We start from the raw sequence: 57,671 nt of genomic DNA on the forward strand, positions 1-57,671 counted from the left end.
GTCATCATCAGATAAACATCGGCCAGAATCTGGGCATCAAGCAATGCGCCGTGCAGCGTACGCTTGCTGTTGTCTATCTCATAACGCGAGCACAACGCATCCAGACTGTTACGCTTACCAGGAAACATCTTCCTCGCCAGCGCCAGACTATCCGTGACTTTACAGAAGGTGTTCGTTTTCGGGATATCGCGATTGAGCTTGCCGAACTCGTAGTCCATAAAGCCGATATCAAACGACGCGTTATGAATGACCAACTCCGCCCCGCGGATATAGTCGAGAAACTCATCCGCCACCTCGGCAAACGTCGGCTTATCCAGCAGAAACTCATCCGCAATCCCGTGTACGCCGAACGCTTCCGGATCCACCAGCCGGTCGGGCTTCAGATAGACATGGAAGTTATTTCCCGTCAGACGGCGGTTCACCACCTCGACAGCACCGATCTCAATGATCTTGTGCCCTTCGTAGTGCGCGCCAATCTGGTTCATACCGGTGGTTTCGGTATCGAGAACGATCTGTCGTGTAATTGCAGTGCTCATAGCGGTCATTTATGTCAGACTTGTCGTTTTACGGTTCGATTCAATTACAGGAAGTCTACCAGAGATGCTTAAACAGGTAGAAATTTTCACCGACGGTTCGTGCCTGGGCAATCCAGGTCCGGGCGGTTACGGTGCAATTTTACGCTATCGCGGACGCGAAAAAACCTTTAATGAGGGCTATACCCTCACGACCAATAATCGCATGGAACTAATGGCAGCGATAGTCGCCCTGGAAGCCCTGAAAGAACAGTGCGAAGTCATTTTGAGCACCGACAGCCAGTATGTGCGCCAGGGGATCACCCAATGGATCCACAACTGGAAAAAACGCGGCTGGAAAACCGCCGACAAAAAGCCGGTAAAAAACGTCGATCTCTGGAAACGTCTTGATGCCGCGCTCGGTCAGCATCAGATCAAATGGGAATGGGTAAAAGGCCATGCTGGTCATCCGGAAAACGAGCGTTGTGATGAACTTGCCCGTGCCGCCGCCATGAACCCAACTCAGGAAGATGTTGGCTATCAGCCCGAAGCCTAAACGTCCGGCTTGCGATACTGCCGGGTCGCGCCGACGGCCTGAGGTATACGCGCTTTCGCTTTGCTCTGTTTCATCGGATTAAGCGTAAGTGGAATCGTTCGCTTACGCGCGACAATCACCTGCATACAGCCCAGCGCGGGAAGGTGTGCGCTTAACATCTTTCCCCCCTGCTTTTTCCACGGCAATACGTGAAAACGGCTATAGTACAGCACCTCAAAATTCAGCAGCGACAGCCAGTCCAGTTGCCGCATCAGTGTAAACATACGACTATTATAAGGCGAAGATTTACGCAGTACCGGCACCAGTTTGCGCAGTCCCATCAGGCTGACCGGGTTGAATCCGCTCAGCACCAGCCAGCCATCATCAATGAGTACCCGATCGGCTTCACGCAACAGGCGATGGGGATCGGTGCACCAGGGCAGCGTGTGCGCCAGCAGACAGACATCGACAGATTTATCGGCAAAAGGTAGATGTAGCGGGTCGGCCTGAACCTGGACCGGCGAGCCTTTGGCAGAAACATTAACCTGATGTGAAACCGCACAGGCTTCTGAGTTGATTTCCGCACTCAAATTGCCCACCTTAAGCAGGTGAAAACCATACATTTTTGCAAACCACGGGTTAAGCTGTTTTTCCAGCGCCTCACGATAGTACTCTCCCCAGGGCAAATCGCTCCAGCGATCGGGTGCTACGACTGTTTGAGGGTTCCTTGCCGGTTTCATCACAACCATCCGTTATGCATAGATAGAGAGGTAATTTATGAATCTTAACAGTATTCCGGCGTTTCAGGACAATTACATCTGGGTTCTGAGTAATGATGAAGGACGTTGCCTGATCGTGGACCCGGGTGACGCCGCGCCGGTGTTAAAAGCCATTGCCGAAAACCAGTGGCAGCCAGAGGCCATTTTACTCACCCACCATCATCACGACCACGTCGGTGGCGTGAAAGAACTGGTACAGAACTTTCCTAAACTAGTGGTTTACGGACCGGCAGAGACACAAGATAAGGGGGTCACTCATATAGTCGAAGATGGCGATTCCGCCCTCATTTTGGGGCATGAATTTACTGTATTTGCTACACCCGGTCACACTTTAGGACATATCTGTTACTTCAGTCATCCTTATCTTTTCTGCGGTGATACGCTGTTCTCCGGCGGCTGTGGACGCTTGTTCGAAGGTACGGCTAGCCAGATGTATCAATCACTTAAAAAAATATCCGCACTTCCTGACGATACGCTTATTTGTTGCGCCCACGAGTATACTTTAGCAAATTTAACGTTTGCACTGAGCATACTACCGCACGATTCGTACATAAATGATTATTATCGTAAAGTTAATGAGTTACGGGTAAAAAAACAAATAACACTACCCGTTATTCTGAAAAATGAGCGGAAAAATAATATTTTTTTAAGAACTGAAGATATTGATTTAATTAACGAAATTAACAAAGAAACAATATTGCAACACCCTGAAGAGCGATTTGCCTGGTTACGGTCAAAGAAAGACAGCTTCTGATAATTCCGGGTTGCCTTTTCAAAACTTCGCCGTTATGATCGGTCGTCTTTTAAGCAACTATTGACACACACATGAAGGCAAAAGCGATCTTACTCGCCTCTGTCCTGCTCGTGGGTTGCCAGTCGTCACAAAACGCCGGCAATGTCCAACAGCACGCACAGAGCCTTTCTGCAGCTGGTCAAGGGGAAGCAGGAAAGTTTACGAGTCAGGCACGATGGATGGACGATGGGACGTCCCTCGCGCCGGATCAAGACCTGTGGGCTTTCATTGGCGACGAGCTAAAGATGGGAATTCCGGAAAATGACCGGATTCGCGAACAAAAACAGAAATATTTACGCAATAAGAGCTATCTCCACGATGTAACTTTACGGGCAGAGCCGTATATGTACTGGATAGCCGGGCAAGTTAAGAAACGTAACATGCCGATGGAACTGGTACTACTACCCATAGTGGAGAGCGCTTTTGATCCTCACGCGACGTCTGGCGCCAATGCCGCAGGCATCTGGCAGATCATTCCGAGCACGGGGCGCAATTATGGTTTAAAACAGACCCGCAGTTATGACGCGCGTCGCGATGTTGTGGCTTCCACAACCGCAGCGCTCGACATGATGCAGCGTCTGAACAAAATGTTTGACGGCGACTGGCTGCTGACCGTTGCGGCTTATAATAGCGGCGAAGGTCGGGTCATGAAGGCGATTAAAACGAACAAAGCGCGTGGGAAATCCACCGATTTCTGGTCGTTGCCATTGCCTCAGGAAACGAAGCTGTACGTGCCAAAAATGCTGGCTCTGAGTGATATTCTCAAGAACAGCAAACGTTATGGCGTACGTCTGCCAACCACAGACGAAAGCCGTGCGCTGGCGCGTGTTCGTTTAAGCAGTCCGGTTGAAATGGCGCAGGTTGCCGATATGGCGGGTATTCCCGTCAGCAAGCTGAAGACATTTAATGCTGGTGTAAAAGGCTCCACGTTGGGCGCAAGCGGCCCGCAATACGTGATGGTACCAAAGAAGCATGCAGAGAAATTGCGTGAATCTCTGGCAGCCGGCGAAATTGCAGCCGTACAGTCTACGTTGGTGGCAGATAACACTCCGCTGAACAGCCGTAGCTATACCGTTCGTTCTGGCGATACGCTTTCCGGCATTGCTTCACGTCTTGGCGTAAGCACGAAGGATCTGCAGCAGTGGAACAAACTGCGCGGTTCAACGCTGAAAGTGGGCCAAAGTCTGACGGTCGGTGCAGGTAACAGTGCACAACTGCTGGCTAAAAACAGCGACAGTATTACCTATCGTGTACGTAAGGGCGATTCGCTTTCGAGCATTGCCAAACGTCACGGCGTTAACATCAAAGATGTCATGCGCTGGAACAACGATACGGACAATCTGAAGCCCGGCGATCAACTGACGTTGTTTGTGAAAAACAACAACACGCCAGACTCCTGATAGCTCGCAATATTAAAAGGCACCGATTTCCCCCGGTGCCTTTTTTATTTATGCCGCTTTATGTGCTTCGGCCATGATTGTATCGCTGGTAAACGATCCCTCGTCCTGTAAGGCGAAGTAGGTTTTCACCTCTGCGGAGGCACTCATCTGATAGAGGCGAATGGCGTCCACCAGTTCAGCAGACGTACGCATTCTCGCCACCCATGAACTGAATTCCAGCGGCAAACGATCGGTTATCAACGAATCGACAATCAGGTTCGCGTCATTCATCAGTGCCAACCACTCACCGCTGGAATAGTTGCGAACGTGCGAGGTGTCGCGCAAGGCTTCAACCGTCTGTAACCAGACATCGCGGACCGGATGCCCTGGGGACATCACATCCATAACAATCAACACACCGCCCGGTTTTAATACCCGATTGACTTCACGCAGCGCTCTGCCGACATCATGCCAGTGATGCGCCGAGTAACGACTGATGACAACATCAAAGACGCCATCCTCAAAAGGCAGGCTTTCAGCATACCCCTGCCTGGTGGTGATGTTGGCTAATCCCTTCTCTTTTGCCGCCTGTGCAACGACCTCGAGCATCTGCGAAGATAAATCGTAAGCCACCACCTGTTTCACATTCTGAGCGGCGATAAAGCTGGCATGCCCGGCGCCACAGCCCATGTCCAGTACGCTGGCCTGTGGGAAGGCAGACAGACGCTCAGCCAGTCGCTGTAAGTCGCGACCAGACGCATGCACGGCACTGGTTAAATAGGCGTTAGCCTGGGAGCCAAACTGCTTTTCGACGTTGTCGTGGTGGGAGTGTGTTGTCATTATGCTGTCCTTGGTTGTTTGCAAGATAAAGGGCAGCACCACTACAGGTCTGCCCCAACGGCAGACCTGACACACCTTACTGCTCAGGTTTGCCGGGACTGAATTCAACGAGTAGCGGATTGTGATCGGATGCACGCGTGACCAGTACAGAAGCCTCGCTGACGTTCAGGCCACGATAAAAAACAAAATCCAGCGGGCGACCAAACGCGCGACGGCGCTGATCGTCAGTAAAACGTACCTGCCGCAGCGACATTTCACGCGCGAAGCGATACAGCGCATTCATGCGGCGTCGGCTCCAGGCATTGAAATCTCCGGCCATAATCACCGGCCCACTGTGATGCGCAATCTGGTCACCGATTGGAAGTAACTGCTTACTATACACATCGACCCCCAGACTAAAGTTAACCGCATGAATGTTAACGACCATCAACAGTCGCGTATCTGGTAACGGATAGACAGTAACCAGCGCCGACTTCGCCAGTCGCAGGATAGGTTCACGCTCGCGAAGCGGGCAACAGTACACGGGATGCGCAGATGAGAGCGTCATCACGCCTGACGGATGCTGCGGCAGAACAAATGCTGGAACCTGATCGGCTGCCAGATAATTCGCCGTCGCAAACCTCACCAGCTCCGGCGTCGTCTGTGCTTCCTGTAACAACACCAGGTGCGCATCTTTGCCAAAATTCTTCAGCACCGAAAGCCATTCCGCTCGCTGCTGCTTAAAAATATTCCACACCAGGATACGGATCCGATCTTCACTGCTTAACGGCGCCCCGGCGGGTAATGCCTGGCCGATGCTCGAAAATGACCCTGGCGGCAAAATCCGCTCAGCGGGTTGTCCGGCAACATAGCGCATGGCATAGGTGTTTTTTCGCACTTTTGACTTTCAAACCTCTGTAACGTCAACCAGTCCGGTGCCGGACTGGTTCTTCTGTTATAGGGATTTTAGCTCACACTTTCAACGACCAATTGCAGATTGTTTTGTAAGCATGCGCTTACATCAAGACCTTAGCCCAGCACGGCAACGCGAGCGGGTTTATCCAGTCGACCGCTAACGCCTGTCAACAGAAAGGCCCCCAACACAATCAACGCCCCAATCCACGGAGTCTGTGCCAAACCAAAGTGTTCCACCGTCTGTCCACCAACAACGGAACCAATCGCAATCCCGATGTTAAAGGCCGCGATGTTAAGTCCGGATGCCACATCTACCGCGTTCGGCGTAAATTGCTCGGCTTTTTGCACCACATAGACCTGCAGGCCCGGTACATTACCGAAGGCGAAGATCCCCATCACCAGTACTGTTGCCAGCGCGACATACTGCATAGAGGCAGTAAACTGAAAGACGATCAGCAGGACAAACAGTGCGGCGAAAATGAGTTTCAGTGCAGGCACCGCGCCATGTTTATCCGCCAGTTTTCCTCCCCAGATGTTGCCTACCGCCACCGATACGCCATAGCCTAATAAGATCCAGCTCACCGCGGCAGGTGAGAAACCGGCCAGATCCTGCATTATCGGTGCCAGAAAGGTAAACGCGGTAAAGACGCCGCCATAGCCCAACGCTGTGATCGTATAGATGATCAGCAAACGTGGGTGCGTTAATACGCTCATCTGGTCACGCAGTGTCGCCGCCGCGCGCCCTGGGATGTTCGCTGGAATAAGCCACTGGCTGCTGATCAATGCAATAACACCTAACACTGAAACCGCCAGGAACGTTTCGCGCCAGCCAAAATGCTGACCGATGAACGTCCCCAGAGGAACCCCGGTTACCAGAGCAACAGTCAGACCACCAAACATAATAGCGATGGCTGAAGCCGCTTTCTCTTTTGCCACCAGACTGGTGGCAATGGTGGAACCAATGGAGAAGAACACGCCATGAGCCAGACCGGTAAGCAAACGGGCCGCAATCAAGGTCATATAGCCAGGTGCCTGCCATGCCAGCAAATTCCCCGCCGTGAACAGCACCATCAGCGCAACCAGCAACTGCTTACGCGGCAGTCGACCGGTCAACGCCGTTAGTACCGGTGCACCAATCGCCACGCCCAGAGCGTAGATGGAAACCAGCATTCCTGCAGAAGGCAGGGAGATGGCCAATTGTTCGGCAATTGTCGGCACCAGACCCACAATCACAAATTCGGTTGTGCCAATAGCAAAGGCACTTATTGTTAGCGCAAATAACGCCAGAGGCATAAATCACTCCATATCATCAGTATTCGGATGACACGCAGTATGCCGGGATGTTTTAATAACAAAAATATCCAAAATATCAATATAATTTTGCTTCAGGTGCAAAAATGAAAGCAACCTCAGAAGAACTCGCCATTTTTGTTTCCGTGGTAGAAAGCGGAAGTTTCAGCCGGGCGGCGGAACAGTTAGGTCAGGCAAACTCTGCGGTAAGCCGGGCGGTCAAAAAGCTGGAAATGAAGCTCGGCGTGAGTTTACTCAACCGGACGACGCGGCAACTCAGTCTGACAGAAGAAGGCGAACGTTATTTTCGCCGCGTCCAGTCTTTGTTACAGGAGATGGCGGCAGCAGAGACGGAAATCATGGAGACACGCAATACTCCACGCGGTGTGCTGCGTATTGACGCCGCCACGCCGGTGATGCTGCACTTTCTGATGCCGTTAATAAAGCCTTTCCGCGAACGTTATCCGGAAATTACCCTTTCTCTTGTCTCCTCTGAAACCTTCATCAACCTGATCGAGAGGAAAGTCGATGTTGCAATCCGGGCGGGCACGCTGACGGATTCCAGTCTGCGCGCCCGACCGCTATTTACCAGCTATCGGAAGATTATCGCCTCGCCAGACTACCTTGATCGCTTTGGTAGGCCAGAAACGGTCGAAGAACTGAAGGAACACCTGTGTCTGGGCTTCACCGAACCCGTGTCGCTAAACACCTGGCCCATTGCCTGCAACGATGGCCAACTTCACGAGATTGCATGTGGAATTTCGTCAAACAGCGGCGAAACGCTTAAACAACTATGCCTCAGTGGAAACGGCATTGCCTGCCTGTCAGACTATATGATTGATCGGGAAATCGCACGGGGTGAACTGGTGGAACTGATGGCAAATAAACGCTTGCCTGTGGAGATGCCATTCAGCGCGGTCTATTACAGCGATCGTGCCGTGAGTACGCGTATTCGAGCCTTTATCGACTTTCTGAGTGAACATATAAAAACAGCTCCCGGAGGAGCTGTCAAAGAGGGTTAAAGGCACTCAGGGGTTACTCTATTAATCCCACTGTGGCGCCAGACCTTCCGGGCTTACCAGACGATCGTTGCAATCCAGAGCAGCGATCGCTTTTTTATCTTCGGCATCTAACGTCAGATCCAACGCCAGCAGGTTGCTCGCCAGGTTTTCACGCTTAGTCGATGACGGAATGACCGAATAACCTTCCCCCATTGCCCATGCCAGGATCACCTGGGCAGCGGTGGCATTGTGTTTCGTTGCGATACGGGCAATCACATCATCTTTCAGTGCTTTACCATACGCCAGCGTCATGTAAGAGGTGATGTGGATACCGTGCTCCTTCGCCCAGTTAACCACTTTACCATTTTGCAGGTATGGGGACAGTTCGATCTGGTTGGTCGCGATGTTTTCAGCGCCAACCGCAGCAATGGCTTTTTCCATCAGCGGAATGGTGAAGTTAGAGATACCGATTTCACGCGTCAGCCCCTGCTTTTTCGCTTCCAGCAGCGCCTGCATGAATTCTTCAACCGAAACGGCATCGTTCGGAGAAGGCCAGTGGATCAGCGTCAAATCAACATAATCAGTACGCAGTTTTTTCAGGCTCTCTTTCAGGCTGGGGATCAGCTTGTCTTTGCTCAGATTCTCAATCCAGATCTTGGTCGTGATGTACAGTTCATTGCGCGGAACACCGCTCTCAGCAATCGCCTGACCAACTGCAGCTTCATTATCATAGATTTGTGCAGTATCGACAGCGCGGTAACCGAGCTCCAGAGCCGTTTTTACAGATGCAATAACCACATCGTCCTTAAGACGGAAGGTACCTAAACCAAATGCAGGGATAGTCATAATAATTCCTCTTTAATTCATCGTGTTCGTTAACTGGGAGGATTATGACGTTTTACGTTGTGCGGAAAAAGAGCGGAAAAAGCAGAGGATTTTTGCGTTTTTAGCAATAATGGGATTTCAGACAAAGAAAAAGCCCTGAGCGTTAACTCAGGGCTCTTAATAAGTGGCGGAACGGACGGGACTCGAACCCGCGACCCCCTGCGTGACAGGCAGGTATTCTAACCAACTGAACTACCGCTCCACCGAATTTTTCTACAACCACTGATTTTTACACCAGTTTACTGCTTAATTTGATGCCTGGCAGTTCCCTACTCTCACATGGGGAGACCCCACACTACCATCGGCGCTACGGCGTTTCACTTCTGAGTTCGGCATGGGGTCAGGTGGGACCACCGCGCTACAGCCGCCAGGCAAATTCTGTTTTATCACCCCGCTTCCACGAAGTGACATAATCTGTTATCAAGCTGAACTGAAATTCTCTCAAATCCGCCAAAACATCTTCGGCGTTGTAAGGTTAAGCCTCACGGTTCATTAGTACCGGTTAGCTCAACGCATCGCTGCGCTTACACACCCGGCCTATCAACGTCGTCGTCTTCAACGTTCCTTCAGGACCCTTAAAGGGTCAGGGAGAACTCATCTCGGGGCAAGTTTCGTGCTTAGATGCTTTCAGCACTTATCTTTTCCGCATTTAGCTACCGGGCAGTGCCATTGGCATGACAACCCGAACACCAGTGATGCGTCCACTCCGGTCCTCTCGTACTAGGAGCAGCCCCCCTCAATTCTCCAGCGCCCACGGCAGATAGGGACCGAACTGTCTCACGACGTTCTAAACCCAGCTCGCGTACCACTTTAAATGGCGAACAGCCATACCCTTGGGACCTACTTCAGCCCCAGGATGTGATGAGCCGACATCGAGGTGCCAAACACCGCCGTCGATATGAACTCTTGGGCGGTATCAGCCTGTTATCCCCGGAGTACCTTTTATCCGTTGAGCGATGGCCCTTCCATTCAGAACCACCGGATCACTAAGACCTGCTTTCGCACCTGCTCGCGCCGTCACGCTCGCAGTCAAGCTAGCTTATGCCTTTGCACTAACCTCCTGATGTCCGACCAGGATTAGCTAACCTTCGTGCTCCTCCGTTACTCTTTAGGAGGAGACCGCCCCAGTCAAACTACCCACCAGACACTGTCCGCAACCCGGATTACGGGCCCACGTTAGAACACCAGCCATTAAAGGGTGGTATTTCAAGGTTGGCTCCATGCAGACTGGCGTCCACACTTCAAAGCCTCCCACCTATCCTACACATCAAGGACCAGTGTTCAGTGTCAAGCTATAGTAAAGGTTCACGGGGTCTTTCCGTCTTGCCGCGGGTACACTGCATCTTCACAGCGAGTTCAATTTCACTGAGTCTCGGGTGGAGACAGCCTGGCCATCATTACGCCATTCGTGCAGGTCGGAACTTACCCGACAAGGAATTTCGCTACCTTAGGACCGTTATAGTTACGGCCGCCGTTTACCGGGGCTTCGATCAAGAGCTTCTCCCTAAGGATAACCCCATCAATTAACCTTCCGGCACCGGGCAGGCGTCACACCGTATACGTCCACTTTCGTGTTTGCACAGTGCTGTGTTTTTAATAAACAGTTGCAGCCAGCTGGTATCTTCGACTGATTTCAGCTCCATGAGTAAATCACTTCACCTACATATCAGCGTGCCTTCTCCCGAAGTTACGGCACCATTTTGCCTAGTTCCTTCACCCGAGTTCTCTCAAGCGCCTTGGTATTCTCTACCTGACCACCTGTGTCGGTTTGGGGTACGATTTGATGTTACCTGATGCTTAGAGGCTTTTCCTGGAAGCAGGGCATTTGTTACTTCAGCACCGTAGTGCCTCGTCATCACGCCTCAGTGTTAGAGTGAACCGGATTTACCTGGAACACACACCTACACGCTTAAACCGGGACAACCGTCGCCCGGCCAACATAGCCTTCTCCGTCCCCCCTTCGCAGTAACACCAAGTACAGGAATATTAACCTGTTTCCCATCGACTACGCCTTTCGGCCTCGCCTTAGGGGTCGACTCACCCTGCCCCGATTAACGTTGGACAGGAACCCTTGGTCTTCCGGCGAGCGGGCTTTTCACCCGCTTTATCGTTACTTATGTCAGCATTCGCACTTCTGATACCTCCAGCATGCCTCACAGCACACCTTCGCAGGCTTACAGAACGCTCCCCTACCCAACAACACATAGTGTCGCTGCCGCAGCTTCGGTGCATGGTTTAGCCCCGTTACATCTTCCGCGCAGGCCGACTCGACCAGTGAGCTATTACGCTTTCTTTAAATGATGGCTGCTTCTAAGCCAACATCCTGGCTGTCTGAGCCTTCCCACATCGTTTCCCACTTAACCATGACTTTGGGACCTTAGCTGGCGGTCTGGGTTGTTTCCCTCTTCACGACGGACGTTAGCACCCGCCGTGTGTCTCCCGTGATAACATTCTTCGGTATTCGCAGTTTGCATCGGGTTGGTAAGTCGGGATGACCCCCTAGCCGAAACAGTGCTCTACCCCCGAAGATGAGTTCACGAGGCGCTACCTAAATAGCTTTCGGGGAGAACCAGCTATCTCCCGGTTTGATTGGCCTTTCACCCCCAGCCACAAGTCATCCGCTAATTTTTCAACATTAGTCGGTTCGGTCCTCCAGTTAGTGTTACCCAACCTTCAACCTGCCCATGGCTAGATCACCGGGTTTCGGGTCTATACCCTGCAACTTAACGCCCAGTTAAGACTCGGTTTCCCTTCGGCTCCCCTATTCGGTTAACCTTGCTACAGAATATAAGTCGCTGACCCATTATACAAAAGGTACGCAGTCACCCCATAAATGAGGCTCCCACTGCTTGTACGTACACGGTTTCAGGTTCTTTTTCACTCCCCTCGCCGGGGTTCTTTTCGCCTTTCCCTCACGGTACTGGTTCACTATCGGTCAGTCAGGAGTATTTAGCCTTGGAGGATGGTCCCCCCATATTCAGACAGGATACCACGTGTCCCGCCCTACTCATCGAGCTCACAACACATGCACTTTTGTGTACGGGGCTGTCACCCTGTATCGCCGGCCTTTCCAGACCGTTCCACTAACACACATGCTGATTCAGGCTCTGGGCTGCTCCCCGTTCGCTCGCCGCTACTGGGGGAATCTCGGTTGATTTCTTTTCCTCGGGGTACTTAGATGTTTCAGTTCCCCCGGTTCGCCTCGTTAAGCTATGTATTCACTTAACGATAGTGCAACGAATTGCACTGGGTTTCCCCATTCGGACATCGCCGGCTATAACGGTTCATATCACCTTACCGACGCTTTTCGCAGATTAGCACGTCCTTCATCGCCTCTGACTGCCAGGGCATCCACCGTGTACGCTTAGTCGCTTAACCTCACAACCCGAAGATGTTTCGTAAAACACCGTCAGTGTTGTGAAAATTTGAGAGACTCGAACACACATTAACTGTGTGTCGTTTCAATTTTCAGCTTGATCCAGATTTTTAAAGAGCAAATATCTCAAACATGACTCTGAAGTCAGTTTTGAGATATTAAGGCAGGTGACTTTCACTCACAAACCAGCAAGTGGCGTCCCCTGGGAGGTTTGCACCTCATCAGTTTGAACGCTGGCGTCCCCTAGGGGATTCGAACCCCTGTTACCGCCGTGAAAGGGCGGTGTCCTGGGCCTCTAGACGAAGGGGACACTGAAGTCTCAATCGCAAGACGCCTTGCTATTCACTTTTCATCAGACAATCTGTGTGGACACTACAAAGGCAGGTTCTTTAAGGTAAGGAGGTGATCCAACCGCAGGTTCCCCTACGGTTACCTTGTTACGACTTCACCCCAGTCATGAATCACAAAGTGGTAAGCGCCCTCCCGAAGGTTAAGCTACCTACTTCTTTTGCAACCCACTCCCATGGTGTGACGGGCGGTGTGTACAAGGCCCGGGAACGTATTCACCGTGGCATTCTGATCCACGATTACTAGCGATTCCGACTTCATGGAGTCGAGTTGCAGACTCCAATCCGGACTACGACATACTTTATGAGGTCCGCTTACTCTCGCGAGGTCGCTTCTCTTTGTATATGCCATTGTAGCACGTGTGTAGCCCTGGTCGTAAGGGCCATGATGACTTGACGTCATCCCCACCTTCCTCCAGTTTATCACTGGCAGTCTCCTTTGAGTTCCCGGCCGGACCGCTGGCAACAAAGGATAAGGGTTGCGCTCGTTGCGGGACTTAACCCAACATTTCACAACACGAGCTGACGACAGCCATGCAGCACCTGTCTCACAGTTCCCGAAGGCACCCTCGTATCTCTACAAGGTTCTGTGGATGTCAAGACCAGGTAAGGTTCTTCGCGTTGCATCGAATTAAACCACATGCTCCACCGCTTGTGCGGGCCCCCGTCAATTCATTTGAGTTTTAACCTTGCGGCCGTACTCCCCAGGCGGTCTATTTAACGCGTTAGCTCCGGAAGCCACTCCTCAAGGGAACAACCTCCAAATAGACATCGTTTACGGCGTGGACTACCAGGGTATCTAATCCTGTTTGCTCCCCACGCTTTCGCACCTGAGCGTCAGTCTTCGTCCAGGGGGCCGCCTTCGCCACCGGTATTCCTCCAGATCTCTACGCATTTCACCGCTACACCTGGAATTCTACCCCCCTCTACGAGACTCAAGCCTGCCAGTTTCGAATGCAGTTCCCAGGTTGAGCCCGGGGATTTCACATCCGACTTGACAGACCGCCTGCGTGCGCTTTACGCCCAGTAATTCCGATTAACGCTTGCACCCTCCGTATTACCGCGGCTGCTGGCACGGAGTTAGCCGGTGCTTCTTCTGCGGGTAACGTCAATTGCTGCGGTTATTAACCACAACACCTTCCTCCCCGCTGAAAGTACTTTACAACCCGAAGGCCTTCTTCATACACGCGGCATGGCTGCATCAGGCTTGCGCCCATTGTGCAATATTCCCCACTGCTGCCTCCCGTAGGAGTCTGGACCGTGTCTCAGTTCCAGTGTGGCTGGTCATCCTCTCAGACCAGCTAGGGATCGTCGCCTTGGTGAGCCGTTACCTCACCAACTAGCTAATCCCATCTGGGCACATCCGATGGCAAGAGGCCCGAAGGTCCCCCTCTTTGGTCTTGCGACGTTATGCGGTATTAGCTACCGTTTCCAGTAGTTATCCCCCTCCATCGGGCAGTTTCCCAGACATTACTCACCCGTCCGCCACTCGTCAGCAAAGCAGCAAGCTGCTTCCTGTTACCGTTCGACTTGCATGTGTTAGGCCTGCCGCCAGCGTTCAATCTGAGCCATGATCAAACTCTTCAATTTAAGTTTGATGCTCGTAGAATTAAACTTCGTAATGAATTACGTGTTCACTCTTTGAGACTTGGTATTCATTTATTGTCCGAAGACATTAAGAATCCATGTCACTTTGAGTGCCCACACAGATTGTCTGATAAATTGTTAAAGAGCAGTTGCGACGCGCTTTAGCGCTCTGTCGCGAGGTCCCGTATATTACGTTTTCCTCTTTCAGAGTCAATCTTTTTTCAGGATTTTTCTCTTCAATCTCACTGGCGTTTTTCTGTGAAGTGATTCACATCCGCCGTGTCGATGGAGGCGCATTATAGGGGGTCGACTCAGGAAGACAAGCGGAAAAATGCAGATTTATTTCAACCGCTCACCTTTTAACCACAATGCTTATTTTTGCTGCTTTTTGATCGCCGATGGCAGGTCAGCAAGGCTATTTAATACCCAATCGGCCGCATTTTCTGCTTCCGGGGTGATCGGCTTGCCGGTACGAACTAACACTTTTGTCCCGACTCCTGCCGCGGCAGCCGCCTGCATATCTTCTAATTTGTCGCCCACCATATAAGACGCTGCCATATCAATGTGCAGGAAATCGCGGGCCGAGATCAGCATCCCCGGATGCGGTTTACGGCAATCGCAGACCTGGCGGTACTCTTCCACGCTGCCCTGCGGATGGTGCGGACAGTAATAGATACCATCGAGGTCGACATCGCGATCGGCCAGCGACCAGTCCATCCACTCTGTTAATGTCTCAAACTGCGCTTCGGTAAATTTGCCGCGCGCAATCCCTGACTGGTTGGTGACAACCACCAGCGCATAGCCCAGGGTTTTAAGCTCGCGCATGGCATCAATAACACCTTCGATAAATTCGAACTCGTCGATTTCATGTACGTAGCCGTGATCGACATTAATTGTACCGTCACGGTCGAGAAAAATTGCGGGTACGGACTTTGCCACCTTTTATAGCTCCTGAATAAGGCATGTAGCGCTAGTATCGCATGTTTCGGCAGGCAAGAAAGTGCTCATCGTAGAAACCCTGATTGATTTAGACGTCTGGATGCCTTAACATCCATTTTGTTGACGGCTTTTGACCGCATCAGACAGACGAAAATGCCACGGTAACTTCATTACGATAATAAATAATCAATGATTAAACTTTCGAGTATCACCAAAGTGTTCCATCAGGGGACTCACACCATTCAGGCGTTGAACAACGTTAGCCTGCATGTCCCTGCCGGACAAATTTATGGCGTTATCGGTGCCTCAGGAGCCGGTAAAAGCACACTGATCCGCTGCGTAAACCTGCTGGAGCGCCCGACGGAAGGGAGCGTTCAGGTCGGTGGACAAGAGCTGACCACGCTATCTGAATCTGAGCTAACCAAAGCGCGTCGCCAGATTGGCATGATTTTCCAGCACTTTAACCTGCTGTCCTCCCGTACCGTTTTTGGTAACGTCGCTCTGCCACTGGAACTCGACAACACGCCGAAAGAAGAGGTTAAGCGTCGCGTGACAGAACTGCTCGATCTCGTGGGACTGGGTGATAAGCACGACAGCTACCCTGCAAACCTGTCCGGTGGTCAGAAGCAGCGTGTCGCCATCGCCCGTGCGCTGGCAAGCCAGCCCAAAGTACTGCTGTGCGACGAAGCCACCAGCGCGCTGGATCCTGCCACCACTCGCTCCATCCTCGAACTGCTGAAAGACATTAACCGTCGTCTTGGCCTGACCATTCTGCTGATTACGCACGAGATGGACGTGGTTAAGCGGATCTGCGACTGCGTGGCCGTTATCAGTAATGGTGAACTGATTGAGCAAGATACCGTCAGCGAAGTGTTTTCACACCCAAAAACGCCTCTGGCGCAAAAGTTTATTCAGTCAACGCTGCACCTGGATATTCCGGAAGATTATCTGGCGCGGCTCAAGGCGGAATCGACAGCCGACAGCGTCCCGATGCTACGCATGGAATTTACCGGTCAGTCGGTTGATGCTCCGCTGCTTTCCGAAACGGCGCGCCGCTTTAACGTGAATAACAACATTATCAGCGCGCAGATGGATTACGCTGGCGGCGTGAAGTTCGGCATCATGCTGACTGAAATGCACGGCACACAAGAAGAAACGCAGGCCGCAATTGCCTGGCTGCAAGAACACCATGTAAAAGTAGAGGTACTGGGTTATGTCTGAGCCGATGATGTGGCTGCTGGTTCGTGGCGTCTGGGAAACGCTGGCGATGACCTTCGTATCGGGTTTCTTTGGTTTTGTGATCGGTCTACCCGTTGGCGTACTGCTATACGTGACGCGCCCCGGACAAATCATTGAGAACGCGAAGCTCTACCGCACCCTGTCTGCGGTTGTGAACATCTTCCGTTCGATTCCGTTCATTATTCTGCTGGTATGGATGATTCCGTTCACTCGCGTAATTGTCGGGACGTCAATCGGTTTGCAGGCCGCGATTGTCCCACTCACCGTCGGTGCTGCGCCATTTATCGCGCGTATGGTGGAAAACGCCCTGCTCGAAATCCCGACGGGGCTGATTGAAGCCTCGCGCGCAATGGGCGCAACACCGCTGCAAATTGTACGCAAAGTGCTGCTGCCGGAAGCCCTACCAGGGCTGGTGAACGCGGCGACCATTACGCTGATTACACTGGTCGGCTATTCCGCTATGGGGGGTGCCGTGGGTGCCGGCGGTCTTGGACAGATAGGCTATCAGTACGGCTACATTGGATACAATGCTACTGTTATGAATACGGTACTGGTATTACTCGTTGTTCTGGTTTATTTAATTCAGTTCGCGGGCGATCGCATCGTCCGGACTGTGACGCACAAGTAACGTTCTACAAAACACAAATATCACATTAAGGAAATAAGCATGGCGTTCAAATTCAAAACCATTGCGGCAGTAGGCGCCCTGATTGGTTCACTGGCACTCGTGGGTTGCGGTCAGGATGAAAAAGATCCAAACCACATCAAAGTCGGCGTGATTGTCGGTGCGGAACAACAGGTTGCTGAAGTCGCACAAAAAGTCGCAAAAGAAAAATACGGTCTGGACGTTGAGCTGGTGACCTTCAATGACTACGTTCTGCCGAACGAAGCGCTGAGCAAAGGCGATATCGATGCCAACGCCTTCCAGCACAAACCGTATCTGGATCAGCAGATCAAAGATCGCGGGTACAAACTGGTTGCCGCAGGTAATACCTTCGTTTATCCGATTGCTGGCTACTCAAAAAAAATCAAATCTCTGGATGAACTTCAGGATGGCGCACAGGTAGCGGTTCCGAACGATCCGACCAACCTGGGCCGTTCCCTGCTGCTGCTACAGAAAGTGGGTTTGATCAAACTGAAAGATGGCGTAGGCCTGCTGCCGACTTCACTGGATATCGTCGGAAATCCGAAAAATCTGAAAATCGTCGAACTGGAAGCCCCGCAACTGCCGCGTTCTCTTGATGATGCGCAGATTGCCCTGGCGGTGATCAACACGACCTATGCCAGCCAGATCAACCTGACGCCGGCAAAAGACGGTATCTTTGTTGAAGATAAAGATTCCCCGTACGTTAACCTGATCGTGACCCGTGAAGATAACAAAGACGCGGAGAACGTGAAGAAATTCGTCCAGGCTTATCAGTCTGACGAAGTTTACGAAGCCGCAAACAAAGTCTTCAACGGTGGCGCTGTTAAGGGCTGGTAATTTTTAGGCGCTTTTCACAATCTGTAATATCATTCAGGACGGGCGTTTGCCCGTCTTGTCATTTATGCAAGCTCCTGATTCAATATGTGACAGTTAGATCATTCATTGAGGAAATATTATGCGTGCTTTACCGATCTGTTTATTGGCACTCATGCTGAGCGGCTGTTCTATGCTAAGCAGATCCCCTGTTGAACCCGTTCAAAGCACCGCAACCCCGCCTAAAGCGGAGCCGGAAAAACCGAAAGCGCCGCGCGCGGTCCCCGTCAGAATTTACACCAATGCTGAAGATCTGGTCGGCAAGCCGTTCCGCGATCTCGGCGAAGTAACCGGTGAATCCTGTCAGGCCTCTAATCAGGACTCTCCGCCGAACATCCCGACGGCACGTAAACGCATGCAGATTAATGCGTCGAAAATGAAAGCCAATGCCGTTTTACTGCATAGCTGTGAAGTCACCAGCGGGACACCAGGCTGCTATCGTCAGGCCGTCTGTATTGGTTCTGCGCTCAACATCTCGGCTAAATGAGTCATTTTCAGTTTGAGCAAATCGGTGTCATTCGCTCGCCCTACAAAGAGAAGTTCGCCGTTCCCCGCCAGCCAGGACTGGTAAAAAGCGTCAACGGCGAACTGCACCTGCTGTCGCCCTATAATCAGGCCGATGCGGTACGCGGTCTTGAAGCATTCAGCCACTTATGGGTGATCTTTGTTTTCCATCAGACGATGGAAGGGGGATGGCGCCCAACCGTGCGCCCGCCTCGTCTTGGCGGTAACGCGCGTATGGGCGTATTCGCCACGCGCTCAACGTTTCGCCCCAATCCCGTCGGTATGTCGCTGGTCGAACTGAAAGGCATTGTCTGTCAGAAAGATCAGGTTATTCTGCAACTGGGTAGTCTGGATCTGGTCGACGGTACGCCGGTCATCGACATCAAGCCCTATCTGCCGTTCGCGGAATCTTTGCCGGATGCAACCGCCAGCTACGCACAACAGGCACCTCAGGCCGAAATGGCGGTGAGTTTTACCGACGAGATTGAACAACAGTTTCCTGCGCTGGAAAAGCATTACCCCCTGCTGAAAACGTTTATTCGCGATGTGCTGGCGCAGGACCCGCGTCCAGCCTATCGGAAAGGGGAAGAGACAGGCAAAACCTACGCCGTCTGGCTGCACGATTTCAACGTGCGCTGGCGCGTAACCGAGACGGGTTTCGAAGTCTTTGCACTAGAACCCCGCTAATTTCACGCCCTTCTCTTTTGACATCCCTTTCTCGCTGGTAAACTGAGTTACTTTTTTTGTGTCAGGCTCGCATTGAGCCTGTTCGATCGTTCAACTGGAACCGTAACAACATGCGTACTAGCCAATACCTGCTCTCCACTCTGAAGGAGACACCTGCCGACGCCGAGGTTATCAGCCATCAGCTGATGCTGCGCGCCGGGATGATCCGCAAGCTGGCCTCCGGGTTATACACCTGGCTGCCGACCGGCGTGCGCGTCCTGAAAAAAGTCGAGAACATCGTGCGTGAAGAGATGAACAACGCCGGTGCCATCGAGGTGTCTATGCCAGTCGTTCAGCCTGCTGACCTGTGGCAAGAGAGTGGTCGTTGGGAACAGTACGGTCCGGAGCTGCTGCGTTTTGTTGACCGTGGCGAGCGTCCGTTCGTACTCGGCCCAACGCACGAAGAAGTGATCACCGACCTGATTCGTAATGAGCTCAGCTCTTACAAACAGTTGCCGCTGAACTTCTACCAGATTCAGACGAAATTCCGTGACGAAGTGCGTCCGCGTTTCGGCGTGATGCGCTCCCGTGAATTCCTGATGAAAGATGCCTACTCTTTCCATACTTCTCAGGAATCGCTGCAGGAAACCTACGACGCGATGTACGCGGCTTATAGCAAGATCTTCAGCCGTATGGGGCTGGATTTCCGCGCGGTGCAGGCTGACACCGGTTCTATCGGCGGCAGCGCCTCGCACGAATTCCAGGTACTGGCGCAGAGCGGTGAAGACGATGTGATCTTCTCTGACTCCTCTGATTATGCGGCCAACATTGAATTTGCTGAAGCTGTTGCGCCGAAAGAACCGCGTGCCGCGGCAACGCAGGAGATGACGCTGGTTGATACGCCGAATGCGAAAACCATCGCCGAGCTGGTTGAACAGTTTAATCTGCCTGTCGAAAAAACCGTTAAAACTCTGCTGGTAAAAGCAGTGGAAGACAGCAAGTCTCCGCTGGTCGCGCTGCTGGTTCGTGGCGATCATGAGCTGAACGAAGTCAAAGCGGAAAAACTGCCGCAGGTTGCCAGCCCGCTGACGTTCGCCACCGAAGAAGAGATCCGCGCGCTGGTGAAAGCCGGTCCGGGTTCCCTGGGTCCGGTGAACATGCCGGTGCCGGTGATTATCGACCGTACCGTGGCTGTAATGAGTGATTTCGCGGCGGGCGCTAACGTGGATGGTAAACACTACTTCGGTATCAACTGGGATCGCGATGTCGCAACCCCAGAAATTGCTGATATCCGTAATGTTGTCGCCGGCGATCCGAGCCCGGATGGTAAAGGCACGCTGCTTATCAAACGCGGTATCGAAGTCGGTCACATCTTCCAGTTGGGCACCAAATATTCGGAAGCAATGAAAGCCTCCGTTCAGGGTGAAGATGGCCGCAATCAGATCCTGACCATGGGCTGCTACGGTATCGGGGTTACACGTGTAGTGGCGGCTGCCATTGAACAGAACTACGACGATCGCGGCATCGTCTGGCCTGACGCCATCGCCCCATTCCAGGTCGCGATTCTGCCGATGAACATGCACAAGTCCTATCGCGTGCAGGAACTGGCTGAAAAACTGTATGCCGAGCTGCGTGCGCAAGGCATTGAAGTGCTAATGGATGACCGTAAAGAGCGTCCTGGCGTGATGTTCGCGGATATGGAACTGATCGGTATTCCGCACACTATCGTGCTGGGCGACCGTAACCTCGACAACGACGATATTGAATACAAATACCGTCGCAATGGCGAGAAACAGCTGATTAAAACCGGCGACATCGTCAACTATCTGGTTAAACAGATTAAAGGCTGATGTCATAAGAGGCTCTGATTTTCAGGGCCTCTTTTTTACATGGATTGTATAAAATGGCTAAACCAACGGCGTATTACCGCCTGTTCCTCCCTTGCCTTCTTTTGCTTTCGGCCTGCACCGTTGACGTCAGCCCACCGAATAAATCCGCCACCGCCATTGATGCGCAATCCAAAAAATGGGCGGTTAAATTCCAGCGCCAAAGCTCATTCACGAATAAAGCACTGGTCGAAATTACTGATACCGAACTTAAGCCAGGCGATCTCCTGTTCTCCTCCAGCCTTGGGGTCACCTCATTAGGCATCCGCGCGTTCAGTAACGCTTCCGTAAGCCACGTTGCCGTTTATCTGGGAAATAATGAAGTGGCAGAAGCCACCGGGGCTGGCGTGCAAATCGTTTCACTCGAACAGGCGATGAAGCATAGCGATAAGCTTTTTGCCCTGAGAGTTCCTGAACTGACCCCGCAACAGGCCGCGGAGATCAAAACCTTCGCCTATAAAATCAAAAACAGCGGCTACAACTATCGCGGTATCGTGGAATTCATTCCGTTTATGATGACCCGCCAGATGTGTTCGCTTAACCCCTTCTCCGAAGATTTCCGGCAGCAGTGTGTCAGCGGACTGGCGAAAGCGCAGCTGAGCGATCCCCGAGCGGGAGAGAAAACGGCGTGGTTTTGTTCCGAATTCGTAACCGATGCGTTTGCTAAAGCGGGACATCCGCTAACTCTGGCGCAGTCGGGCTGGATAAGCCCTGCCGACCTGATGCACATGCGGGAAGGCGACCTTGCCGCGTTTAAGCCAGAAACGCAGCTTCGCTATGTCGGTCATTTGAAGTTAGGGATTTATATCAAGACGGGACGTTTTGTAGGACTGACGCGCTAAGCAGCAGGCGCCATAGCATCACCGCAGGTAAGACGATAGCGGTCCGGAGACCGGACCGCTATCTTTCAGTCTGCCACTCAGTCGGTGCAGCTCTTACCCGGGATAAATTTAATCTCTTTATCGGCCATCAGCGTTTTCACAGGCTCATGAGTATCCGGATTCGCCTCCAGCGTGAAGTGCCCTTCGACAGACAACAGCACCGGTTTTTCACTGGCGCCACGCGCCGCAAGATAACCGCGTTCCAGCTCGGCGTTACTGGCAACGGATACCCGCTTTCCTGTCGCGCAGTCGGTGAAGGTTGCGGCATCCGCCATATAGAAATACATGCCACGCATCGCCATCGGCGTCACTGGCAAGCTCGATTTCACAGGCGCAAGCGTATAGTTAAACTGAGACTCGATAGGGTTACCTTCCCGATCCAGCATCTCCAGCGCTTCTCCTTTCGCACGATAGTAGGATTTCTCGCCCTGACTGTCGGTCAGCACCAGTTTATCGGCCGTACGCGCCCAGGTGCCGTAGGAGGCAAAAGAAGACGGCTCTTCACGTACGCCCTGATAGCGTTCGTTCATTACCCATGTGCCATCTTTCTCCAGAAACAGGGACGTCTCAATTCCCTCGCAGTCGGCACAAGGTAGAATGCCTCGCCAGCTTTGCTGCATCGGTTTTAATTCTGCAACCTGAGTCGGCTGGATAACGTCAACGTCTGAACGGTTATTACAACCAATCAATGCGAAGAGCGTAAACGCCGCCATCGCTGAAAGTAGTGTTTTTTTCACCCTGACTCCCTATCCATTTTTATTCCTGCCCGTCAGTCATCGCGACGGACTTTCCCGCGAAGGGCTTTTACTGAGGATTTCTGCGCCTTCGAATTTAATCTTCGTTCTTTCGATGCCCGCGTTGGTCGGGTTGCGCGTCGGCTTTTTTGTTCTGCGGTGAGTTCTTTTATGACCGCCACCAGCCTGGCAAGCGCCGCTTCCCGGTTGAGTTCCTGGTTGCGGTATTCCTGCGCCTTAATAATCATCACGCCATCGGCCGTAATCAGATGATGGCTGGCGGCCAGCAGACGTTCCTTATAATACTCTGGCAGGCTGGAGGCCCGAATGTCAAAACGCAAATGTATCGCCGTTGAGGTCTTATTGACGTGCTGTCCCCCTGCGCCCTGAGCTCGAATGGCGGTGATCTCCAGCTCATCGTCAGGGATTGAGACAGTTCGCGAAATGACGATCATGCCGGCTGATGCCACGACGTCAGATGAATTTCCAGATTATTCTGAGAATCAGACAGCCAGATAGCACCATCCTGAATCGTCGCCTGTAGTGTCATGGTACGGTTCGCAAAGGCGCTGAGCTGGGCCAGTTGTTCATCATCCAGATACCAGACCGTGAGATTCGAAAACTGCGCGCATTTACTCTGGTTTTGCTGCCACCAGATCTGCGCTGCCCGACTGTTATAGGCAAACAGCGCCACGTCGGCGGCCTGCGTGCACGCCTTCTTAATACGCCTTTCATCCGGCAATCCCAGCTCGACCCACAGGTCGATACCCAGATGATCGTTACGCAACCATGCTTCCGGCTCATCCTCCGCGCTTAAGCCACGCGTAAACTGGAGACGCTCATCCGCATACTTAATCCACGCCAGCAGACGCAGCATCATGCGCTCCTGGGTTTCAGAGGGGTGACGCGCCAGCGTCAACGCCGCATCAAGAAACTGGTTACGGTCAAGGTCCGCCACGTTAACAACGGCTTTATAAATTGTCGCTTTAAGCGCCATGGAAAAACTCCTTTCGAATCAGGCGATCATTGTAGCGAAAATGAAGCCAAAAGGCTGTCAGAGGATCATCTATCAAGGCGCTGATATTGCGCGAATGGCTGTGGTATAGTCACCTTGCTAAACAGAGTTTATCTTCGTAGGCTTAGACTTGCATCCACGGTTAAGTCAGAATGCTGACAGGAGGGCATGTGGAAAAATATTGTGAGTTAATACGCAAGCGGTATGCGGAAATCGCCAGCGGAGACTTAGGGTATATCCCGGATGCGCTGGGTTGCGTATTGAAGGTGCTTAATGAAATCGCGGCAGACAGTGCCCTTTCAGAGTCGGTCAGGGAAAAGGCGGCCTATGCTGCGGCGAACTTACTGGTGAGCGATTATGTCAATGAATGATACATACCAACCCATCAACTGTGATGACTACGACAACCTCGAGCTCGCCTGCCAGCATCATTTATTACTGACGCTGGAACTGAAAGATGGTGAAGTTTTGCAGGCGAAAGCCAACGATCTGGTTTCGCGGAAAAACGTGGAATATCTGATCACCGAGGTTGCGGGTGAAACGCGCGAGCTTCGTCTCGATAAAATTGTCAGCTTCAGCCATCCGGAAATCGGTACCGTGGTGGTTAGCGAATCCTGAATATGTGTTGCCGGATGGCGGTGCAAGCACCTTATCCGGCCTACGCGCCATGCGATACGTAGGCCTGATAAGCGCAGCGTCATCAGGCATTTCAGATGCTCTTATCCCACACCAATTTCACCCCTGATTCCCCCTCTGTAAGCCCCTCACGCGTGACAAATACCCCAGCGGCCGCAATCAGCGTTTCACCGTAAAACAGCAACGGCGTGGTATCTCGTCGCCAGGAAGGCACATTCAGCTCCTGCCAGATTTTCTTTAACTTACGCCCACCGTTGCGGCCAACAATATGCAGCATTCCGGATGCTTTAAAACGGATGCTGACGCATTCATCCTCGCGGGGCATGCGCAATTCGCCACCCGGTTGTAGCCGGAGATAGCCCAGACCGGCAGGCAGCGTGAGCGGCATCTGCCAGCAAGGCCAGGGCAGTATGGTCTCACTCTGCCCGACAGCAGATTTAATCCACCACAGTTGCCCCTGATAACGTCGCACTTCATAGTCGCCAAAGCGCAGACACGGTGAAGCATCTTCACGCGCCAGCGCCACCTCCTGCCAGAGACGGTCAAGTCCATCGCGTGAAGGCATTGGCGCATTTTGCGCAGCCAGCCAGCGGCGAAGCAGCGCTGCACGCCGGACACGGCTCATTGCCATGAGTGGCGTAAGCACCAGCGTTCCGTTTGCCGTGGTGCAACCAGACAGTTCATCGGCAAGCAGTTCATCCAGCAGACTCTCCTGCTCGGCGCACAGCGCGGCGCTGCGCGCTGTGGCATCAGCGAAATGCGGCCAGCGCTGTTGCAGAAGCGGCAGAACCTGCAAACGCAGGAAGTTGCGATCGTAGGCGTCATCCTGATTGCTTTCATCTTCAATCCAGCGAAGCTGATATTGCCTTGCCCATTGCTCCAACGCCGCACGGGTTTGCGTCAGCAGCGGACGGATGAGTTGCGTGCCGGCAAACGCAGAAATCTCCGCCATCGCAGACAGCCCCGCCGGGCCGCTGCCGCGTTTGAGCGCCAGTAAAAAAGTTTCACACTGATCGTCAAGATGCTGGGCGGTCGCCAGCACTTCACCGGGCAACAACGCGTCGGCAAACGCCTGATACCGCGCCTGTCGGGCATGAGCTTCAATCCCCAGTCCCGCGTCCGCCAGCGTTACCCGCTCCACCACCAGCGGTACCTGCCATTGCGCACAGACGGCTTCACAATGCGCCACCCACGCATCGGCGTGAACGTTTAACCCATGATGGATGTGAATTGCGCGAAGTGAGAGCGTCGGTTGCTGCGCCCGCCATTGCACCAGTTGGTGCAGGAGCACGGTAGAGTCCAGACCGCCGCTAAAAGCGACCAGTATCTGTCGGGAGGTGAAAAGCGAAGTGTTCAGCGTGAGTGTTGTCATAGCGGTTATTTACAGTGACGTTGCCCGGCACGTTACCGGGCAATCGCCGCAATAACAAGTCTTACTGCTCATACAGTTCGAGCGGCAGGCCATCCGGGTCTTTAAAAAAGGTGAAGCGCTTGTTGGTGAAGGGATCGATGCGGATGGCTTCGCAACTGACGTGATTTTCCTTCAGATGCGCAACCGCGTTATCCAGGTCATCCACGCTGAACGCCAGATGGCGCAATCCGCAGGCTTCCGGGCGACCTGGACGTGCTGGCGGGAAAGGAAATGAAAAAAGCTCAATCACATATTGTCCGTTTAGCGCCAGATCACCCTTCCACGAGTCTCGTTCTTCGCGATAGGCTTCGCTCATCAGCGTAAACCCCAGAATATCGCAATAGAAGGACTTACTCGCGGCATAGTCTGTCGCAATAATCGCAATATGGTGAACCTGTTTTAATCCCAGCATAGTGTCTTCATCTCCTTTATTTATCATCAGCACGTTACCCGCCAGAGGGCGCGGAAGGCAAGCTGTCATGCTGTTTTTAAGACTCGTACGTGGTATACGCCATCGTCATCCTGCTTCGCCCCGTGAATATCCGTTTCAAAGCCCGGATAGTGGTGGCCGACGGAACAGAGCATCAACAGGAAATCGAGCACTGCGCGACTCTGCTCGGTGATCATTTCTCCCGGCATCAGCAGCGGAACGCCAGGGGGATACGGCAGGATCATATTCGCTGACACACGTCCCACCAGCTGATCGAGAGTCACCGTTTCGACTTCGCCTTTGATCTGCCGTTGCCAGGCCTGATGCGGCGTCATGATCATTTCCGGCAGCGTATCAAACGCTCGCAACATCAGTCCGGAAAGATCGTGCTGGCGAATGAGCTTATGGATCCCTTGCGCCAGATCCTGGATACGCATGTGACGATAAAAATCAGGATCTTCCGCATACAGATCCGGCAGCATATTCTTCACACGCAAATTGAGATCGTAAGAGCGTTTAAATTCGGTCAGGCCACGCAACAACCCCATCGCCCGGGTTTTATCAATCCCGATGCTAAAGAGAAACAGCAGGTTGTACGGGCCGGTTTTCTCCACTACCACGCCGCGCTCATCGAGGAATTTTGCCACCAGCGCGGCGGGGATCCCTTCGTCACTCATCTTCCCCTGCTCATCCATACCGGGAGTCAGGATAGTCACTTTTACCGGGTCGAGGAACATATGGTCGTCGTCGGCATCGGTAAATCCGTGCCAGTCTTCACCTGGCGCAACCGGCCAGCACGCCGCTTCATCAACCTCTTCTGGCTGCCAGATATCAAAGAACCAACCATCAGACTCTTCACGCAACCGCTGTACCTCTTTGCGAAAATGCAGCGCACGCTCTACCGAGCGGTTGATTAACCGCCGACCCGAATTTCCACGCAACATCGCCGCCGCCGTTTCGATGGAGGCAACAATGGGATAGCTCGGTGAGGTAGAGGTGTGCATCATAAAGGCTTCGTTGAAGGTCTCTTCGTCATATTCCCCTTTAATATGGATAAGCGACGCCTGCGACAACGCCGCCAGCATTTTGTGAGTGGATTGCGTCTCAAAAATCACCTTGCCAGGCACTCGCTCACCGCTCATCCCGCTTTTCCCCTGATAAATGGGATGGAAGTGGGTATACGGCACCCAGGCAGAATCGAAGTGGATAGAGGGAACATCCAGCGTCTGTTTGATCCAGTTGGTGTTATACAGCAGTCCGTCATAGGTTGAGTTGGTTATCACGGCATGAACCGGCCACTGTGCCTGGGTCGTGGCGGCAACTTTGCTCGCAATACTCTCGTGCGTAAACTCGCGCTTAGGAATGCCGCCCAGAATGCCGAGCGCGTTACGCGTCGGTTTCAGCCAGATTGGGACCACGTCGCTCATCATCAACAAATGCGCCAGCGACTTATGGCAGTTGCGGTCAATCAGCAGCGTACTGCCGGTCGGCGCGGCGTACATCCCCACAATTTTGTTTGAGGTAGAGGTGCCGTTGGTCACCATGTAACTCTGCTCTGCACCGAAGGTTCTGGCAATGTACTCTTCGGCCTCCAGATGCGGTCCGGTGTGGTCGAGTAACGAACCCAGCTCAGTGACCGATATCGACACATCTGCTTTTAGGGTATTGCCGCCGAAAAAGTCATAGAACAAGCAGCCAACCGGGCTTTTTTGATAGGCCGTTCCAGCCATGTGCCCCGGCGTACAGAAGGTGTACTTCCCCTCTTTCACGTAAGTGAACAGCGCCCTGGTGAAGGGCGGCGTGATATTGTCGAGGTACTCGTTGGTGTACTGGCGAATGCGCGTCGCAATATCTTCCGCCTGCCCCAGCGCATACTCAAAAAACCATAACGCCATGCGCATATCGTGAACGCTGACGTCCATGGTTGAATGCGTGTTGATAAACGCATACAGCGGTAAATACTCATTAAGCTGGTTAATCTCGCTGCACAGATCGAGACTGTACTCATCCCAGTCAAAAATTACCCCGCAGATGCGCGGGTTGTGTTCGATAAATTTCAGCAGGTCGACGCTGTTCTGTGGCCAGATTATCTGAAATCCCTGTGATTGCAGCGCACGCTCAAGCTCCTTGATGGGCTCATCTTTATAAAAAACCCCGTGCGGCCCCATGATGGCGATGATGTTCATGCGTTCCTCCTGGAAAAACCTACGCTAATCATAGCGGGTTCAAACCACAGGTAAAAAAAAGGGCCACAATTTGTGGCCCTTTTCGGAATGGTCAACGTTTATGCGTAACCGTAGCTCATCAGACGCTGATAGCGACGGTTTTTCAAATCTTCGGTGCTCAGTACATCGAGATCGGCAAGATCGGCCAGCAGTTGCGCTTTCAGCGAAGCCGCCATCACTTCCGGGTTGCGGTGCGCACCGCCCAGTGGTTCAGGGATGATGGAATCAATCAGCTTCAGCTCTTTCAGACGCGGAGCGACGATACCCATTGCTTCAGCGGCCAACGGCGCTTTGTCCGCGCTTTTCCACAGAATGGACGCACAGCCTTCCGGGGAGATCACGGAATAGGTGCTGTATTGCAGCATATTCACTTTGTCACCCACGCCGATTGCCAGCGCGCCACCGGATCCCCCTTCACCGATCACGGTGCAGATAACCGGAACGCTCAGACGTGACATTTCACGCAGGTTTCGTGCGATAGCTTCAGACTGACCGCGCTCTTCCGCACCGACGCCTGGATAGGCACCCGGCGTGTCGATAAAGGTAATGATCGGCATGTGGAAACGCTCGGCCATTTCCATCAGACGCAGCGCTTTACGATAGCCTTCCGGCGCCGGCATACCAAAGTTACGACGGATTTTTTCTTTGGTCTCGCGGCCTTTCTGATGACCAATGATCATCACCGGACGACCGTCCAGACGCGCGATGCCGCCGACGATAGCTTTATCGTCGGCATAGGCGCGATCGCCCGCCAGTTCGTCAAATTCATCAAACGCCAGGCGAACATAATCCAGGGTGTAAGGACGCTGCGGATGGCGTGCCAGTTGGGCAACCTGCCATGCGCCAAGATCGGCGAAGATTTTGCGCGTCAGCTCTACGCTCTTTTCACGCAGGCGATGCACTTCTTCATCGATGTTAATATCCAGTTTCTCGTCCTGACGGCTCACCGCAGTCAGAGAATCGATTTTTGCTTCCAGCTCTGCAATCGGCTGTTCAAAATCAAGGAAATTCAGACTCATAGTATTCCTGTATTAGTCAAACTCCAGTTCCACCTGCTCCGAACCAATGAGGCCACGGAGATCGTTTAGCAAACGATCGCTCGGAGAGACACGCCACGTTGCGCCAAAACGCAACCGCGCACGTGCATCCGCCCTCTGATAGTAGAGATGTACTGGAATTGTCCCCGAGCGGTGGGGTTCCAGAGACTGACGGAGTCGGTTTAAAAGCTGGTCATCAATTTGCCTGTCCGTCAGCGAGATAGCAAGCCCGCGAGCATATTTTTCCCGGGCTTCGTCAATATCCATCACTTCGCGGGCGGTCATTTTAAGCCCCCCGCTGAAGTCATCAAAGCTGACCTGTCCGCTGACGATAAGTATGCGGTCTTTTTCCAGCAATTGCTGGTATTTATCCAGGGCGTCGGTAAATAACATCACCTCCAGACGTCCGGAACGGTCATCCAGCGTACAGATGCCGATACGATTGCCGCGCTTGGTGACCATAACCCTTGCGGCAATGACGAGCCCCGCAGCCGTGGTCACTTTACCACGTTCTGTCGGATGCATGTCTTTCAGCCGGTAGCCTCCGACATAGCGCTCAATTTCTTTCAAATACTGATTGATAGGGTGACCCGTCAGGTACAGCCCCAACGTTTCACGTTCCCCATCTAACACCACCTGTTCCGGCCACGGCTGGCAGCTGGCGTAGGACTGTTCAATTTGCTCCGGCTCTTCTGCCAGCACACCGAACATATCCGCCTGGCCAATCGCTTCCGCTTTCGCGTGCTGGTCGGCGGCTTTCAGCGCATCGCCCAGCGAGTTCATCAGTGCGGCGCGATGCGGCCCCAGCCTGTCAAACGCCCCGGACATGATCAGTTTTTCCAGCACCCGACGGTTGAGCTTTTTGGTATCGGTGCGCGCGCAAAGATCGAACAACTCGCGGAAGTAGCCGCCGTTGTTACGCGCCTCAATGATCGCCTCGATCGGACCTTCCCCCACGCCTTTGATCGCGCCGATACCGTAAACAATCTCGCCGTCGTCGTTGACGTGGAAGTGATACAGCCCGGAGTTGATATCGGGCGGCAGGATCTTCAGCCCCATGCGCCAGCATTCGTCCACCAGTCCAACCACCTTCTCGGTGTTGTCCATATCAGCGGTCATGACCGCCGCCATAAACTCGGCAGGATAGTGTGCTTTCAGCCACAGCGTCTGGTAAGAGACCAGCGCGTAGGCAGCAGAGTGCGATTTGTTAAATCCGTACCCGGCGAATTTCTCCACCAGGTCGAAGATTTTCATTGCCAGTTCGCCGTCAACGCCGTTCTTTATCGCCCCTTCTTCGAAGGTGCCGCGCTGCTTGGCCATCTCTTCCGGCTTTTTCTTACCCATCGCACGACGCAGCATGTCCGCGCCGCCAAGGGTATAGCCAGAGAGCACCTGAGCAATCTGCATGACCTGTTCCTGATACAGGATGATGCCGTAGGTCGGCTCCAGTACCGGTTTCAGGCTTTCGTGTTGCCACTGCACGTCAGGATAGGAAATCTCTTCACGCCCGTGCTTACGGTCGATGAAGTTATCCACCATCCCGGACTGCAACGGCCCCGGACGGAACAAGGCCACCAGGGCTATCATATCTTCGAAGCAGTCAGGCTGCAGACGCTTAATCAGGTCTTTCATGCCGCGGGATTCAAGCTGGAAGACCGCCGTAGTTTCCGAGCGTTGCAGCATATCGAAACTTTTCTTGTCGTCCAGCGGGATAGCGGCAATATCCAGCGGCGGCTCGCCGTGCTTCTCGCGGCGGGCGTTGATCATCTCCAGCGCCCAGTTGATGATGGTGAGCGTACGCAGGCCGAGGAAGTCGAACTTCACGAGGCCGGCATATTCCACATCGTTTTTATCAAACTGGGTAACCGGATGCAGCCCCTGTTCATCACAGTACAGCGGCGCAAAATCGGTGATTTTCGTCGGTGCGATAACCACCCCACCGGCATGTTTACCGGCGTTACGGGTCACGCCTTCCAGCTTACGCGCCATGTCGATCAGCGCTTTAACTTCTTCATCTGCCTCGTAAATTTCTGGCAGTTGCGGTTCAGCTTCGAAGGCTTTCGCCAGCGTCATCCCAGGATCAGGCGGTACCAGCTTCGAAATCCTGTCGACAAAACCATACGGATGGCCCAGTACACGGCCCACGTCGCGAATAACCGCTTTCGCCGCCATCGTACCGAAGGTAATTATCTGCGATACCGCATCACGACCGTACATGTCCGCAACGTGTTCAATCACCTGGTCGCGTTTCTCCATACAGAAGTCAACGTCGAAGTCAGGCATGGAGACACGTTCCGGGTTAAGGAAACGTTCGAACAGCAGGTCAAATTCCAGCGGATCGAGGTCGGTGATTTTCAGCGCATAGGCCACCAGCGATCCCGCACCGGAACCACGGCCAGGGCCTACCGGCACGCCGTTGTCTTTCGACCACTGGATAAACTCCATCACGATGAGGAAGTAGCCTGGGAACCCCATCTGGTTGATCACCTGTAGCTCAATGTCCAGGCGTTCATCGTACGGCGGACGTTTCTCTTTCCGCTCGGCTTCATCCGGGAACAAGAATTCCAGACGCTCTTCCAGACCCTCTTTCGATTTCTGTACCAGGAAATCTTCCGTGGTCATATCGCCGGTCGGGAACTGCGGCAGGAAGTATTCGCCCAGACGCACCGTTACGTTGCAGCGTTTGGCAATTTCGACGGTGTTTTCCAGCGCTTCCGGAATGTCGGAGAAGAGCTCGCACATCTCCTCTTCCGAGCGCATATACTGCTGCGCCGAATAGTTGCGCGGACGCTTGGGATCGTCGAGTGTAAAGCCATCGTGAATGGCGACGCGGATTTCATGCGCGTCAAAGTCTTCACTGTTGATAAAGCGCACGTCGTTGGTGGCCACCACCGGCAACCCCCGCGATTCCGCCAACTTAACGGCCGCATGCAGATAGGTCTCTTCATCCGGTCGACCGGTACGGATCAGCTCAAGGAAGTAACAGTCCGGGAAGTGCTCTTCGTAGAAAGCGACACACTCTTCCACCAGCGCGCTATTGCCGCGCAGCAGGCTACGCCCGACGTCACCCATTCGGCCGCCGGAGAGCAGGATCAACCCTTCTTTCAGCTCGATCAGCCAGTCGCGGTCGATGATCGGCCCCGCCGCACCATAACCGCGCTGATAGGCTTTGGAGATCAGCAGGGTGAGATTTTGATAACCGGTGTTATTCGCGGCGAGTACCGTCAGATGCGTGAGTTCATCGCCCATCTGCTCACTCTGAACATGGAAGTCAGCGCCAACAATGGGTTTAATCCCTGCGCCATGACCCGCTCCGTAGAACTTCACCAGACCACAGAGGTTCGTAAAATCGGTGATCGCCAGTGCAGGCATGCCTAACGCGGCCGCCTTTTTCACCAGCGGCCCGGTTTTCGCCAGCCCATCGATCATGGAATAGTCGCTGTGCACCCGCAGGTGGACGAAACGAGGTTCAGACATCTTCAGATTCCTTCAACACAAGAATCAGGACGCGAGTCCCAGTGCGCGTTTAACGGGAGCAAAACTACGTCGGTGATGCTCCGTTGCGCCATGTTCAGCCAGTTTTTCCAGATGGAAAGCGGTTGGATACCCTTTGTGTTGGGCAAAACCATATTGCGGGAAAACGATATCCAGCTCGGCCATTTCGGCGTCACGCGTGACTTTTGCAAGAATAGACGCGGCGCTGATTTCCGCCACCCGACTGTCGCCCTTCACCACCGCCAGGGATGGCACAGGCAATGCCGGACAGCGATTGCCATCGATCAGCACATATTCCGGCGCAATATGTAACCCCGCCACCGCTCGCTGCATAGCCAGCATGGTGGCGTGGAGAATATTCAGCTCATCGATTTCGTGTGGTTCTGCACGACCGAGGCTCCAGCTCAACGCTTTTTCTTTGATTTCGTCATACAGCGCCAGACGGCGCTTTTCAGATAATTTTTTGGAATCGTTAAGACCCACAATCGGGCGCGCCGGGTCGAGGATCACGGCAGCAGTGACGACCGCGCCGACCAATGGACCGCGTCCGACTTCATCCACACCCGCCACTAACTGCGTGTGCGGATAAACAAATTCGATCATTGTACTAACTCCAGGACCGCATCCGCCGCCTGCTCATCGGCGTTACAGCGGATCTGCTGATGCAGTTCGCGAAAAGTATCATGCATCGCATGGCTGGTTTTACCGTTGGCCAACAAGGGGAGGAGCGCCTCAGCCAGCTTTTGTGGCTCACACTCTTCCTGCAATAGCTCTTTCACCAGTTCCCTTCCCGCCAGCAGGTTTGGCAGCGAGACATAATCAGTCTTCACCAGTCGCTTCGCCAGCCAGAACGTAAAGGGCTTCATGCGATATCCCACTACCATCGGGCATTTCGCCAGCATGCACTCAAGCGCGGCGGTGCCCGATGCCAGCAATGCTGCATCACTGGCGACCATCGCTTCGCGTCCCATCCCATCCAGCAGGTGAACATGAAGATCGGGTGCAACCTCAGCCTTGATGCGTTCAAACTGTTCGCGGCGTTTGGCATTGACCAATGGCACCACGACTTCAAGGTCAGGGTATGTCTGTCGCAACAGTTGTGCTGTTTTTAAAAAATCGGCACTCAACATTTCGACTTCTGCACCACGGCTACCAGGCAATAACGCCAGGCAGTGGGCATCATGGGAAATACCCAGCACATCCCGCGCCGCGTTTTTATCCGGGTCCAGCGGCATGGCATCCGCCATCGTGTGACCGATAAAACGGCACGGTACATTAAACTTGTCGTAAAACGCTTTTTCGAAAGGCAGAAAAGCCAGAACCATGTTGGTGGATCTGCCTATTTTGAAAACGCGTTTCTGTCGCCACGCCCAGACGGACGGACTGACGTAATGAATCGTTTTGATGCCCTGTTTTTTCAAATTCCCTTCGAGAGTGATATTGAAATCGGGTGCATCGATACCGACGAAAACATCGGGCTGCAACTCGGTGAATCGACGGGTCAGATCGGCGCGGATATACAGCAGACGACGCAGGCGTCCAAGCACTTCCACAATGCCCATCACCGCCAGTTCTTCCATTTCATACCAGGCTTCACAGCCTTCAGCCTGCATGCGCGGGCCGGCGACGCCGACAAAACGCGCATCAGGTACGCGCGCTTTCAGCGCCCGGATTAAGCCAGCACCAAGAATATCGCCGGAGGTTTCTCCGGCGACCAGGGCAATCGTTAAGGGGCGCTGTTCAGCCATTAACGAATCAGTCCGCGCGTTGAGCGGGCAAAGAAATCGCTGAACGCCTGAACTTCCGGATACTGCTTCGCCAGTTCAGCGATTTCCGGTTTCACTTCTTCCAGGGTTTTGCCGCTACGGTACAACGCTTTGTAAGCATTGCGGATAGCGGTGATCGCTTCGCGGGTAAATCCGCGACGCTTCAACCCTTCGATGTTGACGCCAAACGGCGTCGCGTGGTTGCCCTGAGCAATAACGTACGGCGGAACGTCCTGAGCAACGCCAGAACAGCCACCGACCATCACGTGTGCACCAATAATGCAGAACTGATGCACTGCGGTCATGCCACCGATGATGACGTAATCATCCAGCGAAACGTGACCCGCAAGCGTGGCGTTATTTGCCAGAATACAGCGATCCCCTATTGTGCAATCGTGTGCCACGTGGGCATTAATCATCAGTAAGTTATCGCTGCCCACCTTCGTCAATCCACCGCCCTGTACTGTACCACGATGAATGGTAACGCTTTCACGAATGCGGTTACGATCGCCAATTTCCACACGGGTCGGTTCACCCGCATATTTCAGATCCTGGTTCACTTCACCGATGGAGGCGAACTGATATATCTCGTTATCGCGGCCAATTTTAGTATGACCATTCACGACAACGTGAGACTTCAGTACGGTACCTTCACCAATTTCAACATGGGGTCCAACGAGGCAAAAAGGACCAATGTGAACGTTAGCGCCGAGTGAGGCGCCTTCTTCCACAATGGCGGTTGGATGAATAAAGGCGGATTTATCAATCACGTATCAGGCCTCCCGACTACGAGCGCACATCATCGTTGCTTCGCAAACTACTTTACCGTCAACCAGCGCAACCCCTTTAAAGCGGGTCAGGCCACGGCGCGTTTTCTCGAAAGTGACTTCCATGATCATCTGATCGCCTGGCACTACGGGACGCTTAAAGCGTGCTTCATCGATACCCGCGAAATAGTAGAGTTCTCCTGGCTCCAGTTTCCCTACGCTTTTAAACGCAAGAATACCCGTAGCCTGTGCCATTGCTTCCAGAATCAGCACGCCTGGGAAAATAGGTTTACCCGGGAAATGGCCCTGGAAAAACGGCTCGTTAACGGAGACATTTTTCACTGCGCGCAGAAAACGACCTTCTTCAAAGTCCAGCACGCGGTCAACCAGTAAAAACGGAAAACGGTGCGGCAGAAGTTCTAAAATCTCTTCAATATGCAGAGTATGAGTGTTAGTAGTCAAAATACTCTTCCTGTCCAAATATACTAAAAGCCAATAATAACACGGCCTGCCGCAATCGTATGAATGCCGACAGGCCGTAAAGTATGTGTGACCGGGTGAGAGTTTAGTCTTGTTGATTAACCTTGCGCTCAATGGCTTTGAGGCGCTTGCTCATATCATCAATATTCATCACCAGTGCGGCTGTCTTACGCCATACTTTGTTAGGTTGCAGCGGAATGCCTGAGGAATAGACGCCAGGTTCAGTGATGGGACGCATCACCATCCCCATGCCCGTCACGGTAACCTTGTCGCATATTTCCATATGCCCGTTGATTACGCTGGCACCGCCGATCATGCAGTAACGGCCAATCTTCAGGCTGCCCGCCATGATGACGCCCCCGGCAACCGCCGTATTGTCGCCAATCACAACGTTATGTGCAATCTGACACTGGTTATCAATGATAACCCCATTGCCGATCACCGTATCATCCAGTGCACCGCGGTCGATGGTAGTACAAGCGCCGATCTCCACACGATCGCCAATAATGACGCGACCTAACTGCGGGATCTTCACCCAATTGCCACGATCGTTGGCATAGCCAAAACCGTCAGCACCAATGACCGTACTGGACTGGATCAGGCAATTCTCACCGATCTGAATGTCGTGGTAAACCGATACATTCGCCCACAGGCGCGAACCGGCCCCAATTTTCGTATTTTTTCCGACGAAGCAGCCCGCGCCGATAACCACGTTATCGCCAAGCTCCACGCCAGATTCAATCACCGCATTCGCGCCAATTGAAACATTGCTACCCAGCGTTGCCGTCGCATCAACCACTGCACTCGGTGCAATGTTCTGTGCCGGCTGCGGCGTGGTATCTAAAATTTGCGCCATTCGCGCGTACGTCAGGTAGGGATTCTTCACTACCAGCGCAGCACTCTTAGCAAAAGGAAGATCGTCCTGCGTCATGACAACGGCAGACGCCTGGCATAAGGCCAGGTGCTCACGGTATTTCGGATTCACCATGAACGTGATGTGACCCGTTTGCGCAGATTGCATGGACGCAACGCCGGTGATGACGAGATCGCCATCACCGTGTAATTCTGCATCCAACTGCTCTGCTAAATCAGCCAGTCGAATTGAAGGCATTACTTATTTAACCTGTTTCAGTACGTCAGCAGTGATGTCTTTTACGTCGCTGCTGTTGTAAGCAACGGTGTTCGCGTCAACGACCAGATCGATGCTCTGGCTGCTGGCAACAGATTTCACAGCAGTCTGGATACGGGTAACCAGTTTGCCACGTTCTTCGTTGGAACGACGTGCACGATCCTGCTCAAAAGCCTGCGCTTTCTGAGAGAAGGTCTGGCGCTGAGCCATCACGTCTTTTTCCAGCTTAGTACGATCGCTCCCCGCTTTCATGGACTGCAGACGCTGCATTTTAGATTGCAGATCGGATTCCATACGCTGCAGTTCGCTCGCGCGGCCTTTAAACTCATTTTCCAACGTGTTGGAAACACCGGTCTTCTGCGCAACCTGCTGGAACAGGCTACCCATGTTGACGATTGCAATTTTGTCAGCAGCCTGTGCAGACGTAACCATTGCTAAACCGAGACCTGCCGCTAATAACCACTTTTTCACAATAAACTCCTTACCATCCCATTTGCACCCGAAGGTACAGTTCTTTGCGTGGCCAGGCGATCCCATGCAAGATCGCCTAAAGTCATCGCTACACTACCATTACATTCCTTTGCGAAGAACAATTACCAGGTTTTACCAATGTTAAACTGGAACTGCTCTTTTTTGTCTCCATCGTAATCCTTAAACGGCTGGGCGTAGGAGAAGACCAACGGCCCCAATGGGGACATCCATTGTAATGCGATACCAGCAGACATACGGATATTGCTCGGATCACTGTAGTCTGGATAACCGGCATATGCACTTGAATCCCAGTTAGTATCCCAGACAGTACCCATATCCCAGAAGAACGAGGTACGCACCGAGTTCGCGTATTTATCGCTGATGAACGGTGTTGGGGTAATGAATTCCAGGCTGGCGACAGCCATGGCGTTACCGCCCACTGCATCATCCGATTTACACGGCGCTGACTGAGTGCTCTCACATTCGTTATTGTAGTCGCTATCGCCATCATGACGACTGCTGGATGGGAAATAGACCGCTTTCGGACCAATGGTGTTGGACTGGAAGCCACGCACGGTGCTGGAGCCACCGGCATAGAAGTTCTCATAGAACGGCATCTCTTTACCGCCGATTCCATCCCCGTAGCCCCAACGGGTACGACCGAGGACCACCCACTTGTGATCGTCGTCGATCGGTACGTAGGTCGCGGTATCCAGCGTCGCTTTGTAGAACTCGTTATCAGAGCCAGGAATGGTCACCTTACCGTTCAGGTTGACGCGGGTCCCTTCCGTCGGGAAGAAGCCACGGTCAAGCTTGTTATACGTCCAACCATAGTTGAAGGTGAAGTCGTTGGCACTGTAAGAGTTACGGTCATTCGAGTTATCCGGGTATTCACCCACGGAGTTCAAATAACGCCACATCGCGACCTGCGGCTGCATGTTAGACAGGGAGTTATGCACATACCCTAAGCCAGCACGCAACGTGTTGTATTCGTTGACCGGGAAGCCCAGCGTGACGTCTGTACCATAACTTTTGTTGGTATAGTCAGACAGATCCGCATCGTTCGCATCGAAGTCGTTATAGAAGATACGACCGCCCAGGCTCACACCATCAACGGTGAAGTACGGGTTGGTAACGGAGAGTTCACTGTAGGTCTGGTAATCGTTCTTGGTACCGTTAATCCCCACCGCGTAACCCGTACCCAGCCAGTTATCCTGCTGAACACCCGCCTGGAAGCTTACGCCGCTTTCCGTACCGTAACCGACACCGAAGTTGAAGCTACCGGTGTTACGCTCTTTCACCTTATAGACCACATCAACCTGGTCCGGGCTGCCCGGAACACGCTGCGTGTCGGTGTCGACCGTTTCAAAGTAACCCAGACGGTTCAGACGCTCTTTACCCTGATCAACCATATCGCTGCCCAGCCATGCCCCTTCCATCTGACGCATTTCGCGACGCAGGACGGCATCTTTGGACGTATCGTTACCTTCAAAACGGATCTTACGCACGTAGAAACGGTTACCCGCATCGACGTTTACGCGCAGTTTAACGGTTTTGTCAGCGTCGTTGATTTCAGGCTGTGACTGAACGCGCGGATAAGCATAGCCATAGCGACCCAGAAGCTTTTTAATATCATCTTCCATTTTGGTCACTTTGGTGCCGTTATAGAGTTCGCCCGGCTCAATTTTCGTCAGGCTTTCTATCTCCGCTGAGTGCCCCGCCAGGTTCCCCGTTACCTGAACGCCAGAAAGCTTATACTGCTCGCCTTCCGTGATGTTCACGGTAATGTAGATCCCTTTCTTATCCGGGGTCAGGCTGACCTGCGTTGAATCGATGTTGAAACGTGCGTAACCGCGATCCAGATAGTAGCTGCGCAGGGTTTCAAGGTCACCCGCCAGTTTCTGCTTCTGGTATTTGCGATCGCCAACGACGTTCCACCACGGGACTTCATCACGCAACTGGAAGTGAGAGATCAGTTCATCCGTGCTGAAGGCATGGTTACCGACGATGTTGATCTGCTGGATCTTCGCCGATACCCCTTCCTGGAACACCAGTTTAAGGTCAACACGGTTGCGCGGCAGTGGTGTGACAACCGCTTTCACACTGGCACTGTATTTACCGACGCTATAGTAGAAGTCTTCCAGACCTTTCTCGATATCGGCAATGGTGGTGCGATCCAGAGATTCGCCAACACGCACGCCAGAAGCCTCGAGGTTTTGCTTCAGCATGTCATCTTTCACCGATTTGTTACCGGAGAAGGTGATGCTGGCAATAGTCGGACGTTCTTTTACCTGAACCAGAAGCGTATCGCCATCGCGAAGGACACGAACATCCTCAAAGTTGCCAGTGGCAAACAGTGCGCGAATGGTATTACTGATATCTTCATCATTAACCGTGTCGCCTGTGCGCACCGGCATACTGAGGAGGGCCGCACCAACGGCGACACGCTGCAGGCCTTCGAAATGAATGTCCTTCACTACGAACCCTTCAGCACCGTATACGGTCGCGCTGCTAAACAGCAGCGACGCTATGAGCAACTTTTTCATCGCCATCGTTATTATGCGTTCTTCCTAACTATCTCTCTTACAACCGAGAGAAATCATTGAAAAGTGCAAGCCCCATTAACAGCACCAGCAATATCGAGCCAATGCGATAACTAAAGTCTTGAACCCGCTCGGATACCGGTCCGCCCTTAAGCTTTTCAATCGCCAGGAACAGCAGATGCCCCCCGTCAAGAACGGGCAACGGAAACAGGTTGATTATCCCTAAGTTCACGCTAATCAGCGCAAGGAACATCAGATAATAAATCACCCCGAACTCCGCTGACATCCCAGCCCCCTGAGCGATAGAAATCGGCCCACTGAGGTTGTTCAGTTTCACATCACCGGTTATCAATTTTCCCAGCATACTGACCGTCAGCTTCATCAACTGCCACGTTTTATCCGTGGCCTGTGCAATGGCGCTGAACGGCCCATACTGGCGTACTGTCTTGTACTCATCCGGCAGAGGAATGATTTTCGGCACAACGCCGGCAAAACCTTCTGCCTTCCCATTACCCGATTTCGAATCCGGAATTAATGTTAAAGACAAGGCGCTCCCCTGTCTTTCAATCTCCAGCGCTAACGGCTGACCTGGATTATCGCGCACCAGGGTCACGAACGTCATCCATTGCGTTAGCGGTTGACCATCGACTTTAACGATCCTGTCGCCTGCTTGCAAACCCGCCTTACTTGCGGCGGACTGCGGCTGGACTTCTGACAGCACCGGTTCAATCTGCGGTCCGCGCGGTCGAATCCCTAAAGAAGATACAGGATCTTCCTTATCAGGCTCAAATGCCCACTGCCGCAAATCCAGCGTTTTTTCCTGTCGCTGGTTGCTGCCGAAAGGCGCCACGCTGATTGTCGTCTGTTCATCGCCAATTTTTGCGACCAACTGTAAACGCACTGCATCCCAATCAGGGGTTTCGATGCCATCAACGGCTTTAAGTTCCGTGCCTGGAATAATTTGCGCCTGGGCGGCAATCGAGTTGGGCGTTATTTCACCAACAACCGGACGAACACCGGGGACGCCGATGATAAACACCAGCCAGTAAGCGAAGATGGCAAAGAGGAAATTGGCAACCGGACCGGCTGCAATGATTGCTGCGCGCTGGCCAACGGTTTTATTGTTGAAAGCGTGGTGACGCAACTCCGGGATCACCGGTTCCGCGCGCTCATCCAGCATTTTGACATAGCCGCCCAGAGGGATCAGGGCGATGACATATTCGGTCCCAGACCGATCGGTACGGCGCCAGAGCGCTTTACCAAATCCAATGGAAAAGCGCTCAACACGGACACCGCAGCGCCGGGCAACCCAGAAATGACCAAATTCATGCACGGTGATCAGCACACCCAGTGCGACAATGAATGCAGCCAGATTCCAGAGAATACTCAGCATAAAACCTTCCGTTAAAGCGTTTTGAATACCAGTAACAACAGGCAAGCAAAGACCGGCACTGCCGCCGTCAGGCTATCAATACGGTCCAGAATACCACCGTGTCCTGGAATCAAATGACCGCTGTCTTTAATTCCCGCTTCACGCTTAAACATGCTCTCAGTCAGATCGCCCAGCACGGAGGCCAGCGCGGCGACAATAGAACAGATTAATAAGGTGACAGGCGCAACATCCAGATTCGCCCACATGCCGTAACCCCAGGAGATGACAGCTGCCGTGGCAAGGCCACCAAAAAAGCCCTGCCAGGTTTTCCCCGGCGACACTTTTGGTGCCAGTTTATGCTTGCCAAACAGTTTGCCAAACATATACGCCCCGGAGTCCGCTCCCCAGACCAGGATCATGACATAGAGTAGCCATATTGCGCCACTGTAATGATTCTCGTCGTAGTGCCAGGCACGCAGCGCCAGCATTCCCCAAAAGAAGGGAACGATCGTCAGCACGCCAAAAATTATGCGTAATGTCTTCGAATTGCGCCAGAGAGTCGCCGAGCCAGGATAAAAAAACACCAGCACTAACGCAACAATCCACCAGCCCAACGACGCCCACAGCGAGGCCTCGACCCACGGCTGATGAATATTATGATGATATTCCGGCAGCAGAAACAGCATCAGTGCGAGCAACAACCCGCACAGCACCGCCAGCCAGACGCGTTGCGTGCGCGTGGCAAAACCGCTTAACTGTCCCCATTCCCACGCGGCCAGCATACAAACAACCAACGTCACAATGGCGAACCCCACCGGCGGCAACAGAAACAGCGCCGCGATGACCACGGGTATTAAAACGAAAGCAGAAATCAGGCGATACTTCAGCAAAAGCGACCCCCATCAGGCTTTATCATCACCGGGCTCGGTGCCGCCGAAACGACGCTCTCGATTAGCAAAGGCATGCAGCGCACCTTCAAAGTCTTGTTCATCGAAATCGGGCCAGAGAACATCTGTAAAGTAAAGTTCGGCATAGGCGATTTGCCAAAGCAAAAAGTTACTTATTCGATGCTCTCCCCCAGTCCTAATTACTAAATCCACCGGAGCCAGCTCATGCATACAGATTTGTTGATTGAGCATGTCTTCATCAATCTGCTCAGGCCGCAGTAAACCTTCCTGCACCTGTTCTGCCAGCTGTCTGACTCCCTGGACAATATCCCAACGTCCGCCGTAATTCGCCGCAATATTCAGCGTCAACCCGGTATTCTGGGCGGTAATCGCTTCAGACTTACGAATACGTTCTTGCAAACGCGCGTTAAATCGACTGGTGTCGCCAATAATGCGCAGGCGGACGTTATGGCGATGCAGGCTTTTAACTTCACTATCAAGCGCCCACACAAATAACTCCATTAACGCACTCACTTCCTGCGCCGGTCGGTTCCAGTTTTCACTACTAAAGGCATACAGCGTTAACGCATCAATACCATTGTTGGCAGCAAAAGAGACGGCCCGGCGGACGGATTTCGCTCCGGCCTTATGCCCAAATGCGCGAATCTTCCCTTGCTTTTTCGCCCAGCGACCATTGCCATCCATAATGATCGCGACATGACGACAGCCATGTGCAGGCAAATTTTCGCTTACTGGTTGAGTTGCAGACAACATAACGCGTTTATAGTCCCTGAAAGGATTTAGCGGTACTCAGGAATACTGAAGCCTTTACACAAAAAAGCCGTGTCAAACCACGGCTTACCTGACCCAAAAAAGCCAAATACCTGCGATCAGGTGGCGCAGACTATATCACTGAAGCACAACGCTAACAAATAGCACGATCTCCTGTAGAAGGATTATCCTAAGCTTGCGAGTCGCATCACTTGTTTTCTGGCGACTTCTCGCGCAATCGCATCCACCCTCAGTACGTCATCAACGCTCTGGGGTTCCTCCAGATCCATCTGCTCCAGCACAGCTAAATTGAGATCGGCGATATCGGTAAAGCGTATTTCTTCAGCAAGAAATGCAGCAACGACAACTTCATTGGCTGCATTCAGCGCGGTTGTGGCAGCTTGCCCCTGCTCAAACGCCTCCATCGCCAGCTTCAGGCATGGGTAACGTTGGTAATCCGGCGCGCTGAACGTCAACGCACTGAGTTTGCAGAAGTCGAGCGGCTTCACGCCGGAGGTTACGCGATTCGGCCAGGCCATCGTATGAGCGATAGGCGTGCGCATGTCCGGCTCACCCAATTGCGCCAGAACGCTGCCGTCCTGATAACGCACCATCGAGTGAATCACCGACTGCGGGTGAATCAGCACTTCCATCTGGCGTGCACTGGCGTTAAACAACCAACGCGCTTCAATGTATTCCAGACCTTTATTCATCATAGTGGCTGAGTCGACGGAGATCTTACGTCCCATCGACCAGTTCGGATGACGGCATGCCTGATCGGGCGTCATCGACACCAGCTCATGCAGCGGCGTTTCCCGGAACGGGCCACCAGACCCGGTAAGCAAAACGGACATCACGCCATTCTGCTCCAGGTCAGCGTATCCCAGATTGTGTTGAATGGGTTGGGGCATACTCTGAAAAATAGCGTTATGTTCGCTGTCTACCGGCAAAAGTTGGGCTTTACTGCGCTTCACGGCATCCATGAACAGGCGTCCACAGGTCACCAGAGATTCTTTGTTTGCCAGCAGAATGGTCTTTCCCGCACGAATAGCGGCAAGTGTTGGCAGAAGGCCCGCAGCGCCCACGATGGCAGCCATCACCTGATCAACCTCATCAAGCGCCGCCATATCACAGGCCGCCTGTTGTCCGCTCAGGACTTCCGTCTGGCTACCGTGCTGTTTCAGCGTGGCATTGAGGAGGCGCGCGCTGGCGTCATCATCCATCACGGCATAGCGCGGGGAAAATTCCAGGCACTGCTCCACCATACGACTGACATTTTTACCTGCCACCAGCGCGATAACACGGAAGTGCTCAGGATTATGGCGCACCACGTCCAGCGTGCTGCAGCCGATAGAGCCGGTCGAGCCCAGAATGGTTAATTGCTTCATCAAACATCCAGCAAAATGATACCTGTCATCCTTCACGTTGCAGGTGTGTTAGCTTTCCTGCGACGCAAATTATCCAGGGTATGGACAGATTAAAAAGCAAAACGCCGCCAGCCGATCCTAAACGATCTTCTGAGCGGCGTTTTGAGCGTACAGGAGAATCAGAACTGCATCAGTTCTGCTTCTTTATCTGCCAGCGCCGCATCCACTTTCTTGATAGCGGCGTCAGTCATTTTCTGTACGTCGTCCTGAGAGCGGCGATCGTCATCTTCGCTGATCTCTTTGTCTTTCAGCAGCGCTTTCACTTTGTCGTTTGCGTCACGGCGGACGTTACGTACGGCAACACGCGCCTGTTCAGCTTCACCACGAACGATTTTCGTCAGATCTTTACGACGTTCTTCCGTCAGCGGAGGCAGTGGAACGCGAATATCGCTGCCCGCAGAGCTCGGGTTCAGACCGAGGTCAGAAGCCATAATCGCTTTCTCAACGGCCGGGCTCAGGGAGCGGTCAAACACGTTGATTTTCAGGGTACGGGAATCTTCTACCGTTACGCTTGCCAGCTGACGCAGCGGCGTAGGCGTGCCGTAATATTCCACGACAATGCCATCCAGCAGGCTGGGAGAAGCACGACCCGTGCGTATTTTGCTGATTTGGTTTTTGAACGCTTCTACGCATTTTTCCATGCGTACTTCAGCATCTTTTCTGATATCGCTAATCACGTTACGAATCCTTGAAAACTTGTCTCAGTCAGACCAGACAGGACACCTGCAGAGGTGTGCTTAGTATAGCCCTGATTAAAATATTGCGGGTAAGCCCGCGATATTAACGCGGAATCTTACCTCTATTTAGCCGTTACGGGAATTATTCCGTAATTAATGTGCCTTCTTTTTCACCCATGACTACGCGACGCAGTGCACCAGGCTTGTTCATGTTAAAGACACGAATCGGCAACTTATGGTCACGCGCCAGCGTGAACGCGGCCAGATCCATTACTTTCAGTTCTTTATCCAGCACTTCGTTGTAAGTCAGTTGCTCGTACATGGTAGCAGAAGGATCTTTCGCCGGATCGGCAGTAAAGACGCCATCAACTTTCGTCGCTTTCAGAACCACGTCAGCTTCGATTTCAATGCCACGCAGGCAGGCCGCAGAGTCAGTGGTGAAGAAAGGATTCCCCGTACCCGCAGAAAGGATAACCACGCGGTTATTGCGCAGCAGGCTGATAGCCTCTGCCCAGCTATAGTTGTCACATACGCCATTAAGTGGGATGGCGGACATCAGGCGGGCGTTCACATAGGCGCGGTGAAGCGCATCGCGCATTGCCAGGCCGTTCATCACGGTGGCCAGCATGCCCATGTGGTCGCCCACAACGCGGTTCATACCCGCTTTCGCCAGACCAGCACCACGGAACAAGTTACCGCCACCAATCACCACACCAACCTGAATACCCAGTTCAACCAGTTCTTTGATTTCCTGAGCCATACGATCCAGTATGCTTGCGTCAATACCGAAGCCTTCCGAACCCTGCAGAGCTTCGCCACTTAACTTAAGCAGAATGCGTTTATAGACGGGTTTTGCATTGGTAGCCATGTTTCTTTCCTGAGACTGTCGACGATTAAAAATGGGGGTTAATTCTGGCGACAAATGATATGCCGCTACTCAGTACAACGAAATAAGAGCCATACTGATTTTTGCGTGATGGGTGACAAAAAGAAGCCGCCCTCAGGCGGCTCCTTTTCGACAATTAAGACTGCTTGGACATCGCAGCAACTTCTGCTGCAAAGTCAGTCTCAACTTTCTCGATGCCTTCGCCCACTTCAAAGCGGATGAAGCCAGTCACGTCAGCGTTGTGCTCTTTCAGCAACTGACCAACAGACTTGCTCGGCTCCATAACGAAAGGCTGACCAGTCAGAGAAACTTCGCCTGTGAATTTCTTCATGCGGCCTTCAACCATTTTCTCTGCGATTTCTTTCGGCTTACCAGACTGCATCGCGATGTCCAACTGGACCTGGTATTCTTTTTCTACCACTTCAGCAGACACGTCTTCCGGCTTAACGAATTCAGGCTTGCTTGCAGCAACGTGCATCGCCAGCTGTTTAACCAGCTCTTCGTCAGCGCCTTTAGCCGCAACCAGAACACCGATACGCGCACCGTGCTGATAGCTACCCAGAACGTCGCCTTCCAGAGAAGCGATACGACGGATGTTGATGTTCTCACCGATTTTCGCAACCAGCGCAACGCGCTCTTCTTCGAACTGCGCTTTCAGCACTTCAACATCAGTGATTTTGCCCGCCACAGCAGCGTCCAGGACTTTGTCAGCAAATGCCTGGAAACCGCCATCTTTAGCAACGAAGTCAGTCTGGCAGTTAACTTCCAGAATGAAAGCGATGTTGCCATCGATTTTGGTTTTGATTACGCCGTCAGCAGCAACGTTGCCTGCTTTTTTCGCTGCTTTGATAGCACCGGACTTACGCATGTTTTCGATTGCCAGCTCGATGTCGCCATTAGCTTCAGTCAGTGCTTTTTTGCAATCCATCATGCCTGCGCCAGTACGCTCACGCAGCTCTTTTACCAGGGATGCGGTAATTTCAGCCATTCTAAAATCCTCGGAAGATTTGATCTGCCCGGCGTCAAACCGCACAGATTTAAAAGTGAAAAAGGGGCCTAAAGGGCCCCTAACCAAACGTGATACTACCTGGTTTATAAGGGGGCTCGAACGAGCGTGCCTTATTATTCAGCTTCTACGAAGCTTTCTTCCGCCTGGGAAGCCAGATCCTGAGAACGGCCTTCACGAACGGTTGCAGCGACAGCGCCCAGGTACAGGCTAACAGCACGGATGGCGTCGTCGTTACCCGGGATAACGAAGTCAACACCGTCCGGATCAGAGTTGGTATCAACGATAGCAAATACCGGAATACCCAGGTTGTTTGCTTCTTTGATAGCAATGTGCTCGTGGTCAGCATCGATAACGAACAGAGCGTCCGGCAGACCGCCCATGTCTTTGATACCGCCCAGGCTGTTTTCCAGTTTCTCAAGCTCACGAGTACGCATCAGCGCTTCTTTCTTGGTCAGCTTTTCGAAAGTACCGTCCTGAGACTGAGTTTCCAGGTCTTTCAGACGTTTGATGGACTGACGAACGGTTTTCCAGTTAGTCAGCATACCGCCCAGCCAGCGATGGTTCACGAAGAACTGGTCGCAGCTGTTAGCAGCGTCTTTCACCGCTTCGCTTGCAGCGCGTTTAGTACCAACGAAAAGGATTTTACCTTTACGAGAAGCAATCTTGTTCAGTTCAGCCAGAGCGTCGTTGAACATCGGTACAGTTTTCTCAAGGTTGATGATGTGAACTTTGTTACGCGCACCGAAGATGAACGGCTTCATTTTCGGGTTCCAGTAACGAGTCTGGTGACCGAAGTGAACACCAGCCTTGAGCATGTCGCGCATGGAAACAGTTGCCATGATTAAAACCTCTATAGATAAAAGTTGGGGTTATGCCTCCACGTATCCCATATTACCGACCCCAAAGGGCACCCCGGAATATGTGCCGATACGTGTGTGTTGTTACACAAAGTGAGATTTGTCGCTTCCGTCTATTCTGTGTATACGAAATGAGATCGGAAGTCCGGCGCGCTTTATACCACAAATACGCCACAGACACCAATAATTGTTGGTGGTCTGTGCTGAATTGAACGATGCCAGCAGCGGCCCCGGCAGGGGCGGAGTCACTAAGCAGCCAACGCACTTGTGGCACGAAAGGCGAAGTTCAGAATGATTCTCAATTTGGCAGGGTATACCCCTGGCTGATACCATTGGCAGCACTTACACAATTATTGTCGAAATAACCGACACTGATGGACAGAATTCATGGCTATCTCAATCAAGACCCCTGAAGAAATCGAAAAAATGCGCGTCGCGGGCCGTCTGGCCGCGGAAGTGCTGGAGATGATCGAACCGTATATCAAACCGGGCGTCAGCACGGGTGAACTGGATCGTATCTGTAATGACTATATCGTCAACGAGCAGCACGCGATCTCCGCCTGTCTCGGCTATCACGGTTATCCGAAATCCGTCTGCATCTCTATTAATGAAGTGGTGTGTCACGGCATTCCGGATGATGCCAAGCATCTGAAAGACGGCGATATCGTCAACATCGACGTGACCGTCATCAAAGATGAGTACCACGGTGACACCTCCAAAATGTTTATCGTCGGCAAACCGACCATTCTGGGCGAGCGTCTGTGCCGCGTCACGCAGGAAAGCCTGTATCTGGCGCTGCGAATGGTAAAACCGGGTATCCGCCTGCGCACCCTCGGCGCGGCAATCCAGAAATATGCGGAAGGCGAAGGTTTCTCCGTGGTACGTGAATACTGCGGACACGGTATTGGCCGCGGCTTCCACGAAGAGCCGCAGGTGCTGCACTATGATGCGGACGACGGCGGCGTGGTACTGCAGCCGGGCATGACCTTTACCATCGAACCGATGCTGAACGCCGGTGATTACCGCATCCGTACCATGAAAGACGGCTGGACGGTCAAAACCAAAGACAGAAGCTTGTCTGCGCAATACGAGCATACTATTGTGGTAACCGAAAACGGCTGTGAAATTTTGACGTTACGCAAGGATGACACCATCCCGGCGGTACTCACGCACGACGTATAACTTTTTTGCCTGATGGCGCTCTCGCTTATCAGGCCTACAAATGGCACTATTCCGTAGGCCGGATAAGGCGCTTTCGCCGTATCCGGCTTTTTTAATGGGTGGCGCATGATGAATACACTTCCTGAACAGCACGCGAATACCGCACTCCCCACCCTCCCCGGTCAGCCGCAGAATCCGGGTACCTGGTCTCGCGACGAACTCACCGTCTCCGGAGTCAAAACGCGCATCGACACCTTCCAGCAGTGGTTGGGGGATGCCTTCGACAGTGGGATTTCCGCCGAACAATTGATTGAAGCCCGTACCGAATTTATCGACCAGTTGCTGCAACGCCTGTGGATCGACGCCGGTTTTGGACAGATTGCCGACCTGGCGCTGGTCGCCGTTGGCGGATACGGGCGCGGTGAGCTGCATCCGCTTTCCGACATCGACCTGCTCATCCTGAGCCGTAAAAAATTACCGGACGAACAGGCGCAAAAGGTCGGCGAACTGCTGACGCTGCTATGGGACGTCAAACTGGAGGTCGGACACAGCGTGCGTACGCTGGAAGAGTGCCTGTTGGAAGGGTTATCGGACCTGACTGTTGCCACCAACCTGATTGAAACCCGTTTGTTGATTGGCGACGTGGCCCTTTTTCTGGAGCTGCAAAAGCATATCTTTAGCGAAGGCTTCTGGCCGTCCGATAAGTTTTACGCCGCCAAAGTGGAAGAGCAGCATCAGCGCCACCAGCGCTATCACGGTACCAGCTATAATCTCGAACCCGATATCAAAAGCAGTCCCGGCGGCCTGCGCGATATCCATACGCTGCAGTGGGTCGCTCGTCGCCATTTTGGCGCCACCTCGCTCGACGAGATGGTGGGCTTCGGCTTTTTGACCCAGGCAGAGCGCGCTGAGCTGAACGAATGCCTGCACATTCTGTGGCGTATTCGTTTTGCTCTGCATTTAGTGGTCAGTCGTTACGATAACCGCCTGCTGTTCGATCGCCAGTTGAGCGTCGCTCAACGCCTGAACTACAGCGGCGAAGGTAACGAACCGGTCGAGCAGATGATGAAGGATTATTTCCGCGTCACCCGCCGCGTTACTGAACTCAACCAGATGCTGCTGCAACTGTTTGACGAAGCGATCCTCGCGCTGTCCGCCGACGAGAAACCGCGTCCTATTGATGACGACTTTCAACTGCGCGGCACGCTAATCGATCTGCGTCAGGACGATCTGTTCATCCGTGAACCGGAAGCGATCCTGCGGATGTTCTATACCATGGTACGCAACAGTGCGATCACCGGGATCTACTCCACCACTCTGCGCCATCTGCGCCATGCGCGCCGCCATCTGAATCAGCCGCTGTGCTATATCCCGGAGGCGCGGTCGCTGTTTCTCAGTATGCTGCGTCACCCTGGCGCGGTCAGCCGCGGTCTGCTCCCAATGCACCGCCATAGCGTGCTGTGGGCCTACATGCCGCAGTGGTCACGTATTGTTGGGCAGATGCAGTTTGACCTGTTCCACGCCTACACGGTGGACGAGCACACGATTCGCGTGATGCTGAAGCTGGAAAGTTTTGCCAAAGAAGAGACCCGTCAGCGTCACCCGCTGTGCGTGGATCTCTGGCCGCGTCTGCGTCAGCCCGAGCTGATTTTTATCGCCGCGCTGTTCCATGATATTGCCAAGGGGCGCGGCGGCGACCACTCGGTGCTGGGTGCGCAAGACGTGCTCAAATTCGCTGAACTGCATGGTCTGAACTCGCGCGAAACGCAACTGATTGCCTGGCTGGTTCGCCAGCATCTGCTGATGTCGGTGACCGCTCAGCGCCGGGATATTCAGGATCCCGAAGTCATTAAGCAGTTCGCCGAAGAAGTGCAGACGGAACACCGCCTGCGCTTCCTGGTCTGCCTGACGGTAGCGGATATTTGCGCCACCAACGAAACGCTGTGGAACAGCTGGAAGCAAAGCCTGCTACGTGAACTGTACTTCGCCACGGAAAAACAGCTGCGTCGGGGGATGCAAAACACGCCGGACATGCGCGAGCGCGTGCGTCATCATCAGTTGCAGGCGCTGGCTTTGCTGCGGATGGATAACATTGATGAAGAGGCGCTGCACCATATCTGGTCGCGCTGTCGCGCCAACTACTTAGTGCGCCACAGCCCAAATCAGCTGGCCTGGCATGCGCGTCATCTGTTGCAGCACAACCTCAGCGAGCCGTTAATTCTGCTCAGCCCGCAGGCGACGCGCGGCGGGACGGAAATATTCATCTGGAGTCCGGACAGACCGTATCTGTTTGCCGCCGTCTGCGCCGAGCTGGACCGACGTAATCTGAGCGTCCACGATGCGCAGATTTTTACGACCCGCGACGGAATGGCGATGGATACCTTTATCGTACTGGAACCGGACGGCAGTCCATTGTCGTCAGACCGACATGAAGCCATCCGCTTTGGACTGGAACAGGCAATCACCCAGCACAGCTGGCAGCCGCCGCAGCCGCGTCGACAGCCGGCAAAATTGCGCCATTTTACCGTCGATACCGAGGTCACGTTCCTGCCGACACACACCGACCGCAAATCGTTCCTCGAGCTTATCGCGCTCGATCAGCCCGGGCTGCTGGCGCGGGTCGGGCAAATTTTTGCCGATCTCGGAATTTCGCTTCATGGCGCCCGAATTACAACCATTGGCGAGCGAGTAGAAGATTTATTCATAATCGCCACAGCGGACCGGCGTGCGCTTAATAATGAGCTTCAGCAGGAAGTGCATCAACGGTTGACAGAGGCCCTCAATCCAAACGATAAAGGGTAGTGTGTTTATTTATAGGGAAAGAGTTTAACAATGCAGCAGTTACAGAACGTTATTGAGACCGCTTTTGAGCGCCGTGCCGACATTACTCCGGCCAATGTGGATACCGTGACCCGTGAAGCGGTGAATCAGGTGATTTCTCTGCTGGATTCCGGCGTACTGCGCGTGGCAGAAAAGGTAGACGGTCAGTGGGTGACTCACCAGTGGTTGAAGAAAGCGGTTCTGCTCTCTTTCCGTATCAACGATAACCAGGTGATCGACGGCGCGGAAAGCCGCTACTTCGATAAAGTGCCGATGAAATTCGCGAACTACGACGACGCGCGCTTTCAGAAAGAAGGCTTCCGTGTGGTTCCGCCTGCAGCAGTGCGTCAGGGTGCATTTATCGCCCGTAACACCGTGCTGATGCCGTCTTATGTCAACATCGGCGCTTATGTTGATGAAGGCACGATGGTCGATACCTGGGCAACCGTCGGTTCCTGCGCGCAGATCGGCAAAAACGTTCACCTGTCCGGCGGCGTCGGCATCGGTGGCGTACTGGAACCGCTGCAGGCGAACCCGACCATTATCGAAGACAACTGCTTCATCGGCGCGCGTTCTGAAGTGGTAGAAGGCGTGATCGTGGAAGAAGGCTCCGTGATTTCAATGGGCGTTTATATTGGTCAGAGCACCCGTATTTACGACCGTGAAACTGGCGAAGTTCATTATGGCCGCGTTCCGGCGGGCTCGGTTGTCGTTTCCGGCAACCTGCCGTCGAAAGATGGTAAGTACAGCCTGTACTGTGCGGTGATTGTGAAAAAAGTCGACGCCAAAACGCGCGGCAAGGTCGGTATCAACGAGTTGTTGCGCACCATCGACTAACGGTGATTTGAAAAAGCGGGCTTAGCCCGCTTTTTTTACATCTGCGAGTGGCAGAAACAGGGCTTTTCGTTAATTATTCAATAGTTATAGTGAGCTTAAGGGTACCGCTATGTATGACAATCTGAAAAGTCTGGGCATTACTAATCCTGAAGAAATCGATCGTTACAGCCTGCGGCAAGAAGCCAACAACGATATCCTGAAAATCTATTTTCAGAAGGATAAAGGTGAATTCTTTGCCAAAAGCGTGAAGTTTAAATACCCCCGCCAACGCAAAACCGTGGTCGCCGATGGTATCGGTCAGGGATACAAAGAGGTGCAGGAGATCAGTCCTAACCTGCGCTACGTGATCGACGAACTCGATCAAATTTGCCAGCGCGATCGCACTGAAGTGGATCTGAAACGCAAGATCCTTGATGACTTACGCCATCTGGAAAGCGTGGTGGCGAATAAAATCACCGAGATCGAAGCCGATCTGGAAAAACTGACGCGTAAATAAGCCGTTTGTTGCCGGATGGCGGCGTCATACGCCTTATCCGGCCTACAGGTGCATCCTCATACACCTTATCCAGCCTACAGGTTCATCCTCGTAGGCCTGATAAGCGTAGCGCCATCAGGCAATTCATCAACGCTGCTCATCCAGTTGCAACGCTACGTACAGCAGCAACCGGTCGTCAAAATTCCCTAAATCCAGACCGGTCAATTCTGAGATGCGATTCAGTCGATACTCCAGTGTGTTACGGTGAATAAACAGCGCCTTCGAGGTGGCCAGCGGCTGCACGTTGTGACGAAACCATGCCGCCAGAGTGCGGCGCAACAGACCGTTATTGTCCATCGCCTTCAGTCGTACCAGCGGACGCGCCAGCTCATTGGCCTGCCAGCCGCCGCGCAGACTGTCGAGCAGCACCGGCAGCATCAAATCCTGATAAAAATAGCTACGACTTTCCGGCATTCGCTGTTTGCCAACCATCATCGTCGTGCGCGCGGTACGGTACGAACGCGCGATACTGCCAGGCCCGGTAAAGTAATTGCCCAGCGAAACGCGAAAGCGTAACTGCCCGTTCTCTTTCATGCGCGCAATAAGCTGCTCAACGCGCTTGCGGTGATCTTCCGCATCCCAGCGGCCAAACGAATTCAGCGCCGGTTTTAACACCACCATCTCAGTCAGCGAAACAATCGCAATCAGGTTATTACGCTCCGGGGTGGTCAGTGCATTCTGTAACTGCTGCAGCTCCGCCATGGCGCTGTCCACGCCGAGTTGCCCGCTGTCCACTTCCACCACCGCCACTACGCGCGGCTGGTTGAGATCAATGCCTAAACGTTGCGCCCATTCGGTCAACGCCGGCGTGTTCTCTTCTGCCTGAATCAGGTTCATCACCAGCTCTTCACGCAGGCGACTGTCCTGCGCGAGCAGGTGCATCAGGCGCGATTGTTCCAGCATCATCTCCGCCGTCATGCACACCAGTTCGCCATACTTGCGCAGATGCTCAGGCTCGCCGGTCAGGCCAATCACGCCCACGATCTCGCCTTCCAGACGCAGCGGCAGGTTGATCCCCTGACGGACGCCGTGCAGATGGCGCGCGACAGCGTCATCAATATCCACCACACGACCCTGAGAGAGGACTAACAGTGCGCCTTCGTGCAATTCACCAATACGTTCGCGATCGCCGCTGCCGATGATCCGCCCACGGGCATCCATTACGTTGATATTGGTATCAATGATGCGCATCGTGCGTGCCACGATATCCTGCGCCATTTTGGTATCAAGATGCCAGCCAGCCATAAACCCCTCCTGTGAGCAGAGCTCCAGCATAAAGAAGATAAGGAACGCTGACATTGTGCGAATGCACAAAGCAAAGGGAAGAAGTATGGAGTTGTGGGAAGTATCACAAAACGAAACCCCTTCCTGTGAAAGGAAGGGGTTCAGGGGGAATTACTGCATCAACAGGTAGATATTGCTGTCGCCACGCTGAATGTTCAGCGCCAGGACAGACGGTTTGCTGTCGAGGATTTTACGCAGTTCAGCGATGTTTTTCACCGGCTGCTGGTTAGCGCCAACAATCACATCCCCTTTCTTCAGGCCAATCTGCGCCGCCGGGGTGTTCGCTTTCACGTTGTTCACCACGACGCCTTTATCCTGACCTTTGTTGCTCATTTCAGCCCCTTCAATGCCGCTGAAGATGGAGCTGGAATCAACCTGAGTCTGGCTGCTCTGCTGCAGTTCCAGATTAACGGTAACCGGCTTACCGTCACGCAGCAGGCCGAGAGTAATTTTGCTGCCCACCGGCATGGTGCCAACCTGCGCACGCAATGCGGCGAAGCTGCTGATCGGTTTACCATTCAGAGAGGTGATCACATCCCCGGCTTTAATTCCGGCCTTCGAGGCAGACGAGTTCGGCATGACCTGGCTGACAAACGCGCCGCGCTGAGCGTCGACTTTCATCGCTTTCGCCAGCTCGGAGCTCAGTTCGGTACCCATGATCCCCAGCTCACCGCGTTTCACCTGGCCGAATTCCACCATCTGAGAGGTCAGGTTTTTCACCATATTGCTTGGGATCGCAAAACCGATACCGATGTTGCCGCCATCCGGCGCGAGGATCGCCGTGTTAATGCCGATCAGCTCGCCGTTCAGGTTAACCAACGCACCGCCGGAGTTACCCCGGTTGATCGCCGCATCGGTCTGGATGAAGTTTTCATAGTTTTGCGCATTCAGGCCGCTACGACCCAGCGCTGAGACAATACCGGAAGTCACCGTCTCGCCCAGACCAAACGGGTTACCGATGGCGACGGTGTAATCCCCCACGCGCAGTGCGTCGGAGTCAGCCAGTTTAATCGCCGTCAGGTTTTTCGGATCCTGAATCTGGATCAGCGCGATATCAGAACGCGGGTCTTTGCCGACGATCTTAGCGTCGAATTTACGGCCATCGCTCAGTTGAACCTTAATCACCGTGGCGTTATCCACCACGTGGTTGTTGGTGACGACATAGCCTTTCGCAGCATCAATGATGACACCAGAACCCAGCGCCATGAACTTCTGCTGCTGGCCGCCACCGTTACCGCCCTGCATACCGCCACCCTGACAGAATGGCGAGCTCTGGAACGGTGAACCGTCCTGGCAGAACGGGGAATCATCACCAAAGAACTGCTGGAAATTACGCGGCATACGCGGCGTATTGACGGTTGTGCTACCTTCCACGTTAATGCTGACCACCGATGGCATCACTTTTTCGAGCATCGGTGCCAGACTTGGCATCTGCTGTGCGGTCGTGGCTGATGCAGTTTCAGCTGCCGTTGCAGAAAGCGGGGATAACGCCAAACCTAAACTCAGAGCCAGTGCACTCATTGCTAATGTGGTTTTTTTCATGTGTCTCAATCTCGATTAACAGATAACGCAAAATTGCTGTGTACGTCAGATTCATTTTATAGCGCTAAGTTCCGGACAGAAGTTTATGGAAAAGGTAAAAATTTATTGTCCGTCTTTACAAAACTCAGCTTATTGTTCAACCGCCATCAGGCGACGATATTCATCCCAGGCATAGAGGTCGGTCATGCCGCTGATATAATCCTGGATCAGCCGGCAACGGTAATAATATTCCAGCACAGGATACTCAGGTGAATCTGACGTTAATTTACCCACGGCCTCCACGTAGGCCAGTCGGTGACGCGTTGACAGTTTCTGAAATAAGCGCGATTCGATAGGAAAACGCTGCAGGCGCTCTTTTTCCACTAATTCACTGAAATCCGCAAGCGGCAGGCTTAATAAAGGACGGTAGATATCGAGTAAGCCACTGATCACCCGGTAACCCTGTAATTCGAGTTGCTCCACATCAGGATGGCTAAACACATGTTTCATCGCAACATTTTTATAGATCTTCAGCAACCGGCTAAAACTGCTGCCGTCTTCCAGCAACGCCTGATTAAACCTTCCGTCGAAGATCTCCGCCAGGTTATCAATAAAACGCTGCGCGGCGTAGGGCACCAGTTTATTAAGCGTATTTACCCGCAAATACATGAAAAACTGATCTTCAGTACTGCGACTCAGATAATTTGCGCGTGATTTGTCCCAGGCATTTTCGACAACCTGCGCAAAGAGCGAACCTTTCTCATGCTGTCCCCAGGCTTCATGTAAATGATGATAGAGTTGCTCAACGCTGAAGATTCTTTTCTCTACTGCATCTTCCAGATCGGCTACACAATAAGAGATATCGTCGGCGGCTTCCATTATCCAGGTTAACGGAAAGCGACTGTAAAGGGCGAGATCCAGTTCTTTACGTAACCTCTCAATATACGGTTCTTCAGAAAGGTAATAGCCCGGTTTTTTCATTAAATAGTTGTGCGTCGCGGGTGTGTCTCCCCGCCACCATGCCGGGCGAGTATATTTTAAGATCCCGCCAACCTGGGCCCATGTCAGGTTCATCCGCATCAACGTGTGTACCAGCCGAATTCCCTGCGCATTCCCTTCGAAATGACACAGATCCTGGCGTACTTTACGACGGATATCATTCAGCAACTCCTCGCCTTCACGCAGACGCAACGTCGCCACAATGCAACGATCTTCCGTTAAGGGTTGGCTTTCCGCATCCGCCGGATGTAAGCGCTGGCGAAACCAGTCATTGATCGCCGCCTCGCCAAAATGGCCAAACGGCGGGTTGCCAATGTCATGCATCAGGCAGGACATTTCGACGATGCTCTCAAACGGTCCCGTCAACTCATCCAGGCCGTATTGTTCCAGCAATTTCTGTTCTTTGAGGCGGCTTAAGACCTCTTTGGCGATATAGCGCCCCACCTGCTGAACTTCCATCGAATGGGTAAGACGCGTACGCACGGCGGCATTACGCTCGAGGGGGAACACCTGGGTTTTTTGCTGCAAGCGACGGATCGCCGGAGAATTAATGATGCGCCCACGGTCGCTTTCAAAAATGCGTAGAATCTCATGCTCGGTTTTTACCCCTTGCGGTGAACGAAAACGACGGTGCCAG

Annotated in this window: 50 protein-coding genes, 2 tRNA genes and 3 rRNA genes (2 of these 55 only partly in view); 17 read left to right on the forward strand and 38 right to left on the reverse strand. The window is 53.0% G+C overall.

Features of this window, described 5'->3' with window-relative positions; translation table 11 throughout:
* Positions 1 to 536, reverse strand: partial view of a DNA polymerase III subunit epsilon gene (gene dnaQ / locus GBC03_24745; protein QFS73185.1) — the 5' portion only. 193 nt of this gene lie to the left of the window's left edge; only the first 536 of its 729 coding nucleotides appear in the window; the start codon lies at positions 534 to 536; its stop codon lies beyond the left edge, outside the window.
* Positions 537 to 600: 64 nt separating this feature from the next.
* On the opposite strand from dnaQ, the gene rnhA reads away from it, so the two are divergent.
* Positions 601 to 1,068, forward strand: coding sequence for a ribonuclease HI (gene rnhA, locus GBC03_24750; GenBank protein ID QFS73186.1), 468 nt, complete (start codon positions 601 to 603; stop codon positions 1,066 to 1,068).
* Here rnhA and GBC03_24755 read toward each other — a convergent pair.
* The gene (locus tag GBC03_24755; protein ID QFS73187.1) at positions 1,065 to 1,787 is read right to left on the reverse strand and encodes a methyltransferase domain-containing protein; all 723 of its coding nucleotides are present in this window, start codon (positions 1,785 to 1,787) and stop codon (positions 1,065 to 1,067) included. The two genes, rnhA and GBC03_24755, sit on opposite strands and share 4 nt — an antisense overlap.
* Positions 1,788 to 1,824: 37 nt before the next feature.
* On the opposite strand from GBC03_24755, the gene gloB reads away from it, so the two are divergent.
* Together gloB and mltD are read left to right on the forward strand one after the other, a co-directional pair.
* Positions 1,825 to 2,580, forward strand: a complete 756-nt coding sequence (gene gloB, locus GBC03_24760) for a hydroxyacylglutathione hydrolase (GenBank protein ID QFS73188.1) — start codon at positions 1,825 to 1,827, stop codon at positions 2,578 to 2,580.
* Positions 2,581 to 2,651: 71 nt separating this feature from the next.
* A complete protein-coding gene (gene mltD, locus GBC03_24765) occupies positions 2,652 to 4,019 on the forward strand; it encodes a murein transglycosylase D (GenBank protein ID QFS73189.1) in 1,368 nt (455 codons plus the stop codon).
* Positions 4,020 to 4,067: 48 nt separating this feature from the next.
* Here the strand turns inward: mltD and GBC03_24770 are convergent, their stop codons facing one another.
* The 3 genes from GBC03_24770 to GBC03_24780 all read right to left on the reverse strand — a co-directional run bounded on the left by GBC03_24770 (position 4,068) and on the right by GBC03_24780 (position 7,025).
* Positions 4,068 to 4,838: a methyltransferase domain-containing protein gene (locus tag GBC03_24770; protein ID QFS73190.1), complete on the reverse strand. Its 771-nt coding sequence runs from the start codon at positions 4,836 to 4,838 to the stop codon at positions 4,068 to 4,070.
* A 76-nt stretch (positions 4,839 to 4,914) separates the two neighbouring features.
* Entirely contained in the window at positions 4,915 to 5,715 is an 801-nt protein-coding gene (locus GBC03_24775; protein QFS73191.1) for an endonuclease/exonuclease/phosphatase family protein, read from the reverse strand.
* A gap of 131 nt (positions 5,716 to 5,846) precedes the next feature.
* The gene (locus tag GBC03_24780; GenBank protein ID QFS73192.1) at positions 5,847 to 7,025 is read right to left on the reverse strand and encodes an MFS transporter; all 1,179 of its coding nucleotides are present in this window, start codon (positions 7,023 to 7,025) and stop codon (positions 5,847 to 5,849) included.
* 104 nt (positions 7,026 to 7,129) lie between these two features.
* Between GBC03_24780 and GBC03_24785 the strand changes: the two genes are divergently transcribed.
* Complete coding sequence (locus tag GBC03_24785) at positions 7,130 to 8,044, forward strand: LysR family transcriptional regulator (GenBank protein QFS73193.1); 915 nt, start codon at positions 7,130 to 7,132, stop codon at positions 8,042 to 8,044.
* A 21-nt stretch (positions 8,045 to 8,065) separates the two neighbouring features.
* Here the strand turns inward: GBC03_24785 and dkgB are convergent, their stop codons facing one another.
* The 7 genes from dkgB to gmhB all read right to left on the reverse strand — a co-directional run bounded on the left by dkgB (position 8,066) and on the right by gmhB (position 15,157).
* On the reverse strand, positions 8,066 to 8,869 hold the full coding sequence (dkgB, locus tag GBC03_24790; GenBank protein QFS73194.1) for a 2,5-didehydrogluconate reductase DkgB: 804 nt from the start codon (positions 8,867 to 8,869) through the stop codon (positions 8,066 to 8,068).
* A gap of 164 nt (positions 8,870 to 9,033) precedes the next feature.
* A tRNA-Asp gene (locus tag GBC03_24795) sits at positions 9,034 to 9,110 on the reverse strand.
* Positions 9,111 to 9,164: 54 nt separating this feature from the next.
* Positions 9,165 to 9,280 (reverse strand): 5S ribosomal RNA (gene rrf / locus GBC03_24800).
* An 87-nt stretch (positions 9,281 to 9,367) separates the two neighbouring features.
* A 23S ribosomal RNA gene (locus GBC03_24805) occupies positions 9,368 to 12,295 on the reverse strand.
* Between the two features lie 223 nt (positions 12,296 to 12,518).
* Positions 12,519 to 12,594: transfer RNA gene (locus tag GBC03_24810), tRNA-Glu, on the reverse strand.
* Positions 12,595 to 12,669: 75 nt separating this feature from the next.
* A 16S ribosomal RNA gene (locus GBC03_24815) occupies positions 12,670 to 14,221 on the reverse strand.
* Together the 16S, 23S and 5S rRNA genes with 2 tRNA genes alongside form the textbook arrangement of a ribosomal RNA operon.
* 369 nt (positions 14,222 to 14,590) lie before the next feature.
* The gene (gene gmhB, locus GBC03_24820; protein ID QFS73195.1) at positions 14,591 to 15,157 is read right to left on the reverse strand and encodes a D-glycero-beta-D-manno-heptose 1,7-bisphosphate 7-phosphatase; all 567 of its coding nucleotides are present in this window, start codon (positions 15,155 to 15,157) and stop codon (positions 14,591 to 14,593) included.
* Positions 15,158 to 15,346: 189 nt separating this feature from the next.
* Between gmhB and metN the strand changes: the two genes are divergently transcribed.
* The 7 genes from metN (at position 15,347) to GBC03_24855 (ending at position 21,813) form a co-directional block, all read left to right on the forward strand.
* Complete coding sequence (gene metN, locus GBC03_24825; GenBank protein QFS73196.1) at positions 15,347 to 16,378, forward strand: methionine ABC transporter ATP-binding protein MetN; 1,032 nt, start codon at positions 15,347 to 15,349, stop codon at positions 16,376 to 16,378.
* Positions 16,371 to 17,024, forward strand: coding sequence for a methionine ABC transporter permease MetI (metI, locus tag GBC03_24830; protein ID QFS73197.1), 654 nt, complete (start codon positions 16,371 to 16,373; stop codon positions 17,022 to 17,024). The genes metN and metI overlap by 8 nt, the downstream gene beginning before the upstream one ends.
* A 39-nt stretch (positions 17,025 to 17,063) precedes the next feature.
* Positions 17,064 to 17,879: a methionine ABC transporter substrate-binding lipoprotein MetQ gene (gene metQ, locus GBC03_24835; GenBank protein QFS73198.1), complete on the forward strand. Its 816-nt coding sequence runs from the start codon at positions 17,064 to 17,066 to the stop codon at positions 17,877 to 17,879.
* 118 nt (positions 17,880 to 17,997) lie between these two features.
* Positions 17,998 to 18,402, forward strand: coding sequence for an Rcs stress response system protein RcsF (gene rcsF / locus GBC03_24840; protein ID QFS73199.1), 405 nt, complete (start codon positions 17,998 to 18,000; stop codon positions 18,400 to 18,402).
* On the forward strand, positions 18,399 to 19,106 hold the full coding sequence (gene tsaA / locus GBC03_24845) for a tRNA (N6-threonylcarbamoyladenosine(37)-N6)-methyltransferase TrmO (GenBank protein QFS73200.1): 708 nt from the start codon (positions 18,399 to 18,401) through the stop codon (positions 19,104 to 19,106). The genes rcsF and tsaA overlap by 4 nt, the downstream gene beginning before the upstream one ends.
* Before the next feature lie 110 nt (positions 19,107 to 19,216).
* Positions 19,217 to 20,935 carry a proline--tRNA ligase gene (proS, locus tag GBC03_24850; protein ID QFS73201.1) on the forward strand — a complete coding sequence of 573 codons (1,719 nt, stop codon included), beginning with the start codon at positions 19,217 to 19,219 and terminating at the stop codon, positions 20,933 to 20,935.
* Between the two features lie 53 nt (positions 20,936 to 20,988).
* Positions 20,989 to 21,813, forward strand: a complete 825-nt coding sequence (locus tag GBC03_24855) for a YaeF family permuted papain-like enzyme (GenBank protein ID QFS73202.1) — start codon at positions 20,989 to 20,991, stop codon at positions 21,811 to 21,813.
* A 77-nt stretch (positions 21,814 to 21,890) separates the two neighbouring features.
* On the opposite strand, the gene nlpE is transcribed toward GBC03_24855, so the two are convergent.
* From nlpE to GBC03_24870, 3 genes are read right to left on the reverse strand one after another with little or no spacing between them, the layout of a single operon-like run.
* Positions 21,891 to 22,589 (reverse strand): envelope stress response activation lipoprotein NlpE, encoded by a 699-nt coding sequence (gene nlpE, locus GBC03_24860; GenBank protein ID QFS73203.1) that lies wholly within the window; start codon positions 22,587 to 22,589, stop codon positions 21,891 to 21,893.
* Positions 22,590 to 22,621: 32 nt separating this feature from the next.
* Positions 22,622 to 23,041 (reverse strand): aminoacyl-tRNA hydrolase, encoded by a 420-nt coding sequence (locus GBC03_24865; GenBank protein ID QFS73204.1) that lies wholly within the window; start codon positions 23,039 to 23,041, stop codon positions 22,622 to 22,624.
* Positions 23,038 to 23,583, reverse strand: a complete 546-nt coding sequence (locus GBC03_24870; protein ID QFS73205.1) for a hypothetical protein — start codon at positions 23,581 to 23,583, stop codon at positions 23,038 to 23,040. Before GBC03_24870 ends, GBC03_24865 begins: the two co-directional genes overlap by 4 nt.
* 170 nt (positions 23,584 to 23,753) lie before the next feature.
* Here GBC03_24870 and GBC03_24875 point away from each other — a divergent pair, with 170 nt between their 5' ends.
* Positions 23,754 to 23,972, forward strand: a complete 219-nt coding sequence (locus GBC03_24875; protein QFS73206.1) for a hypothetical protein — start codon at positions 23,754 to 23,756, stop codon at positions 23,970 to 23,972.
* Entirely contained in the window at positions 23,959 to 24,219 is a 261-nt protein-coding gene (gene rof, locus GBC03_24880; GenBank protein QFS73207.1) for a Rho-binding antiterminator, read from the forward strand. Before GBC03_24875 ends, rof begins: the two co-directional genes overlap by 14 nt.
* A gap of 91 nt (positions 24,220 to 24,310) precedes the next feature.
* On the opposite strand, the gene tilS is transcribed toward rof, so the two are convergent.
* From tilS to rpsB, 20 genes are all read right to left on the reverse strand, one after another.
* Positions 24,311 to 25,609, reverse strand: a complete 1,299-nt coding sequence (gene tilS / locus GBC03_24885; GenBank protein QFS73208.1) for a tRNA lysidine(34) synthetase TilS — start codon at positions 25,607 to 25,609, stop codon at positions 24,311 to 24,313.
* A gap of 61 nt (positions 25,610 to 25,670) precedes the next feature.
* The gene (locus GBC03_24890; protein QFS73209.1) at positions 25,671 to 26,060 is read right to left on the reverse strand and encodes a VOC family protein; all 390 of its coding nucleotides are present in this window, start codon (positions 26,058 to 26,060) and stop codon (positions 25,671 to 25,673) included.
* 65 nt (positions 26,061 to 26,125) lie between these two features.
* Positions 26,126 to 28,264 carry a lysine decarboxylase LdcC gene (ldcC, locus tag GBC03_24895; protein ID QFS73210.1) on the reverse strand — a complete coding sequence of 713 codons (2,139 nt, stop codon included), beginning with the start codon at positions 28,262 to 28,264 and terminating at the stop codon, positions 26,126 to 26,128.
* A 98-nt stretch (positions 28,265 to 28,362) separates the two neighbouring features.
* Positions 28,363 to 29,322, reverse strand: coding sequence for an acetyl-CoA carboxylase carboxyl transferase subunit alpha (accA, locus tag GBC03_24900; protein QFS73211.1), 960 nt, complete (start codon positions 29,320 to 29,322; stop codon positions 28,363 to 28,365).
* Positions 29,323 to 29,334: 12 nt separating this feature from the next.
* Positions 29,335 to 32,817: a DNA polymerase III subunit alpha gene (dnaE, locus tag GBC03_24905; protein QFS73212.1), complete on the reverse strand. Its 3,483-nt coding sequence runs from the start codon at positions 32,815 to 32,817 to the stop codon at positions 29,335 to 29,337.
* 24 nt (positions 32,818 to 32,841) lie between these two features.
* The gene (gene rnhB / locus GBC03_24910) at positions 32,842 to 33,438 is read right to left on the reverse strand and encodes a ribonuclease HII (protein QFS73213.1); all 597 of its coding nucleotides are present in this window, start codon (positions 33,436 to 33,438) and stop codon (positions 32,842 to 32,844) included.
* Positions 33,435 to 34,583, reverse strand: coding sequence for a lipid-A-disaccharide synthase (gene lpxB / locus GBC03_24915; GenBank protein ID QFS73214.1), 1,149 nt, complete (start codon positions 34,581 to 34,583; stop codon positions 33,435 to 33,437). The genes rnhB and lpxB overlap by 4 nt, the downstream gene beginning before the upstream one ends.
* Positions 34,583 to 35,371 (reverse strand): acyl-ACP--UDP-N-acetylglucosamine O-acyltransferase, encoded by a 789-nt coding sequence (gene lpxA / locus GBC03_24920; protein QFS73215.1) that lies wholly within the window; start codon positions 35,369 to 35,371, stop codon positions 34,583 to 34,585. The genes lpxB and lpxA overlap by 1 nt, the downstream gene beginning before the upstream one ends.
* Positions 35,372 to 35,374: 3 nt before the next feature.
* Positions 35,375 to 35,830 (reverse strand): 3-hydroxyacyl-ACP dehydratase FabZ, encoded by a 456-nt coding sequence (fabZ, locus tag GBC03_24925; protein ID QFS73216.1) that lies wholly within the window; start codon positions 35,828 to 35,830, stop codon positions 35,375 to 35,377.
* A 103-nt stretch (positions 35,831 to 35,933) separates the two neighbouring features.
* On the reverse strand, positions 35,934 to 36,959 hold the full coding sequence (lpxD, locus tag GBC03_24930; protein QFS73217.1) for a UDP-3-O-(3-hydroxymyristoyl)glucosamine N-acyltransferase: 1,026 nt from the start codon (positions 36,957 to 36,959) through the stop codon (positions 35,934 to 35,936).
* Between the two features lie 3 nt (positions 36,960 to 36,962).
* Positions 36,963 to 37,448 (reverse strand): molecular chaperone Skp, encoded by a 486-nt coding sequence (gene skp, locus GBC03_24935; GenBank protein QFS73218.1) that lies wholly within the window; start codon positions 37,446 to 37,448, stop codon positions 36,963 to 36,965.
* A 122-nt stretch (positions 37,449 to 37,570) separates the two neighbouring features.
* Positions 37,571 to 40,000, reverse strand: coding sequence for an outer membrane protein assembly factor BamA (bamA, locus tag GBC03_24940; protein QFS73219.1), 2,430 nt, complete (start codon positions 39,998 to 40,000; stop codon positions 37,571 to 37,573).
* A 31-nt stretch (positions 40,001 to 40,031) separates the two neighbouring features.
* A complete protein-coding gene (gene rseP, locus GBC03_24945; protein ID QFS73220.1) occupies positions 40,032 to 41,384 on the reverse strand; it encodes a sigma E protease regulator RseP in 1,353 nt (450 codons plus the stop codon).
* A gap of 11 nt (positions 41,385 to 41,395) precedes the next feature.
* Complete coding sequence (gene cdsA / locus GBC03_24950; protein ID QFS73221.1) at positions 41,396 to 42,253, reverse strand: phosphatidate cytidylyltransferase; 858 nt, start codon at positions 42,251 to 42,253, stop codon at positions 41,396 to 41,398.
* Positions 42,254 to 42,265: 12 nt separating this feature from the next.
* Positions 42,266 to 43,024, reverse strand: coding sequence for a (2E,6E)-farnesyl-diphosphate-specific ditrans,polycis-undecaprenyl-diphosphate synthase (gene ispU, locus GBC03_24955; GenBank protein QFS73222.1), 759 nt, complete (start codon positions 43,022 to 43,024; stop codon positions 42,266 to 42,268).
* A gap of 182 nt (positions 43,025 to 43,206) precedes the next feature.
* Positions 43,207 to 44,409: a 1-deoxy-D-xylulose-5-phosphate reductoisomerase gene (ispC, locus tag GBC03_24960; GenBank protein QFS73223.1), complete on the reverse strand. Its 1,203-nt coding sequence runs from the start codon at positions 44,407 to 44,409 to the stop codon at positions 43,207 to 43,209.
* Between the two features lie 158 nt (positions 44,410 to 44,567).
* The gene (locus GBC03_24965) at positions 44,568 to 45,125 is read right to left on the reverse strand and encodes a ribosome recycling factor (protein ID QFS73224.1); all 558 of its coding nucleotides are present in this window, start codon (positions 45,123 to 45,125) and stop codon (positions 44,568 to 44,570) included.
* 142 nt (positions 45,126 to 45,267) lie between these two features.
* Positions 45,268 to 45,993, reverse strand: coding sequence for a UMP kinase (pyrH, locus tag GBC03_24970; GenBank protein ID QFS73225.1), 726 nt, complete (start codon positions 45,991 to 45,993; stop codon positions 45,268 to 45,270).
* Between the two features lie 154 nt (positions 45,994 to 46,147).
* A complete protein-coding gene (gene tsf / locus GBC03_24975; protein ID QFS73226.1) occupies positions 46,148 to 46,999 on the reverse strand; it encodes an elongation factor Ts in 852 nt (283 codons plus the stop codon).
* Positions 47,000 to 47,133: 134 nt separating this feature from the next.
* Positions 47,134 to 47,859: a 30S ribosomal protein S2 gene (gene rpsB / locus GBC03_24980; GenBank protein ID QFS73227.1), complete on the reverse strand. Its 726-nt coding sequence runs from the start codon at positions 47,857 to 47,859 to the stop codon at positions 47,134 to 47,136.
* A 405-nt stretch (positions 47,860 to 48,264) separates the two neighbouring features.
* Here rpsB and map point away from each other — a divergent pair, with 405 nt between their 5' ends.
* The 4 genes from map (at position 48,265) to GBC03_25000 (ending at position 53,191) form a co-directional block, all read left to right on the forward strand.
* On the forward strand, positions 48,265 to 49,059 hold the full coding sequence (gene map / locus GBC03_24985) for a type I methionyl aminopeptidase (GenBank protein ID QFS73228.1): 795 nt from the start codon (positions 48,265 to 48,267) through the stop codon (positions 49,057 to 49,059).
* A 108-nt stretch (positions 49,060 to 49,167) separates the two neighbouring features.
* Positions 49,168 to 51,840: a bifunctional uridylyltransferase/uridylyl-removing protein GlnD gene (glnD, locus tag GBC03_24990; GenBank protein QFS74122.1), complete on the forward strand. Its 2,673-nt coding sequence runs from the start codon at positions 49,168 to 49,170 to the stop codon at positions 51,838 to 51,840.
* A gap of 30 nt (positions 51,841 to 51,870) precedes the next feature.
* On the forward strand, positions 51,871 to 52,695 hold the full coding sequence (gene dapD, locus GBC03_24995; protein ID QFS73229.1) for a 2,3,4,5-tetrahydropyridine-2,6-dicarboxylate N-succinyltransferase: 825 nt from the start codon (positions 51,871 to 51,873) through the stop codon (positions 52,693 to 52,695).
* A 109-nt stretch (positions 52,696 to 52,804) separates the two neighbouring features.
* Positions 52,805 to 53,191, forward strand: coding sequence for a DUF3461 family protein (locus GBC03_25000; GenBank protein ID QFS73230.1), 387 nt, complete (start codon positions 52,805 to 52,807; stop codon positions 53,189 to 53,191).
* Between the two features lie 126 nt (positions 53,192 to 53,317).
* Here GBC03_25000 and GBC03_25005 read toward each other — a convergent pair whose 3' ends face one another.
* From GBC03_25005 to GBC03_25015, 3 genes are all read right to left on the reverse strand, one after another.
* Entirely contained in the window at positions 53,318 to 54,475 is a 1,158-nt protein-coding gene (locus tag GBC03_25005; GenBank protein QFS73231.1) for a CdaR family transcriptional regulator, read from the reverse strand.
* 150 nt (positions 54,476 to 54,625) lie between these two features.
* Complete coding sequence (gene degP / locus GBC03_25010) at positions 54,626 to 56,056, reverse strand: serine endoprotease DegP (protein QFS73232.1); 1,431 nt, start codon at positions 56,054 to 56,056, stop codon at positions 54,626 to 54,628.
* Between the two features lie 129 nt (positions 56,057 to 56,185).
* Positions 56,186 to 57,671, reverse strand: partial view of a dGTPase gene (locus GBC03_25015; GenBank protein QFS73233.1) — the 3' portion only. It continues 32 nt past the right edge of the window; 1,486 of the gene's 1,518 nt are visible here — the last part of the coding sequence; the start codon falls outside the window, past its right edge; the stop codon is at positions 56,186 to 56,188.

Origin of the sequence: Citrobacter telavivensis, assembly GCA_009363175.1 — a bacterium.
Classification (GTDB): Bacteria; Pseudomonadota; Gammaproteobacteria; order Enterobacterales; family Enterobacteriaceae; genus Citrobacter_A; species Citrobacter_A telavivensis.

Bases quoted from the DNA above. Each gene is read 5' to 3' on its own strand.
- dapD (QFS73229.1), top strand. From the start codon at position 51,871: ATGCAGCAGTTACAGAACGTTATTGAGACCGCTTTTGAGCGCCGTGCC.
- tsaA (QFS73200.1), top strand. From the start codon at position 18,399: ATGAGTCATTTTCAGTTTGAGCAAATCGGTGTCATTCGCTCGCCCTAC.
- GBC03_24865 (QFS73204.1), bottom strand. From the start codon at position 23,041: ATGATCGTCATTTCGCGAACTGTCTCAATCCCTGACGATGAGCTGGAG.
- dnaE (QFS73212.1), bottom strand. From the start codon at position 32,817: ATGTCTGAACCTCGTTTCGTCCACCTGCGGGTGCACAGCGACTATTCC.
- proS (QFS73201.1), top strand. From the start codon at position 19,217: ATGCGTACTAGCCAATACCTGCTCTCCACTCTGAAGGAGACACCTGCC.
- lpxB (QFS73214.1), bottom strand. From the start codon at position 34,583: ATGGCTGAACAGCGCCCCTTAACGATTGCCCTGGTCGCCGGAGAAACC.
- rnhA (QFS73186.1), top strand. From the start codon at position 601: ATGCTTAAACAGGTAGAAATTTTCACCGACGGTTCGTGCCTGGGCAAT.
- degP (QFS73232.1), bottom strand. From the start codon at position 56,056: ATGAAAAAAACCACATTAGCAATGAGTGCACTGGCTCTGAGTTTAGGT.
- rpsB (QFS73227.1), bottom strand. From the start codon at position 47,859: ATGGCAACTGTTTCCATGCGCGACATGCTCAAGGCTGGTGTTCACTTC.
- rseP (QFS73220.1), bottom strand. From the start codon at position 41,384: ATGCTGAGTATTCTCTGGAATCTGGCTGCATTCATTGTCGCACTGGGT.
- lpxD (QFS73217.1), bottom strand. From the start codon at position 36,959: ATGCCTTCAATTCGACTGGCTGATTTAGCAGAGCAGTTGGATGCAGAA.
- tilS (QFS73208.1), bottom strand. From the start codon at position 25,609: ATGACAACACTCACGCTGAACACTTCGCTTTTCACCTCCCGACAGATA.
- rnhB (QFS73213.1), bottom strand. From the start codon at position 33,438: ATGATCGAATTTGTTTATCCGCACACGCAGTTAGTGGCGGGTGTGGAT.
- ispU (QFS73222.1), bottom strand. From the start codon at position 43,024: ATGTTGTCTGCAACTCAACCAGTAAGCGAAAATTTGCCTGCACATGGC.
- GBC03_24875 (QFS73206.1), top strand. From the start codon at position 23,754: ATGCTGACAGGAGGGCATGTGGAAAAATATTGTGAGTTAATACGCAAG.
- GBC03_24755 (QFS73187.1), bottom strand. From the start codon at position 1,787: ATGAAACCGGCAAGGAACCCTCAAACAGTCGTAGCACCCGATCGCTGG.
- pyrH (QFS73225.1), bottom strand. From the start codon at position 45,993: ATGGCTACCAATGCAAAACCCGTCTATAAACGCATTCTGCTTAAGTTA.
- GBC03_25000 (QFS73230.1), top strand. From the start codon at position 52,805: ATGTATGACAATCTGAAAAGTCTGGGCATTACTAATCCTGAAGAAATC.
- mltD (QFS73189.1), top strand. From the start codon at position 2,652: ATGAAGGCAAAAGCGATCTTACTCGCCTCTGTCCTGCTCGTGGGTTGC.
- GBC03_24870 (QFS73205.1), bottom strand. From the start codon at position 23,583: ATGGCGCTTAAAGCGACAATTTATAAAGCCGTTGTTAACGTGGCGGAC.
- GBC03_24770 (QFS73190.1), bottom strand. From the start codon at position 4,838: ATGACAACACACTCCCACCACGACAACGTCGAAAAGCAGTTTGGCTCC.
- bamA (QFS73219.1), bottom strand. From the start codon at position 40,000: ATGGCGATGAAAAAGTTGCTCATAGCGTCGCTGCTGTTTAGCAGCGCG.
- metI (QFS73197.1), top strand. From the start codon at position 16,371: ATGTCTGAGCCGATGATGTGGCTGCTGGTTCGTGGCGTCTGGGAAACG.
- rof (QFS73207.1), top strand. From the start codon at position 23,959: ATGTCAATGAATGATACATACCAACCCATCAACTGTGATGACTACGAC.
- GBC03_24785 (QFS73193.1), top strand. From the start codon at position 7,130: ATGAAAGCAACCTCAGAAGAACTCGCCATTTTTGTTTCCGTGGTAGAA.
- tsf (QFS73226.1), bottom strand. From the start codon at position 46,999: ATGGCTGAAATTACCGCATCCCTGGTAAAAGAGCTGCGTGAGCGTACT.
- gloB (QFS73188.1), top strand. From the start codon at position 1,825: ATGAATCTTAACAGTATTCCGGCGTTTCAGGACAATTACATCTGGGTT.
- ldcC (QFS73210.1), bottom strand. From the start codon at position 28,264: ATGAACATCATCGCCATCATGGGGCCGCACGGGGTTTTTTATAAAGAT.
- metQ (QFS73198.1), top strand. From the start codon at position 17,064: ATGGCGTTCAAATTCAAAACCATTGCGGCAGTAGGCGCCCTGATTGGT.
- map (QFS73228.1), top strand. From the start codon at position 48,265: ATGGCTATCTCAATCAAGACCCCTGAAGAAATCGAAAAAATGCGCGTC.
- GBC03_24855 (QFS73202.1), top strand. From the start codon at position 20,989: ATGGCTAAACCAACGGCGTATTACCGCCTGTTCCTCCCTTGCCTTCTT.
- glnD (QFS74122.1), top strand. From the start codon at position 49,168: ATGAATACACTTCCTGAACAGCACGCGAATACCGCACTCCCCACCCTC.
- accA (QFS73211.1), bottom strand. From the start codon at position 29,322: ATGAGTCTGAATTTCCTTGATTTTGAACAGCCGATTGCAGAGCTGGAA.
- GBC03_24780 (QFS73192.1), bottom strand. From the start codon at position 7,025: ATGCCTCTGGCGTTATTTGCGCTAACAATAAGTGCCTTTGCTATTGGC.
- GBC03_25005 (QFS73231.1), bottom strand. From the start codon at position 54,475: ATGGCTGGCTGGCATCTTGATACCAAAATGGCGCAGGATATCGTGGCA.
- rcsF (QFS73199.1), top strand. From the start codon at position 17,998: ATGCGTGCTTTACCGATCTGTTTATTGGCACTCATGCTGAGCGGCTGT.
- ispC (QFS73223.1), bottom strand. From the start codon at position 44,409: ATGAAGCAATTAACCATTCTGGGCTCGACCGGCTCTATCGGCTGCAGC.
- dkgB (QFS73194.1), bottom strand. From the start codon at position 8,869: ATGACTATCCCTGCATTTGGTTTAGGTACCTTCCGTCTTAAGGACGAT.
- GBC03_24890 (QFS73209.1), bottom strand. From the start codon at position 26,060: ATGCTGGGATTAAAACAGGTTCACCATATTGCGATTATTGCGACAGAC.
- metN (QFS73196.1), top strand. From the start codon at position 15,347: ATGATTAAACTTTCGAGTATCACCAAAGTGTTCCATCAGGGGACTCAC.